Origin of the sequence: Streptomyces sp. NPDC059895 (genome assembly GCF_042731035.1) — a bacterium.
In the GTDB taxonomy this organism is placed as follows: domain Bacteria; phylum Actinomycetota; class Actinomycetes; order Streptomycetales; family Streptomycetaceae; genus Streptomyces.
In genome coordinates, this window is sequence record NZ_JBHWKO010000029.1 from 1 (window position 1) to 56963 (window position 56963).

Here is a 56963-nt window from a genome sequence, read left to right on the forward strand (position 1 = left end):
ACTCTCCGTGAATGTTTACCGGTAATCCGGTTGAACACCACGAGAGCGGAACAGTCAGGCGGAATAGGCCCGACCGTTCACAGCGTCCTCGCTGTTTTTTCAAAGGAACCTCATCCTCGGCTATCACTGCCGGGGACGGGGTATCAACATATCTGGCGTTGATTTTTGGCACGCTGTTGAGTTCTCAAGGAACGGACGCTTCCTTTGTACTCACCCGAGAGACTCTCTCGTGGCTTTCCTCCGGGCGCTTCCCTTCGGTCTTGCGTTTCCGACTCTATCAGATCTTTTCTCGATCCGATTTCCTCGGTGCTTTCCAGGTTCCCGCTTTTGTTTCGCGGTTTCCTTTCCGGCGGTTCCGACTTTATCAGAAGTTCCGAGCCGGTCTGACCGGCCACTCATTTCCGATTAATCGGGGGTGGCTTCTGTGGAAGAAGTGTTCCGAGAGGCCTTATAGATCCTAACCTGTTGCCGACCGGACCCTGTCCAGTCCAGGCAACTGTTCGAATCTACCTCCCCACGCGCTCCGTGTCAACGGCTCTTGTGGGGCGAAGAGGAGACTAGCAGCTCGGCAGGGCCCGTCGCACATCACGCGGCCGTCGGCGCCGTGGCGCTCCGCTCCGCGTGGTCGAGGTCGCCCGTGTCCCCGGCACGGACGGCCCTGGCGCCGAGGACGTAGACGTAGGCGAGGAAGGCCAGCTCGGCGGTGATGCCGATGGTGATGCGAGTCCAGGTGGGCAGGCCGGACGGGGTGACGAAGCCTTCGACGGCGCCCGAGACGAAGAGGACCAGGGCGAGGCCGATGGCCATGGCCACGGCGGCTCGGCCCTCTTCCGCCAGGGCCGTGCGCCGCGTGCGGGGGCCCGGGTCGATCAGTGTCCAGCCGAGCCGCAGGCCGGTGCCGGCGGCGACGAAGACCGCGGTGAGTTCGAGGAGGCCGTGCGGGAGGACGAGGCCGAGGAAGGTGTCGAGCCGGCCGGCCGAGGACATCAGGCCGATGCCGATGCCGAGGTTGAGCATGTTCTGGAAGAGGATCCACAGGACCGGCAGGCCGAGGAAGACGCCCAGGACCAGGCACATCGCGGCTGCCTGGGCGTTGTTCGTCCAGACCTGGGCGGCGAAGGAGGTGGCCGGGTGGCTGGAGTAGTAGCTCTCGTACTGGCCACCGGGCCGGGTGAGCTCGCGCAGCTCGGCGGGGGCGGCTATGGAGGACCGCACTTCGGGGTGCGTGCCGATCCACCACCCCAGAAGGGCGGCGACGGCGGTGGAGACGAGCGCGGTCGGGACCCACCAGTGGCGCGTCCGGTACACCGCGGCGGGGAAGCCCCGGGTGAGGAAGCGCGTGGCGTCGTGCCAGGAGGCCTGTCGGGTGCCTGTCACCGTGCTGCGCGCGCGGGCCACCAGATGGCTGAGCCGACCGGTGAGCTGCGGGTCGGGGGCGCTGGACCGGATCAGCGAGAGGTGGGTGGCCGTGCGCTGATAGAGGGTGACGAGTTCGTCGGCCTCGCTGCCGGTGAGGCGGCGCCGGCGCAGGAGGGCGTCGAGGCGGTCCCATTCGGCTCGGTGCGCGGAGACGAAGACGTCGAGGTCCATCGGTGTCCCTGCTCCTCGGCTTCGTGGGCGGCCGGTCGTGTACGTCAGCTTGTCGTACTGCGGTGCGGTGGGTTCTCAGCTTGGCAGACTGGCCGTCGTCGGGGCGGGTCGGGAAGGGCGGCGGGCGTGAGTGAGCTGGTGACGGGTGAGGCGGTCGCGCTGGAGCTGGAGCCTGCCAGGCTGCCCAGCAGGTCCTTGGCCGCGTTGCTGGATCTGACGGTGGCCGTGGCGGGCTACGTCGTCGTGAGCATCGCCCTGGTGGCGGCCACGGCGTCCCTGGACGAGGCCGCGCGGACGGCGGTGTCGATCGCCGCGTTCCTGCTGGTGCTGGTGGGTGGGCCGGTCGCGGTGGAGACGCTCACTCGGGGGCGGTCCCTGGGGAAGCTGGCGTGCGGGTTGCGGGTGGTGAGGGACGACGGCGGGCCGATCCGGTTCCGGCACGCGCTGGTGCGGGGCGCGCTCGGGGTGGTGGAGATCCTGCTGACGGCGGGGGTGGTGGCCTGTGTCGCCTCTCTGGTGTCGGCGCGGGGGCGGCGGCTCGGGGACGTGTTCGCGGGGACGCTGGTGGTGCGGGAGCGGGTGCCGGTGGCGCGAACCGGGTTCCTGCCTCCTCCGCCGCCGTGGCTGGCCGGGAGGTTCTCCGGGCTCGATCTGTCGGCGGTGCCGGACGGTCTGTGGCTGGCCGTCCGGCAGTACCTGGGACGGGTGGAGCAGTTGGATCCGCAGGTGGGCCGGTCGATGGCGGAGCGGCTGGCCGGGGATCTCGCGGCGTGTACGGGGATGCCGGTGCCTCAGGGGGTGCCGTCGGCCGCGTATCTGGCGGCTGTCCTGCACGAGCGGCAGGTGCGGGAGGCGCGGCGGGCGTTCGGGACCGGGGGCGGGAGGGGCGGGGGTGGCATCGGGCCGGGTGTGGTGCCGTCCGGCTCTGGTGGTGGCGGGGTGGCGGCGGAGGCCGCGTCGGCGCCGGGGTCCGGGGCGGGGGGCGGGTCGGCGTCGGGGTCCGGGGCTGGGGGCGGGGTGCCGGCGGCGGAGCGTCCGGCGACTGGATTCGTGCCGCCCGCCTAGGTCTTGCCGCCAGGGGTCAGGGGAAGGTCGACGGGGGTGAGGCGAGGTCTTCCAGCTCGACTCCGGGTGCCGCGAGCACCACGTCCCCGGCGATGTGGACGGTGTGCTGCTCGCCCGTGTCCAGGGCTGTGACCTGGTATGCGTCCACGATCAGGGGGCCGTTGTCAGTGGCGTGTGCTTCTCTTTCGACCAAGGCCCAGGACTGGTCCACGGTGCGCGGGGCGAGGACCGGGTCCGTGAAGGCGACGAGGCGAACGCGGGTTGCGGAGGTGGGAAGGGTGAGACGCAGGAGTCGGGCGGTGGCGACGAGGAAGGCGGGGGAGGTGCCGGTGAAGGCGTGGGCCTGGACGTTGCCTTCCGTGGCGTGGGTGCCGGTGGGGTCGGTGCGGACCCAGGTGACGCCGTCGAGGGCCGCGCCGCGTACCTGCCAGCCGCCCGCGTGGAGTTCGAGTCGGAGAGGGCGGCCCAAGTCGTCGAGGGTGAGGTCCACGGAGCCGCTGTGATCGCCGGTGGGGGTGGTCAGCCGGGAGACGTACCGCCAGCCGGTGGGGCCGGGGGCGCACTGGAAGTGCTCATGGGCGAGGGGGGTGTGATCGTGCGGGTCGTGGAGCGCATAGCGGCCGCGGGGCATCGGGGTCCTGAGGTGTGACGGGCTGGTCCGGGCACCTCGCCGAGGTGCCCGGCGCGGAGACGGCCGGTGCGGCCGGAGACCGAAGGGGCAGGCCCCCGACACGGGGGTGCGGGGGCCTGCCTCGGAGGATCTGTCCGGTGCCGGGGGGCGCGTCGGTACTCGGGTGCGCTCCCCGGCGGTGGGGCTGCGGACTCAGTAGCGGTAGTGGTCCGGCTTGAAGGGGCCCTCGACGTCGACGCCGATGTAGGCGGCCTGCTCGGGGCGGAGCTGGGTGAGCTTGACGCCCAGCGCGTCCAGGTGGAGGCGGGCGACCTTCTCGTCGAGGTGCTTGGGCAGGGTGTAGACGCCGGTCGGGTACTCGTTCGGCTTGGTGAACAGCTCGATCTGGGCCAGCGTCTGGTCCGCGAAGGAGTTGGACATCACGAAGGACGGGTGGCCGGTGGCGTTGCCCAGGTTCAGCAGGCGGCCCTCGGACAGGACGATGATCACCTTGCCGTCGGGGAAGGTCCAGGTGTGGACCTGCGGCTTGACCTCGTCCTTGACGATGCCGGGGACCTTGGCGAGGCCGGCCATGTCGATCTCGTTGTCGAAGTGGCCGATGTTGCCGACGATGGCCTGGTGCTTCATCTTGGCCATGTCCGAGGCCATGATGATGTCCTTGTTGCCGGTCGTGGTGATGAAGATGTCGGCCTTGTCGACGACCTCGTCGAGGGTCGTGACCTGGTAGCCGTCCATCGCGGCCTGGAGGGCGCAGATGGGGTCGATCTCGGTGACGATGACGCGGGCGCCCTGGCCGCGCAGGGACTCGGCGCAGCCCTTGCCGACGTCGCCGTAGCCGCAGACGACGGCGGTCTTGCCGCCGATGAGGACGTCGGTGGCGCGGTTGATGCCGTCGATGAGGGAGTGGCGGCAGCCGTACTTGTTGTCGAACTTCGACTTGGTGACGGCGTCGTTGACGTTGATCGCCGGGAAGAGGAGGACGCCGTCGCGCTGCATCTCGTACAGGCGGTGGACGCCGGTGGTGGTCTCCTCGGTGACGCCGCGGATCTCCGAGGCGAGCTGGGTCCACTTCTGGGAGCCCTCGGTGATGGTGCGGTGCAGGAGTTCGAGGATGACGCGGTGTTCCTCGTTCTCGGCGGTGTCGACGGCGGGGACCTTGCCGTCCTTCTCGTACTCGACGCCCTTGTGGACGAGGAGGGTGGCGTCACCGCCGTCGTCGAGGATCATGTTGGGGCCGCCGGTGGGGCTGTCCGGCCAGGTCAGGGCCTGCTCGGTGCACCACCAGTACTCCTCCAGGGTCTCGCCCTTCCAGGCGAAGACCGGGACGCCCTGGGGGTTGTCCGCGGTGCCGTTCGGGCCGACGGCGATGGCGGCGGCCGCGTGGTCCTGGGTGGAGAAGATGTTGCAGGAGGCCCAGCGGACCTGGGCGCCGAGGGCGACGAGGGTCTCGATGAGGACGGCGGTCTGCACGGTCATGTGCAGGGAGCCGGTGACGCGGGCGCCGGCGAGGGGCTGGGCGGCGGCGTACTCCTTGCGGATCGCCATGAGGCCCGGCATCTCGTGCTCGGCGAGGGTGATCTCCTTGCGGCCGAACGCGGCCAGGGAGAGGTCGGCGACCTTGAAGTCCTGTCGGTTGTCGACAGTCGTCATGGTGAGCTGCTCCTCGGGGTTGGGGCGAGGTGTGGGTACGGCTGGTCTGCGCGGCGGCGGACACAGGGGTGTCCTGCGGGGACGTGGGTGTGCCCGCAGTGCGCGCGGCGCAGTCCGTCGGAGGCCCTCTCTCCCTCGGCCGGTCCGTCGTGGACCGCCCGACCGCCATCAGCAGCGACGTCTGGCTCCCTTCAAAGCTACACGGTGGCCCGGTGGGGCCCCAGTCCAGCTCCGGCGGATCACACCGGCCGTGGGAGGTGAGGGGGTGTGTGGGGGCGGGAAACGCGACGGGGCCCGCCGTGGTCGGCGGGCCCCGTCGGGTGGCTGGGCGGTCAGTGGTCGGCCGGGGTGTGGCTCGGGCCGCCGGGGGTCGCTTCGGGGTCGGCGCCCTTGGTGGCCTCGGTCTCGCTGTAGATGTCGGGCTCGAGGTAGATGACGCGGGCGATGGGGACGGCCTCGCGGATGCGGGTCTCGGCGGCGTCGATGGCGGTGGCGACCTCGGTGGCGGTGTCGTCGTGCCGGACGGCGATCTTGGCGGCGACGAGGAGTTCCTCGGGGCCGAGGTGGAGGGTGCGCATGTGGATGACGCGGGTGACGGTGTCGCCGTCGACGATGGCGGTTTCGATCTTGTGGACGTCCTCCACTCCGGCGGACTCGCCGAGGAGGAGGGACTTGGTCTCGGCGGCGAGGACGAGGGCGATGAGGACCAGCAGCACACCGATGCAGACGGTGCCGACGCCGTCCCAGACGCTGTCGCCGGTGATGATGGCGAGGCCGACGCCGAGCAGGGCGAGGACCAGGCCGACGAGGGCGCCGAGGTCCTCCAGGAGGACGACGGGGAGTTCGGGGGCCTTGGCGCGGCGTACGAACTCCTTCCAGGAGAGGTCGCCGCGCAGCGGGTTGGACTCCTTGATGGCCGTCCGGAAGGAGAAGGACTCGGCGATGATCGCGAAGATCAGGACGCCGACGGGCCAGTACCAGTGCTCCAGCTCGTGCGGGTGCTTGATCTTCTCGTAGCCCTCGTAGATGGCGAACATGCCGCCGACGGAGAAGAGGACGATGGAGACGAGGAAGGCGTAGATGTAGCGTTCGCGGCCGTAGCCGAAGGGGTGTTGGGGGGTGGCCTCGCGCTGGGCCTTCTTGCCGCCGACCAGGAGGAGGGCCTGGTTGCCGGAGTCGGCGAGCGAGTGGACGCCCTCGGCGAGCATCGACGACGAGCCGCTGAAGGCGAACGCCACGAACTTCGCTGCCGCGATCGCGAGGTTGGCGGCGAGTGCCGCCACGATCGCCTTGGTACCGCCTGACGCGCTCATGTGTTCGCGTGGTCCCTTCGTCCTCGGGTGGTCCTGGGGGCGCTCGTGCCCTCGTCGGCTTTGCCCGTCCTTTGCAGTGCGCCATTGTTGCAGCCCGGGCCGTGGTGCGTGTGCCCGGTGGGCGCGGCGGGATGCGTCAGGCGACGACCGTCGCACGGTAGACCGTGCCGGGCCCGGACACTTCGGCTCTTTCGCCCGCGGGGACGAAGACGGAGTGGCCGGGGGTAAGGCCGTGGTCACCCGCGTGGACGGTGCCGGCGGTGCACAGGAGGATCTGCGGGGTCGCGAGGGTGAGGTCGTGGGGGGCGGTGCCCTCGGGCAGGACGTACCGGGAGAGGCGGAACTCGTCGATGGGGGTCTCGTAGACCTCCTCGCCGTCCGGGCCGGCTTCGGGGCGCAGGACGTGGGGGTCGCCGGGTTCGAAGCGGACGATGCGCAGGAGTTCGGGGACGTCGACGTGTTTGGGGGTCAGGCCGCAGCGCAGGACGTTGTCGGAGTTGGCCATGATCTCGACGCCGAGGCCGCTGAGGTAGGCGTGCGGGACGCCGGCGCCGAGGAAGAGGGCTTCGCCGGGCTGGAGGCGGACGTGGTTGAGGAGCATGGCCGCGATGACGCCGGGGTCGCCGGGGTGGTGGTGGGCGATGCCGGCGTAGGGGGCGTGGTCGCCGCCGAGGCGGTCGCAGGCGGCCGCGGCGGCGGTGACGGTGTGGGTCATCTCGTCGGGGTCGGCGGTGAGGATCGCGGTGAGGACCTCGCGCAGGGCCGCCTCTTCGGGGTGGGCGCGCAGGAGGTCGGCGTACGGCTTGAGGGAGTCGACGCCGAGGCCGTCGAGGAGGTCGGCGGCGTGGGTGGGGGCGCGGAAGCCGCAGAGGCCGTCGAACTCGGTGAGGGCGCAGATGAGTTCGGGTTTGTGGTTGGCGTCCTTGTAGTTGCGGTGGGGGGCGTCGGCGGGGACGCCCCGGTGCTCCTCGTCCTCGTAGCCCGCGCGGGCCTGTGCCAGGTCGGGGTGGACCTGGAGGGAGAGGGGGGCGCCGGCGGCGAGGATCTTGAGGAGGAAGGGGAGGCGGGGGCCGAACCGGGTGACGGCGGCCGCGCCGAGTTCCCCGCGCGGGTCGGTCTCGATGACGTCGAGGAGGGTGCCCCGGTCGGTGCGGGAGGGGGCGCCCGGGTGGGCGCCCATCCACATCTCGGCCTGTGGTTCGCCGGTCGGTTCGACGCCGAGGAGGTGCGGGATGGCGGTGGGGGAACCCCAGGCGTAGGGGCGGACGGTGTTGTCGAGGCGGTCCATGCGGTGTCTCTGCCTGCCTGTCTGTCGGTCTGCCGCGGCTGCCGCGCGGGTGGCTGCCGCGGTCGGCTGTGACGGTCCGTCTGTCGCGTGGGCCGGCGCGCCGGTGTTCGTCGCGGCGGCCCGCGAAGGTGCGGACGGTCGGTCGCCAGATCAGGCGCCCGAGGCGAGCGCCAGGTAAACGGCGGCGAAATCCGTGATGGCGATCAGTTCGGCCAGGGTGACGAGTTCGTCGCCGGGCTCCGGTTCGAGCTCGCTGATCGGCGTGTCGTGGCTGAGGGCGAGGTCGCGGGCGGCGGGGGCGGCGGTGAGTCCGCCGATCGGGCGGTCGCGCAGCAGCACCACGCGCGCGTGCAGGGCGGGCGGTTCCTCGACGCGGTCGCGGAAGAAGTCGTCCGGGTCGGCGCTGGCGGCGAGGGGGCCGGCGAGCAGGGTGCTGTGGGCGGCGAGGGCCTCGGGGAGTTCGGCGACGACGGCGGGGCGGCCGGAGAGTTCGGCGAGCGCGGCGGCGAAGCGGCGGCCGGCGGGGCCGGCGGAGTCGCCCTCGGTCCAGACGACGGGGAGGGCGTCGGCGAGTTCGGCGGCCAGGGTCTTGGCGGGGTTGCTGTAGGTCGCGATGGCGGGGCCGCAGCGCTCGGCGATGTGGTCGAGGCGGTCGGCGACCTTCTCCAGCGCGTCCGGCGGGGCGGAGAGCAGGGCGATCCGGTCGAGGAGCGCGAGGAGCGGGGTGAACAGGGCCCACAGGACGCCCGGGGCGGACGCGGCGACGGGGGGCTGCTCGTCCTGTTCGTACGGCGCGGTCGCCATCGGTACGAACAGGCCGTGGGCGCCGGCCACGGCCTCGGTGAGCGGGGAGCGGGCGGGTGCGACGGCGGCGACGGTGCAGCCGCGCCGGTAGGCCTGCTCGGCGAGGAGGGAGAGTCCGGGTTCGGTGCCGTCGGGGGTGGCGATGAGGAGGAGGTCGACGGAGCCGACCCAGCCGGGGAGTTCCCAGCGCAGGGCGCCCGCGGCGGGGGCCACGCCGGTGGGGGCGAGGCGGGTGACCGGGCAGGAGGCGCCGGCGAGGGTGCCGAGGAGGTCGGCGACGCAGGTGGCGGCCGCTCCGGGGCCGGCGATGAGGATCGCGCGCGGGCGGCCGTCCGGTTCGAGCTGGTGGACGCCGGCCTCGGTGGCGTGCCGGGCGGCGGTGCGGACACGGGCGCCGGCCTCGGCAGCTCCGCGCAGGAGGGCCCGGTGGTCTGCCTCGGCCAGGGCCTCCGGCGTGTCGAGCAGCGATTCGTCGAGCATGGCGTCAGTTCTCCGATCGCCGGGTCGTCGTCGTTGTGCGGGCGCCGGGGGGCGGGGGTGGGGTGGCCGCCGTTACGCGGGGCGGCGGGCCTCGTCGACGAGGAGGACGGGGATGCCGTCGCGGACGGGGTACGCCAGGCCGCAGCCCTGTCCGGTGCAGATCAGCTCGGTGTCCTGCTCCTCGAGGGGGGCGTGGCAGGCCGGGCAGGCGAGGATCTCCAGGAGGCCGGCTTCGAGCGGCATGGGATGTCCTTCCGGGTGGGTCGGTGCCGTGGTGGCGGGTGCGGGGGGTGCGGATGTGCCTGGTCAGCGTACCGCCGGCGGGGGTGGGGTGGCGGGGTGGTCGCGGAGGGTTTCACTCCTGGCTCCCTTGCCCGTTCTGCCCCGGGGCACGCCCCTCGCACGCCCCTCGCCGCTCCGGTGAGGTCCCGGCCGCTTCGGCGCCGGTGGGTACCGGCCGGTCAGGCGGACGGGGGCCTTCGGCTCACCGGGCGCGCGAGTCGCCGGCCGCTTCGGCTGCGCGGGCTGGGGGCCGCCTCGGCTGCCCGAGTCGCCGGCCGCCTCAGCTGCACGAGCTGGGGACCGCTTCGGCCTCCGGTCCGCCTCGGCCCCGTGGGTCAGGGCCGCTTCGGCCCCGGGCGCCCTGGGGCGGCTCGGCCTCAGGAGAGAGGTCGTCGGCCGGCTGGGCGCCCGGGAGCCCGTGAGCCCCAGGCCGCCTCGGCGCCTGTGCGCCCGCCGCCGCCTCAGCGTCCGGCGTTCGCCGCCCGGTGACCGGCGGACGGTGGCCGCGTCCGTGGCGACCGCGCGCTCCGGCCGCCTCAGCCCCGGATGATCCCCAGCACCTCGTCCCGGATCTTCCTCATCGTCGCCTCCTCGCGGGCCTCCGCGTTGAGGCGGAGGAGGGGCTCGGTGTTGGAGGGGCGGACGTTGAACCACCACTGCCCGGAGGAGACGGTGAGGCCGTCGAGTTCGTCGAGGGTGACGTCCTCGCGGGTGCCGTAGGCGGCCTTGATCGCGGCGATGCTGGCGGACTGGTCGGCGACGGTGGAGTTGATCTCGCCGGAGCCCGAGTAGCGGTCGTACTGGGCGACCAGGGAGGACAGGGGGGCGTCCTGGCCGCCGAGGGCCGCGAGGACGTGGAGGGCGGCCAGCATGCCGGTGTCGGCGTTCCAGAAGTCCTTGAAGTAGTAGTGGGCGGAGTGCTCGCCGCCGAAGATCGCGCCGGTGCGGGCCATCTCGGCCTTGATGAAGGAGTGGCCGACGCGGGTGCGGACGGGGATGCCGCCGTTCTCCTCGACCACCTCGGGGACGGTCCAGGAGGTGATCAGGTTGTGGATGACCGTGCCCCGGCCGCCGTGGCGGGCGAGTTCGCGGGCGGCGACGAGGGCGGTGATCGCGGACGGGGAGACGGGCTCGCCCTGTTCGTCGACGACGAAGCAGCGGTCGGCGTCGCCGTCGAAGGCGAGGCCGAGGTCGGCTCCCTCCTCGCGGACCCGCTTCTGGAGGTCGACGAGGTTGGCCGGGTCGAGGGGGTTGGCCTCGTGGTTGGGGAAGGTGCCGTCGAGTTCGAAGTAGAGGGGGACGAGCGTCAGGGGCAGGCCGGCGAAGACGGTGGGGACGGTGTGGCCGCCCATGCCGTTGCCCGCGTCGACGACGACCTTCAGGGGGCGGATGGCGGTGAGGTCGACGAGGGAGCGAAGGTGCGCCGCGTAGTCGTCCAACGTCTCGGCCCGGGTGACGGTTCCCGGAGTCGGGGCCGGTTCGGGGGCGCCCGACCGCGTCCACTCCTCGACCAGGTCGCGGATCTCCGCCAGGCCCGTGTCCTGGCCGACCGGGGCGGCGCCCGCGCGGCACAGCTTGATGCCGTTGTACTGGGCGGGGTTGTGGGAGGCCGTGAACATGGCGCCCGGGAGGTTCAGCGCGCCGGAGGCGTAGTACAGCTGGTCCGTGGAGCACAGGCCGATCTCGGTGACGTCGACGCCGCGGGCCGCCGCGCCGCGGGCGAAGGCTCGGGTCAGGCCGGGCGACGAGGGCCGCATGTCGTGGCCGACGACGACGGCACCGGCGCCGGTGACGCGGGCGAAGGCCGCCCCGAACAGCTCGGCCAGGGACTCGTCCCACTGGTCCGGGACCAGCCCGCGTACGTCGTACGCCTTCACGATCTGCGACAGATCAGCAGCCACGGCCAAACCTTCCTGAAAGTCCTGTGAGTCACCACAAACTACCCGGAGCGACCGACAGCCCGCTGTGGGTCGGCCGTGTCCGACCCACAGACGTAACGAGGACGGCTCCTTCCCGGCGGAGCGGACCTCTCTCGCAGGTCATGGCGGGGCTACGGAAGCATCCAGTCCAGTACGGGTGAGCTCTGGCCGACGACGACGAGGCACATCGCCAGCAGCAGGCCGAGGCTCCAGGGCAGCACCTTGCGCAGCAGGTCGCCCTCGCGGCCGGCGAGTCCGACGGCGGCGCAGGCGATGGTGAGGTTCTGCGGGGAGATCATCTTGCCGAGCACGCCGCCGGAGCTGTTGGCGGCGGCGAGGAGTTCGGGCGAGAGGCCCGACTCGCGGGCGGCGGTGACCTGGAGGGCGCCGAAGAGCGCGTTGGCGGAGGTGTCGGAGCCGGAGACGGCGACGCCGAACCAGCCGAGGACGGGCGACAGGAAGGCGAGTCCGGCGCCGGCCGCCGCCACGAAGTGCCCGATCGTCGCGGCCTGTCCGGACAGGTTCATGACGTAGGCGAGGGCCAGGACGGACGTCACGGTGAGGATGGCGAACCGCAGTTCGCGCACGGTCGCGGCCCACTCCTTGGCCGCCACGCGCGCGTGGACGCCGAGAACGGCCGCCGTGCCGATGCCTGCGAGCAGCACGAGCGTGCCGCCCGTGGCGACGATCGGCCAGGTGAAGAGGTTGGCGCCGACGGGACGGCCGTCGGGGTCCACGACGTCGAGGAACGGCCAGTCGTACGTCCGCGTCGCGCGGGCGAGGCGGTCCTTGACGGCCGGGATCTGCGCGACGGAGAAGATCGTGACGATGAGCGCGTAGGGGACGTAGGCGCGGACGACCTCCCGGCGGGGGTCCCGCTCGTCCAGTTCCTCGCTGCGCGCTCCCGTCAGCACGGACGCGCGGACCGCCTCGGGCGCGGGCACGCGCGCGTGGGGTACGGCGACCAGGGCGCCCGCGCCCGCGAGGGCGGCGCCGATGTCGGCTAGCTGGGCGGAGACGTGGTTGGAGGCGGCGAACTGGGCGACGGCGAAGGCCGTGCCGCAGGCGAGGGCGGGCAGCCATGTCTCGCGCAGGCCGCGCCGGCCGTCGACCAGGCCGACCAGGACGAGCGGCACGACGAGGGCGAGCAGCGGCGTCTGACGGCCCACCACCGAGGCGACGGTGTCCAGGGGCAGGCCGGTGACCTGGGCCAGGGTCACCACCGGGGTGCCCATGGCGCCGAAGGCGACCGGCGCGGTGTTGGCGACGAGGGAGACGACGGCCGCGCGGACCGGGTCGAAGCCGAGGGCGACGAGCATGACCGAGCAGATGGCGACCGGGGCGCCGAAGCCGGCGAGCGCCTCCAGCAGGGCGCCGAAGCAGAAGGCGACGACGAGGGCCTGGATGCGCGGGTCGTCGGAGAGCCTGCCGAAGGAGCGGCGCAGGACGTCGAAGTGCCGGGTGCGGACGGTCATCCGGTAGACCCACAGGGCGTTGACGACGATCCACAGGATGGGGAAGAGGCCGAACGCGGCGCCCTGGGCGGCGCTGGAGAGCGTCTGGGCGACCGGCATGCCGTAGGCGAGGCAGGCGACCAGAACGGCCGTCAGAAGGCCTGCTGGACCGGCCAGATGGGCCTTCATGCGGACGCCGCCGAGCAGTATCAGGACGAGGACGAGGGGCGTGGCCGCCACGAGGGCGGACAGGCCGAGCGAGCCGGCGACGGGTTGCAGTTCCTGGACGTACACGGGCGCCCCCGATTCCGTCATGCGGAAAGCGATGTCTCGTTCTGCGACTGAACGGAATGGTCGCGTCCGCGCCGACGGCGCGTCAATGGCTGTGCGTCAGTCCGTGCGGCCGGCCGTCAGTTGTCCGGGGAGCGCAGCACGCGCAGGTGGCCGCGGCGGGCGACCTCCATCGGGTCCGCCCCGCGTCCCCCGCCGCCGGCTCCGGCGGCGCGCTCCTGCGGGCGGGCCGCCTCGCGGACGGCGTTGGCAAGCGCTTCCAGATCGTCGCCGCTGGGGCGTGCCGGAGCCGAACCGTCGAGGAGCCGGACGACCTCCCAGCCGCGCGGCGCGGTGAGCCGCTCGGAGTGCTCGGCGCACAGGTCGTAGCAGTGGGGTTCGGCGTAGGTCGCGAGCGGGCCGAGGACCGCGGTCGAGTCGGCGTAGACGTACGTCAGCGTCGCGACGGCGGGTCGGCCGCAGGCGGTGCGCGAACAGCGACGTACAGGGCTCACGACGTTGGACGGTACCGCACTCTTGAGCGGGCCGCGACGACTCTCCACCAGGTCACTCCACCGTGTCGTGTTGTGAAACGCCCCACAGGCCACTCCAGTCATACCTCGCTGACCTGCGCGAACGCCAGTCCTCACGGCGAGGAAGGCCTTCCGATCCTGTCGCTGCCCGGTACAAACACCATCAATTGCCATGAGTTCGCCGGTCTCGGAGAGATGCGGAATCGAGCCCAACCTTGGCTGGAATGGTCATCCCGCGACATGCCGTGCGCGGCGGCCGGACGGCGTACGGGGTGCTGCGTGGGGCCGGGCGGCCGGGCGCGGCGGGGACTACGCTTCGGTAGTGATGGACAGTCCCGTACCGCCCCGTGCCACAGGCCCCGGGCCCCGCCGCCGTGATCGCCACGGCCGGGGCATGCGGGGGCCGATCGCGCCCCCTCAGGTGCCGCTGGCCGCGAGCCGCGCCGACCTGTTCGCGGACCTGGTGCAGGACTCCGTGGAGCGGCTGGAGCGGCGGTGGCCGCAGCTCGCCGACATCGACTTCCTGGTGCTGGAGGTGCCCCGGCTGGACGGGGCCGCGGGCCCGTGGAACGACGAGGCGGTGCCGCTGGGCGGGGCGGTCCCGGCGCGCGAGGGGCGCCCGGCGCGGGTGGTCGTCTACCGGCGGCCCGTCGAGATCCGCACCAAGGGGCGCGACGAGCGGGCCGCGCTGGTCCACGAGATCGTCGTGGAGCAGGTGGCGGAGCTGCTGGGGCTGACCCCGGAGACGGTGGACCCCCGGTACGGGGAGGACTGAGCGTCCGCCGGCCGGGCCGTCCGGCCCCGGCCGGACGGTGTGCGTCCGGCCTGCCGCCGGAGAACGGCCCCCGCCCGAGGCGCCGTCACTCCTGCAGCACCGTCAGGTCCTCGTCCGCCTCCGGTACCGCCACCGTCCCCCGGTCGTCGGGGAGGGTCTGGACCGTGAAGCCGGGCAGTCCGTCCACCGACTCGGTCAGGGTGCGCGCGGCGTGGACGGGGGTGTCGGTGAGGGGTTCCACGGTCAGGGCGAAGGTGCCCTTCAGGCCGGCGGGGACGGGGATCTCGACGTCCTGGGTGGTGCCGGACTTGACCGTGTACGTCTTGGAGGCCGCCGTTCCGCCGCCGGTGCCGGCGGAGGCGGTGACCTTCACCTTGGCGGTGCCCTTCGGCGCGGTCAGGGAGAGCGTGGTGCCCTTGGCGGTGTTGTCGACGGCGGACGCGCGCGTGCCGACGGCAGCCGCGGCCGGGATGAAGGCCGACTCCTGCTTCTCGCCCTCGCCGCGGACGACCCGGACGGCCGCGACGACCGGCACCGACCCGCCGGTGGGCGTCAGGACCAGCGAGCCGGGCTCGCCGCGCGTGATGTCGCCGAGGTCGACGGCGGTCGTCATGCCCCCCTTGATGTGCAGCGTCTCGTGTCCGGCGGGGGTGATCAGGCCGGAGCCGGAGGCCAGTTGGACCTTCAGGTCGGCGTCGGCGTCGCCCGGCACGAAGGCGACCAGGCGGACGGCCGAGGCGTCCTTGGGGATGCCGGGCACGACCAGGCTGCCCGCCGGGTCGGTGGACGCGGCCAGCCAGTCGCCGCCGAGCTTGTCGTCCAGGGCCTGTACGGCGGCCCCGACGCGGCCGCTGCGGACGTTGACGTGGACGGTGAGGTCGTCCTGCTTCTCGTCGGTGAGCGTGGACAGCAGGATCGGCTCGCTGGACCGGGCCGGGATCGTCAGCCCCTCCCCCACCGTGGTCGTCACGGCGCCGTCCTTGCCGTAGAGCTCGATGTCGGCGACGGCGGCGGAGTCGTCCGGGTTGGTGAGGTACACGTAGTCCGTGCGGTCGGCGGCCGTGCTGACGGCCGGGAACCAGAACTCGGTGTCGGGTGCGGTGCAGGTGACGCCGAGCAGGCCGCGGCCGGTGCCGGCGGAGACCTGCGTGGTCTCCTGGAGCGTCCAGCCCGGTGCGAACTTCCCCTCGGCGGTGCCCAGGAGCGCGGGCGCGTCGCCGCCGGAGAGCTCGGCGGTGACGGGCGTGCCGGGGGCCTTGGGGGTGAGGACCGGCTTGTCGGCGGTCTTCTCCTCGTCGTCCGCGGCGCTGTCGTCGTCCGTCGCGCTGTCGTCGTCCGTCGCGCTGTCGTCGTCCGTCGCGCTGTCGTCGGCGGCTGCGCTGTCGTCGGCGGCGGATTCCGTGGTGGCGGAGAGGAGTTCGGCGGTGCCGTCGCCGTCCGTGCCCTCGGTGACGGGGGTGAAGGACGTGTACGTCGTCTCCGCGAGGTCGGAGGTGCTGGGCTGCGGGCACAGCAGGCTGGTGCGCTCCACGGGCAGCACGGCGGCCGCCTTGGCGGTGTCCGCGGCGGGGGCGGCCGGCTCGGTGAGCGTGGCCAGGCCGGTGACGGCGGCGAGCGCGGCCGTGCCGGCGATCAGGGACAGGGTGGTGCGGTTCACTGCTGGCTCCCGTCGGGGCGCTCACTGCCGGTGCCGTGGGGGTGCTGGGCCGGGTCGTAGGCGGGGTCGTAGCCGCCCTGGCCGTACGACGCCGGGTCGTAGCCCTGCTGGTAGCTCTGGTCGTACGCCCCCTGGGCCTGGCCGTCGTAGGCGTACGGGTCGTACTGGCCGGCCTGGTAGGGGTCGTAGGACTGCTGGTCGTAGGTGCCCGGCGGGTACTGCTGCCCGGTGCCCTGGTACTGCTGCTCGCCGGCCGGGGCGCCGTACTCGGCGCCCGCGTAGCCCGGGGTGTCCCACGCGGCCTCGGCGGGGGTCTGCTGCGCCGGCACCGTGACCGGGGTCTCCTCCCGCTCGGACGGGGTGTCCTCGTCCTGGGCGGATTCCTCGGTCTCGGCCTGGGCGCGCAGCCGGCGGGCCCGGCGGCCCTCCCCGGTGGCCTGGGCGGGCACGAGCTGCTCCTCGGGCAGGTCGTCGTCGATGTCGCGGCGGCGGCCGGGCAGGGCGAGGACGACGAGGACCAGGGCGAGGAAGCCCTGCGCCCACAACCAGAGGGTGTGGGTCATCGGGTCGTCGTAGGTGACGTCGAGCCGGCCGCCGGAGGCGGGCAGTTCGAAGCCCTGGGCCCAGCCGTCGACGGTGGTGCGGGTGAGCGGCTCGCCGTCGAGGGTGGCCGTCCAGCCGTCGGCGGCGGCGTCGGCCAGGCGCAGGACGCGTCCGTCGGAGCCGTCGGGGATCGTGGTGTGGATCTCGACCGGGCCGGCGGCGACGGCGGTCGGGGTGCCCTTGCCGGAGGCCGTGACGAGGGCCGCGCGGGAGACCTCCTGGTCCACCCGCCACAGGGCGCTGCCGTCCTGCTCGCTGAGCCGGGACAGGCCGGGCGTGGCGTCGAGGACGCGGGTGACCTCGCGCGGCGCGCCCTTGTGGACGAGGACGTAGCGCACGGCGAACTTGCCGAGCTGGTCGGCCTGGTCGGCGCCGGAGCCGGCGACGAGGTTGGCGACGACCTTGTCGAGCGTGGCGTTCTCCCCGTCGGCGGCGGCGAGTTCGGCGTCGCCGAGGCGGGCGCCGGAGCCGCGGACCAGCATGTAGCCGACGTGGGCGGTGGAGTCGCTGTCGAGGACGAGGGTGCGCGCCTGGTCGCGGGTGCCGCTCTCCTCGGCGACGAACGCGGGCACCTGGACGGGGTCGCGGCGCTCCAGCGGCCCGTCGGCGCCGCCGATCACCCAGCCGGCGGCGACGAGCAGCGGGCCCGCGGCGGCGGCGAAGGCGATGAGGGCGGCGACCGGCTGGCGCCAGCCGAAGCTCTGCTCGGCGACCCGCGCGCGTGCGCCGTCGGCACCGATGACGGCGGCGGCCAGCAGCGCGAGACCGTAGACGAGGGTGGCGGGGCCGGCCCAGGCGGAGCTGTTGGACAGGACCGCGAAGACGAGACCCACCAGGGCGGCGGCCCAGGCGGCCCGGACGCCCGACTGGCGCTCCGAGCGCAGCAGGGCGGCGAGCGCTGCGAGGACGACGCCGATGAGCATCAGCCCGTCGACCGTGCCGGGCCCGCCGGGGCTGGCGCCTAGCAGGTCGGTCGCGGTGGCCGCCGAGGGGCCGTACTCCAGGCCGGCCTCGGTGAAGAAGCCGAACGGCAGCAGGGTCAGCGACCAGGGGGCGAGGACCAGCAGGGGGGTGCCGAGCTGGGCGAGGAAGCGCGGTCCGTAGGCGGTGATGTCGGTGCGGCGCACGGCCAGGACGGCGAGACCGAGGACCAGGGCGATGGGCCACACGATCGGCGTGAACGCGGTGGTGACCGTCAGCAGCAGCGCGTACGCCCAGGTGGCGCGCCAGCTGCCGCGCGCCCCGGAGGAGTGGGCCAGTCCGCTCGCGGCGACGCCCGCGCGCGCGATGAGCGGCAGCAGGACCGCGAGGACGGCGGTGCCGAGGCGGCCGCCGGCGAGGGCGCCGGTGGCGGCGGGCAGGAAGGCGTAGCCGACGGCGGCCCAGGCGCGCAGGAGGCGGGACTCCACGAGGGGACGGGAGGCAAAGTAGGCGGTGAGGCCGGCCAGTGGCACCGAGCAGACGAGCAGGACGGTGACGGCGAGTCCGGCGGAGCCGAACAGCAGGGAGGCCAGCAGTGCCACGACGGCGAGGTAGGGCGGGGCGGACGGGGTGCCGCCGGCGCCGACCGGGTGCCAGGCGTCCAGGTAGCGCGACCAGAGCTCGGAGGCGTCGGCGGGCGCGGGCAGCAGGGCGCCGCCCGTGAGCGCGCCGGTGCCCAGGAGGTTGCGGCAGGCGGCCAGGGAGACGAGCAGCAGCACCAGGAAGAGCACCGGGCCGGGCTTGCGGGCGATGCGCTTGAGGCGGGCGAACTGCTCGATCTCCAGGAAGTCGGCGTCGTCGCCGCCGGGTCCGGACTCGACGGCGCCGCCGTGCCGGCCGGCGCCGGTGGTGGTCTCGGCGTCGGAGGCGCCGAGGAGGTTGCCGGCGACCTGCTCGACGGTGGCCCGCACGGTCGCGCCCGGCGGCGGGAACAGGGGGCGCAGCTCTTCCTTGTCGGCCTGCGAGCGGCCGCGCCGGCGTCGCCCGGCGACGATGCGCTCGGGCCGCAGCAGGGTGCCCAGCAGGCCGCGGATCTCGTCGACGGCCTGTCCGGGGACCTTCCCGACGAGGTAGAAGACGGTGCGCAGGAACGTGCCGAGGACCAGGCGGACCAGGATCCAGGGCAGCAGGGACGTACGGCTGTTGACGAGGAGGGTGTAGACGGCGCCGGCCTTGTCGACCTTGTGGGGGGAGGCCGTGGTGCGGCCCGCGCAGTCGACGGCGCGCCGCTCCCGGGAGGCGGCCTCGGCGTGCCGTACGACGGCGTCGGGGGCGACGAGGACGCGGTGGCCGGCGGCGTGCGCGCGCCAGCACAGGTCGACGTCGTCGCGCATGAGGGGCAGGCGCCGGTCGAAGCCGCCGAGTTCCTCGAAGACGTCGCGGCGGATCAGCATGCCCGCGGTGGACACGGACAGCACCGGGCGGACGTGGTCGTGCTGGCCCTGGTCCTGTTCCCGGCGGTCCAGGCCGGTCCAGCGGCGGCCGGAGTGGGCGATGGTGACGCCGACCTCGAGGAGCTGGCGACGGTCGTACCAGCCGCGGAGCTTGGGGCCGACGACGGCCACGTCGTCGCGGCCGAGTTCGAGTTCGTTGTCCACGACGCGCAGCAGTTCGGCCAGGGCGTCGGGTTCGGGGGCGCAGTCGTCGTGCAGCAGCCACAGCCACTGGACGGGTTCGCCGTGCGGGAGCTCGGGCAGGTCGTAGGCGTCGTCGCGCCAGGTGCGCGTGACGGGGTCCCAGCCGCTGGGGCGCTTGAGGTACGGCAGTTCCTCGGGGGTGAGGTGGGGGGCCGTGCGGTGGGCTTCCTCGACGGCCTGGCCGAATCCGGTGCGCCGGGCGAGGTGCAGGACGCGGTCGGCGCCGAGGGCGTCGGTGACGAGCTGGGCGGAGTCGTCCGCGCTGCCGGTGTCGGCGGCCATGACGGACTGGACGGGGCGTTCCTGGCCGAGCAGGCCGGCGAGCGCGTCGGGCAGCCAGCGGGCGCCGTCGTGGGAGACGAGCACCGCGGTCACGACATGACGCGGGAACTCAGGTGTGGCAGTGGCCTCTTGGGCTGCCGTATGGCTGTGCACGGACATCGAGGTACGGGCCCCGGTTCGGTGGACTGTGGTGGACGCCTGCGCCGTGTGGGGGCGGCGGGGTGTCTCGGACGAGCGACCACACTATCGGCTGGGCATGACCGCGGCCCGCCGCCTGTGGATAACCCACCTGCGACGGGCCGTTCGTGACGTCGTGCTGTCGTGGAAGGGCGGTTTTCGGACAGCCGCCTTCTTCAGCCTTCAGACAGCCGCCTTCTTCAGCCTTCAGACAGCCGCCTTCTTCAGCCTTCAGACAGCCGCCTTCTTCAGCCTTCAGACAGCCGCCTTCTTCAGCCGGCGCCGTTCCCGTTCGGAGAGGCCGCCCCAGATGCCGAAGCGTTCGTCGTTGGCGAGGGCGTATTCCAGGCACTCGGAGCGGACCTCGCAGGCGAGGCAGACCTTCTTGGCCTCCCGGGTGGAGCCGCCCTTCTCGGGGAAGAAGGACTCGGGGTCGGTCTGGGCGCACAGTGCGCGCTCCTGCCAGCCGAGTTCCTCACCCGCGTCGTCGACCAGCAGTTGCTGCACCAGCTCGGTCATGTGCGCCCCTCGCTCTGTCTTTCGCGTCCCCGTGACGTGGCCGTTTACCGATCACGGCTGAACGACACGAGTGAAATTACAAGTGTGCTGCTCCGGGCGAGTCAAGCCGGGATCTGCTATTGGGCCCCTTATTCACTCTGCGGAACCAAGGCCGTGCAGTAAGTGTTCAAATCGCCATAAACCTTGACACGCAGATGGGGCCCCCGAGGGCCCTCGATCCCGCACACACCCGTACGAGAAAGGACGCTCACAGGTTCGATCCCGTTCCGACGCGCGAGCGGAAGCGAACCGGGTCACAGTCGGATCCCGGCATCGCCGCGAGGCCCGCGCGCCCGGCTTGGACGCCATGTGTCCCGGTGAGGGCATGCACAAACCTTTCGCCTCACAGATGGACCGGAAGAGGTGAACCGGTCCCACATGCCGACTCTCGAGTTGACACCGCAGGTGTAAACCGGTGTCCTTGTGGGCATGCTCGCGAACTTGGCACTCACCTCGACCCGCACCGCCGGGTCCCACGGTGCTGCCCGCGCTCGTTGTAGCTGTTGCTGTTCCAGCTGTTGAGCCCGACGCGCTCCGGCTGACACCGGGCCGACCGCGGCCCGCCGCCCGTTCCCGCGCCCGGACCCGGGCATCCCTCCCGCCCGCGACCCGGGCGGACGGTACGCGACACCCCCGCTCGTCTCGTCTCCCGCCGAGGAACCACCGCACCCATGAACAGCGACAGCGACCTCCAGATCGCCGGCGACATCCTCGAGGTCCCGCACCTCCTCCAGCCTCCGCGTGAGCACCCGGCCACCGTCGCCGAGTTCGTCGGCCTGGCCCGCTCCCTCGCCGCCGACCGCTCCCGGTGGGAGCACCTCGTCCGCTACGACGCGACCACCCGCTGGTACCACCGGCTGAGCACCGGCCCCGGCTACGAGGTGTGGTTGCTGTCCTGGGTGCCCGGACAGGGCAGCGGGCTGCACGACCACGGCCGCTCCTCCGGGGTGCTCACCGTCCTGGGCGGCACGCTGACCGAGCGCACCGACCGCGGCGAGCGGGTGCTGGCGACGGGGGCGCAGCGGGTGTTCGCCCCGGGCTACGTGCACGAGGTCGTCAACGACGCGCTGGAGCCCGCGGTCAGCCTGCACGTGTACTTCCCGGGCCTGACCGAGATGCCCATGCACACCGCCCCGCACTGCGACGGACGCGCCGGGGGGCACGCCGGGACGCGTGCCGTGACGGCCTGAGAGGGACCGGCCCGGCACGCGGCGGTCGTGCGCGCGGCCGTCCGACACGCGGCCGCCCGGCACACGAGCGCCCGGCACGCGGCCGTCCGGCAGGCGGCCGTCCGGCAGGCGGCCGTTCAGCACAGAGAGCGCGCGGCACGCGGGCGCCCGGCACGCGGCGTACCCGACCTCACGACGTGCCCGCCGTCACCCGGCCGCCGCCCGTACGACGTGCCGCCCGTCACCAGGCCCCGCCCCTCACCGGGCCGGCGGGCCGGCTGACACACTGTTTCCATGCGCATTGTGGTTCTGGCAGGCGGCATCGGCGGTGCCCGGTTCCTGCGTGGTCTGAAGCGGGCCGTGCCGGACGCGGACGTCACGGTCATCGGCAACACCGGGGACGACATCCACCTCTTCGGGCTGAAGGTCTGCCCCGACCTCGACACGGTGATGTACACGCTGGGCGGCGGCATCAACGAGGAGCAGGGCTGGGGGCGGGCCGACGAGACCTTCCACCTGAAGGAGGAGCTCGCGGCGTACGGCGTCGGGCCCGAGTGGTTCGGGCTGGGCGACCGGGACTTCGCCACCCACATCGTGCGGACGCAGATGATCGGCGCGGGATACCCGCTGAGCGCGGTGACCGAGGCGCTGTGCGACCGGTGGAAGCCGGGCGTGCGGCTGATCCCCATGACGGACGACCGGGTCGAGACGCACGTCGCGGTCCGGGTGGACGGCGAACGCAAGGCGGTCCACTTCCAGGAGTACTGGGTCCGGCTGCGGGCGTCGGTGCCGGCCGAGGCGATCGTGCCGGTCGGCGCCGAGCAGTCGAAGCCGGCGCCGGGCGTCCTGGAGGCGATCGCGCAGGCGGACGTGGTGCTGTTCCCGCCGTCGAACCCGGTCGTCTCCGTCGGCACCATCCTCGCCGTGCCCGGGATCCGGGAGGCGATCGCCGACGCCGGGGTGCCGGTGGTCGGCCTGTCCCCCATCGTCGGGGACGCGCCCGTGCGCGGCATGGCCGACAAGGTGCTCGCGGCGGTCGGCGTGGAGTCCACGGCCGCGGCGGTCGCCGAGCACTACGGTTCGGGGCTCCTGGACGGCTGGCTCGTGGACACCGTCGACGCGGGCGCGGTGGAGCGGGTCGAGGCCGCCGGGATCCGCTGCCGGGCCGTACCGCTGATGATGACCGACGTGGACGCCGCCGCGCAGATGGCCCGGGAGGCGCTGGCGCTGGCGGAGGAGGTGCGGGGGGCGTGAGCGACGCGGAGGGGAACGGTTACCGGGTCTGGCCCGTGCCGGGTCTGCCCGAGGTGCGGGCCGGCGACGACCTCGCCAAGCTGATCGCCGCCGCCGAGCCGGGGCTCGCCGACGGGGACGTCCTGCTGGTCACCTCGAAGATCGTGTCCAAGGCGGAGGGCCGCGTCGTACGGGCGGACGACCGGGAGGCCGCGATCGACGCCGAGACCGTCCGGGTCGTCGCCCGGCGCGGAACCCTGCGGATCGTCGAGAACCGGCTGGGCCTGGTGATGGCGGCCGCCGGCGTGGACGCCTCCAACACGCCCGCCGGGACGGTGCTGCTGCTGCCGGAGGACCCGGACGGCTCCGCGCGCGCGATCCGCGACGGGCTGCGCGCCGCCCTCGGCGTCGACGTGGGGGTCGTCGTCACCGACACCTTCGGACGCCCCTGGCGCGCGGGGCTCACGGACATGGCGATCGGCGCCGCCGGCGTCCGCGTCCTGGACGACCTGCGCGGCGGCACGGACGCGTACGGCAATCCGCTCGGCGCCACCGTCGTGGCGACCGCCGACGAGCTGGCCGCCGCCGGCGACCTGGTCAAGGGCAAGGCGGCCGGGCTGCCGGTCGCCGTCGTGCGCGGACTGCCGCACGTGGTGGCCGACGGCGACGGGGACGGCGCGCGGGCGATGGTGCGCGGCGCGCGCGACGACATGTTCCGGCTCGGTACGTCCGAGGCGGTCCGGCTGGCCGTCACCCAGCGGCGGACGGTGCGCTCCTTCACGGACGAGCCCGTGGACCCCGGCGCGGTACGGCGGGCCGTGGCCGCGGCCGTCACCGCGCCGGCGCCGCACCACACCACACCGTGGCGGTTCGTACTGCTGGAGTCGGAGGGGGCGCGGGTCCGGCTGCTGGACGCGATGCGGGACGCCTGGATCGCGGATCTGCGGCGGGACGGCAGGAGCGAGGAGTCCGTCGCCCGCCGGGTGCGCCGCGGGGACGTCCTGCGGCACGCGCCGTACCTGGTGGTCCCCTGCCTGGTGACGGACGGGTCGCACACCTACGGGGACACCCGGCGGGACGCGGCCGAGCGCGAGATGTTCGTGGTCGCCGCCGGGGCCGGTGTGCAGAACTTCCTGGTCGCGCTGGCCGGGGAGCGGCTGGGCTCGGCGTGGGTGTCGTCGACCATGTTCTGCCGGGACGTGGTGCGGGAGGTGCTGGAGCTGCCGCGGGAGTGGGATCCGATGGGCGCGGTCGCGGTCGGCCATCCGGCGGAGGAGCCGAAGGCCCGGGCGGAGCGGGACGCGGGGGCGTTCATCGAGGTGCGGTGAAGCACGCGGGGGCTGTGTCGTTGTTCTGATGCGCCTGCTCGCCGTTCTGACGCGTGACGCGCCTGCTCGCCGTTCTGACGCGTGACGCGCCTGCTCGCCGTTCTGACGCGCGTGCCCGCCGCCGTGTGCGCCTACCCTCGTAGGGTCGCTTCCGCTTCTCCTCCGCTGCCCCAGGACGTCACCCGTGTCAGGACGATTCGCTCCCCGGCCCACCCGTACGACCGTGCGCGGGGGCCAGGTCGTCGTGTCCGCGGGGGTGCCGCGGCAGGCGGGTTCCGGGGCGGGGCGGGTGCGGACCTGGGAGCCCGGGGGGCCGCTCGACCTCGGGCTGGTGCTGGGGCCGCTTGGGCGCGGGCCGGGCGATCCGACGTTCCGGGCGATGCCCGACGGGTCGGTGTGGCGGGCCAGCCGGACGCCCGCCGGGCCGGGCACCCTGCGGCTCACCGCGGCGCCCGGGGACGGTGCGGTGCGCGGGGAGGCCTGGGGGCCCGGCGCGGAGTGGCTGCTGGAGCAGCTTCCGGAGCTGCTCGGGGCCTCTGACGACCCCGCCGCCTTCGTGCCCCGGCACCGGGTGGTGGCGACGGCGCGGCACCGGCGGCCGGGGCTGCGGCTGACGCGGACGGGGCTGGTGCTGGAGTCGTTGATCCCGTCGGTCCTGGAGCAGAAGGTCACCGCCGTCGAGGCGTACCGGGCGTGGCGGCTGCTGGTGCGCGGGTTCGGGGAACCGGCGCCGGGGCCGGCGGGCGGGCGGCTGTGGGTGATGCCGGCGCCCCGGGCCTGGGCGCTGATCCCGTCGTGGGAGTGGCATCGGGCCGGGGTCGACGACAAGCGGGCGTCGACGATCCTGCGGGCAGTGCGGGTCGCGGGGCGGCTGGAGGAGACCGTCGGCATGGAGGCGGCGGCCGCGCGGGCACGGCTGGAGGTCGTACCGGGGATCGGGCCGTGGACGTCGGCGGAGACGGTGCAGCGCAGTCACGGCGCGCCGGACGAGGTGACCGTGGGGGATCTGCATCTGCCGGGGATCGTGGGGTGGGCGCTGGCCGGGGACCGGTCGGCGGACGACTCGGTGATGCTGGAGCTGCTGGAGCCGTACGCGGGGCAGCGGCACCGGGCGGCTCGGCTGATCCTGCTGAGCGGGCGGGTGCCGCCCCGGCGGGCGCCGCGGATGCCGGTGGGGGACATCGGGCGGTGGTGAGGGGTGCGGGGTGCGGGAGCGTGGTGCGGGAGCGGGGTGCGGGAGCGGGGTGCGGGAGCGGGGTGCGGGAGCGGGGTGCGGGAGCGGGGTGCGGGAGCGGGGTGGGCGTCGAGGGTGTTTCGCCCCCGCCGCCCCTTCCCGTCCCGTCCCCGGGGGCTCCGCCCCCGGACCCCCGTTTCGGCCCTGGACGGGCCTCGTCCTCAAACTCCCCCAGAGGGGGCACCCCCAGACAGGCTGGAGCGAGCCGCCCGGATGAACGATCCGCCTACTGGAACGATCGCCTACTGGTCCGAGGAGAACCGCACCGCCCCCGCCGGGATCCGCGCGTCGCACCACACGCGGGCGCCCTCGCGGAGTTCGTTGTCGGGGCCGACGACCGCGCCGTCGCCGATGACCGTGCCGGTGAGGACGGAGCGTTCGCCGACGCGGGCGCGGGTGCCGATGAGGGAGTCGGTGATGACCGCCCCCGGTTCGATCACCGCGCCGGGCAGGATCGTGGAGCCGAAGACGCGCGCGCCCTCGGCGACGAACGCGCCCTCCCCGACCACCGTGCCGCCCGTCAGCTTCGCGTCGGGGGCGACCGTGGCCGTCGGCAGGATCAGGCGGTCGCCGCAGCGGCCGGGGACCGCCGGGGAGGGGGCCCGGCCGAGGACGAGGTCCGCGGAGCCCCGCACGAAGGCGGCCGGCGTGCCGAGGTCCAGCCAGTACGTGGAGTCGACCATGCCCTGGAGGTGCGCTCCCGCCGACAGGAGGTCGGGGAAGGTCTCGCGCTCGACGGAGACCGGGCGGCCCTGCGGGATGGTGTCGATGACGGAGCGGCGGAAGACGTACGCGCCCGCGTTGATCTGGTCGGTGACGATCTCCTCGGGGGTCTGGGGCTTCTCCAGGAAGGCCAGGACCCTGCCCGTCTCGTCGGTGGGGACCAGGCCGTAGGCGCGTGGGTCCGTCACCTTGGTGAGGTGGAGGGAGACGTCCGCGGACGTGGACTCGTGGGTGGCGACCAGCCGGCGGATGTCGAGACCGGTGAGGATGTCGCCGTTGAAGACGAGGACGGGGTCGTCGGGGCCCGAGTGCAGGCGGGAGGCGACGTTGCGGATCGCGCCGCCGGTGCCGAGGGGCTCGTCCTCCGTGACGTACTCGATGTGGAGGCCCAGCGCCGAACCGTCGCCGAAGTGCGGTTCGAAGACCTCCGCCAGATAGCTGGTGGCGAGGACGATGTGGTCCACGCCCGCCGCTCTCGCCCGTGCCAGCTGGTGCGTCAGGAACGGCACGCCGGCCGCCCGGACCATGGGCTTGGGCGTGTGCACCGTGAGCGGGCGCAGCCGGGTGCCCTTGCCGCCGACCAGGAGGATCGCTTCTGTCACCTTCGTCTCTGCTTCCTGCCGGGACCGGCCGAACTGTCTTTCGGCCGGCCAGTGTATGCAGACCGTTGCGTGGCAACTTCGATGGCCGTGCGGTGTTGCATGCGGTGTCCCATGCGCTGTCCCCCCGACGGCTTGTGGAATGTGCCCCCCGCTGGACGTGACTCCGCGTCCTCCGGGGTCGCCGGGGCCTCCCCAGGCCCCGGGCGCCCGGGCCCGCGTCAACGGCCCTGGTAGCGGGCGGCTGTCGAGCGGGCCGAGCCGAGCTTGCCGTAGAGCTGCTTTCCTGGGCATTCCGTGGCGAAGCCGTCCCGGTGGCCGGAGATCACGTTCAGTCGTACGTTCTTACCTTTTGCGTAGAGATTGCCACCGCCGGACTTCAGATATGTCTTTCCGACCGGATTGGCCCCGAACAGACCCAACTTCCACGCCGTCAGACGCGCGACGGCCGTCACCGCGGAGGCGGGCGGCTTGGTGGAGGAGAACGTACCGATCACCGCGATGCCCATGCTGTTGCTGTTGAAACCGAGGGTGTGGGCGCCCAGGACCGCCTTGGTCACTCCCCCGGCGCGGCCCTCGTAGATGTTTCCGCACTTGTCGACGAGGAAGTTGTAGCCGATGTCCCGCCAGCCCATGCTCTTGACGTGGTAGCGGTAGATACCACGGATGACTGAGGGTGCCTGGGAGCAGGTGTAGTTGTTGCCCGACGCGGTGTGGTGCACGAAGGCCGCCTTGACCTTCGTCGTGTAGCGGAAGCCGCTCTCCCGCAGGCTCTCGTCGGCGCCCCAGCCGCGGCGCGTGACGATGCCCGGGCGGGGGCCGATGTACGGCTTGGCCCTCTGGCTGTCCGTCAGTTCGGCTGCGCGCAGGGTGAGGAGCTCGCGTTCGGTGCCGGCGCGGTCGCGAGCGGGGATCACGGTGGCGCCGAGGGGGGCGAGGTCCAGGTTGGCCGCGGAGGCGGCGGTCGCCTCGGTGGCCGTCCCGGAGGGGGTCCCGGTGGTGGTCCCGGTGGTGGTCCCGGTGACCGTCCCGGTGGTGGTCCCGGTGGTGGTTCCGGTGGTGGTCCCGGTGGTCGTCGCTGCCGCCGTGTCCGGTGGGTCGACGGGGACGGGGACGGGGGCGGGGGCGGTCAGGGAGCGGCTGCGGGGCGGGCCGACGGGCGCGTGGCCGGGAGCGGCCGTCGCGGGGTCGAGCCGGCCGGGGTCGACCAGTTCCAGGCGCAGGCCCGAGGGGAGCGGGGCGGCCGAGCTCGCCGTACGCGGACCGCGGGCGGTGTCCTCGGTACGGACCTCGGCCATGGGGGTGACACGGACCTCCACGCCGTCGGAGCCGCCCACCCACAGGGGGGCGGTGGCGCCGCGGACGCGGCCGGAGGCGCGCTCGGCCGTCTCCCGGTCGGCGCTGTGGTCACCGTTGTGGGTCTCCAGGTCCTGCCAGCCGGACCAGGTGCCGGTGCCGGTGGCGCGGGTGCGGACCTGGACCCGGCCGTGCAGTTCCGCGTCCGGGTCGTCCCAGACGACGCCCAGGAGGGAGAAGTGGGACACGTCCCTGCGGGGCAGGCCCTGCTCCGCGCCGGGGGCACGGTCACGGGCGAGGGGGGTCAGGGGCAGCGACTGGGTGCTGCCGGGGAGCGGAGCGGCGGGACTCGTGGCCCGGGCCGCGGCGGTCGCCGACTCCGCGGCCGGCGCGGGTGGCACCGTCGCCGCGATGGCGGGCGGCGTCAGCGGGAGGGCGAGAGCCGCCGCGCAGGTGACGCCGATCGAGGAAGCAAGCAATCCACGCATGGCACTGATCCTGGGCACCGCCTCCACGCGTCCGCACATCGAGAAGCTGACGGTCCGTCGCGTCCGTTGCGCCGAACCGGTGGCCCGGCGGCGGGTGTCCGGCGCGGGCGGCGCGTACGCTTGCGCGGGTGAACGCCACCGATCGCACCCCTGCCGACCTGCTGCGTTCCGCGCTCGCCGCGGATCCCGCGCGCCCGCTGGTGACCTTCTACGACGACGCCACCGGCGAGCGGGTCGAATTGTCCGTGGCCACCTTCGCCAATTGGGTGGCCAAGACCGCCAACCTCCTCCAGGACGGGCTGTCCGCCGAACCGGGCGACCGGGTCGCGCTGTTGCTGCCCGCGCACTGGCAGACGGCCGTGTGGCTGCTGGCGTGTTCGTCCGTCGGGGCCGTGGCGGACGTGGCCGGGGATCCCGCGCGCGCGGACCATGTCGTGGCCGGGCCCGGCCTGTTCGAGGCGGGGCTGGCCTGCCGGGGCGAGCGGTACGCGCTCTCCCTCGCGCCCCTCGGCCGGCGCTTCGTGCCCGCGCCGCCGGAGGGGTACGCCGACTACGCGGTGGACGTCCCTAGCCACGGCGACCGTTTCGTCCCGTACGCGCCGGTCGACCCGGAGGAGCCCGCGCTGATCGTGGCGGGCGCGGAGTTCACGGGCGCGGAGATCGTGGAGCGCGCCCGCGCGGACGCGGCGGGCCTCGGCCTGACGGGCCCCGGCTCCCGCCTTCTGTCCGCCCTTCCCTACGACACCTGGGAGGGCCTCAGCGCCGGCCTGTACGCCCCCCTGGCCAGCGGCGGCTCCGTGGTCCTGTGCCGGCACCTGGACCAGGCGACCGAGGAGACGGTGGCCCGGCGGATCGAGAGCGAACGGGTGTCGGCCACGGCACGGTAGGCGCGGCGGGGCCGGCTCCGGCAACCCCCGGGCCGGCCGCGGGTTGCCGGCCGCGGGTTGCTGACCGCGGATTGCTGACCGCGGATTGCCGGCCGCGACCAGGTCGCGGTGTGGCCGGCCCGGGCGACGGTCGCCCGGGCCGCATGCCTTCATCCCTGCCCGCATGCCTTCATCCCTGCCCGCACGCCTGCATCCCTGCCCGCACGCCTGTATGCCTGCCCACATGCCTTCCTGCCCGCCGCCATGCGGGTCTGCCTGCCCGCATGCCTTCCTGCCCGCCGCCATGCAGGGCTGCCCGCCTGCACGCCCGCGGGGCCGCCCGCCCGCACGCCTTCCTGCCCGCCGCCATGCGGGGCCGCCCGCCCGCACGCCCGCGGGTCTGCCCGCCCGCCCGCACGTCCGCATGCCGTCCCCCGTTCGGCCCGCCCCCGCCCGCGCCCCCACCCCGCCCGCGCCATCGTCGTAGGAGCACCACGAGACGTTGGCAGGACGGACGGCGTGTCCGTACCGCGGGCAGGAGGGGTGGATGGCGGCGTGAGCAGGGACGCAGGCGCATCCGGGCCCCTCGGGCCGGGGGTAGGGGCCTCCGCTCGGGGGGCGGGGTCCGTGCGGCGGCGCCGGCGGCGGTGGGTGCGGTACGGGGCGGGGGCGGCCGCCGTGCTCGTGGTGGGGGCCGGGGCGGCGGGGTGGGCGGTGTACGCCGAGCTCGAGGGGAACATCACGCCCGACGAGGCCGCCGCGGCGGAGCTGGCGCGGTACGCGCAGGAGCGGCCGACGGCGCTGGTGAAGGACGCCCGGAACATCCTGCTGATCGGGTCGGACACGCGTTCGGGTACCGGTAACCGCGCGTACGGGCGGGACTCGGGCACCGAGCGGTCGGACACGACGATCCTGCTGCATCTGGCCGCCGGGCGGCGCGGCGCCACCGCCGTCTCCCTGCCCCGCGACCTGATGGTGGACGTACCGGCCTGCCGGCGCCCGGACGGGAGCCGGACCGAGCCGATGTTCGCGATGTTCAACTACGCCTTCCAGGCGGGCGGCTCGGCCTGCACGATCCGCACCGTGGAGAAGCTGACCGGGATCCGGATCGACCATCACGTGGTGGTCGACTTCAGCGGGTTCAAGGAGATGGTCGACGCCGTGGACGGGGTCGAGGTGTGCCTGAGGGAGCCCGTCCGCGACAAGGCGGCCAAGCTGCGGCTGCCCGCGGGGCGGGTGACCCTGGACGGCGAGCAGGCCCTCGGCTACGTGCGCGCCCGCAAGTCGCTCGGCAACGGCAGCGACACCGACCGCATGGACCGGCAGCAGCGGTTCCTCGGAGCGCTCGTCAACAAGGTGCGCAGCGACGACGTCCTGCTGAATCCGGCGAAGCTCTATCCCGTGCTGGACGCCGCGACGTCCGCCCTCACCACCGACCCGGAGCTGGCGAGTCTGCGCGGCTTGTACCGGCTCGTGCGCGGCCTGCGCGACATTCCCGCGGACCGGGTGCGGTTCCTCACCGTTCCCCGGGAGTCGTACGTCTACAACGCCAACCGTGACCAGCTCGTGGAGCCCGAGGCGGAGAGGCTCTTCGGCCTGCTGCGGGCGGACGCGCCCGTGCGGGTCGCGCGGGACGGCTCCTCGGCGCCCGGTTCCGCGGAGCCGGGCGGCCACGACGCGTCCCGTTCGCCGAGCCCGTCCCCGCCCGTCTTCCGCGGGAACACGGCCGCCGAGGACGGCTGCGTCTGAGCCCCGGCCGCGTCCCCGCACGGCCCCGCGCGGTCCCCGCACGTCCCCCGCGGGTAAAGCGCTTCCCAAGCGCACGTGTCCCGGAGAAGGCGACTTCAAGGAAATGGGACGGATTGCCCGGTTGTAGGGACGTGGAATTTGTCACCGTCGTCGTTCGACGCTGAACTGGGCGGATAGTGTGAGCGATCCGGTGCACCCGGCCACGAGGTCTGTCCTGCGGTCGAGCACTGAGTGACCGATTGACTGAGTGACCGAGACGACCCGAGCGCCTCCTGAGGGGGAGAGGCGCCGCGTGGCCCCGACGGAGGATTCGGACAACCGTGGACGCGCAAGGCCGTGGGCGGGCGGACAACATCGACCCCGCAGACCAGTGGGTGCTCAATCCGGACACCGGCGAATACGAACTGCGACTGACCCCTTCCGCACCGCAGTCGGCGGTCCCCGGGCCCCGCAGGGCCGAAAGGCGCGCCGCGGGGTCCAAGGGCGGGTCGGGCGCGGTGCGCAGCCGGACGCCGGCACCGGAGCAGGACACCCCGCAGACGCCAGAGGTGCCCGGCCCGCGCCGGCGCCGCGGCACCCCGGAGGAGGCGCCCGCTCGGCGCGGCCGCCGGCCGGCGAAGAAGAAGACGAAGACGAAGGGCAGGAAGATCCTGCTGTGGACCGGCGGGACCATGGCCTTCGTGCTGGTGGGCACGGCCGCGGCGGCCTACCTCTACCTGCAGCACCTCAACGACAACATCACCTCCGTCTCCGACGACGGCGCGAGCACCGGTGGCTTCAGCAAGGACAAGGCGATCAACCTGCTGCTGATCGGCACCGACAAGCGCACCGGCTCGGGCAACGAGGGCTACGGCGACGCCGGCAGCGTCGGTCACGCCGACACCACGATCCTGCTGCACGTCTCCAAGGACCGGACGAACGCGACCGCGCTGAGCATCCCGCGCGACCTCATCGTGGACATCCCGGACTGCGAGACCACGCAGGAGGACGGCACCACGGAGGTCATCGAGGGGACCGAGAACGCCCGCTTCAACACCAGCCTCGGCCAGGGCGGCCGGACGCCCAGCTGCACCATGCGCACGGTGACGGAGCTGACCGGGATCACCCCCGACAACTTCATGGTCGCCGACTTCAACGCGGTCAAGACGCTGACGACCGCGGTCGGCGGGGTCGAGGTGTGCCTGGCCAAGGACATCGACGACGAGGACTCGCACCTGAAGCTGTCGAAGGGCACGCACACCATCCAGGGCGAGCAGGCGCTGGCGTTCCTGCGCACCCGGCACTCGGTGGGCTTCGGCGGCGACCTGAGCCGCATCGAGCTCCAGCAGCAGTTCCTCAGCTCGCTGATGCGCAAGCTGAAGTCGAACGACACGCTCACCAGCCCCAGCAAGATGATCAAGCTGGCGGAGGCGGGCACCAAGGCGCTGACCGTCGACTCCCAGCTCGACAGCATCGGCAAGCTGAAGGACCTGGGCCTGGAGCTGGGCAAGCTCAACGTCAAGAACCTGACCTTCACCACCGTCCCGGTGGTCGACAACCCGGCCGAGACGGTCGCGTCCACGGTCGTCCTCAACGACTCGACCGCGCCCACCGTGTTCCAGATGATCCGGGAGGACATCTCGTTCACCGAGGTGAAGGAGAAGGCCAAGGCGTCCAAGGACGCGGCGTCGGCCGCCGCGGCGGCCCGTCTCGAGGGCACGCAGTCCGCGGCCTCCGAGGTGCGGGTGCGCGTCATGAACGGCGGGGCCCCGGCCGGCAGCGCACAGGAAACTCTTAACTGGCTGCAGAATGATGAGGGTGTGACGAAGTCCGAGAACGCGGGCAACGCACCCGAGGATCTCAGCAAGACGACGCTCGAGTACGCGCCCGACCAGGCGGCGCAGGCCCGCAAGCTCGCCGCCATCATGGGGCTTTCCGGGACCGCGCTGAAGCCGGGTGAGAGCGTCACCAACTCCCAGGGTCTGCCGACGATGACGCTGACGCTGGGCAAGGACTTCAAGGGCGCGGGTGTCTCGCTCACGGCTTCGACGACGGTGCCCGACACGGTCCAGAAGTCCACGGCGGACAAGGTCGAGTGCGCCAAGTAATCGCCAAGTAGGTAACCCTGCGGGCCCGTCGAGCGTCTGACGTGACGCGGGACGGGCCCGTGTCAGGCGCACGGCGGGGAGGGCAGGGGAAGTGGCGCGGAGCAGTGTGCGGGGGAAGGTTCCCGAAGTCGAGGACGCGAAGTCCCCGACACCGGTGGACCGGGACTCGATCGAGGACGGGCACGGCGGCGGCGCCGGTGACGGCAGCGGCGACGGACACCACGGCGACAGGCACCACGGTGACGGCGGCGGGTCCGGTGCGGGCGACGGCGGTCCGGGCGGCAGCGACGACGGGCGCAGATCCGGCCGCGGCCCGGAACGCGGCCGGCGCAGACGGCGCGTGCTGCGCTGGTCGGCGACGGTGCTGTCGCTGGTGATACTCGGCGGCGCGGGTGCCGGTTACCTCTACTACGAGCACCTCAACGCCAACATCAAGAGCGACGACCTGAACCTGGGCGACGCCAAGGACCGGGCGGCGGAGACCAAGACCAACGCGGCCGGGCAGAAGGCGCTGAACATCCTGCTGATCGGCTCGGACGCCCGTGACACCGCGGAGAACCAGAAGCTCGGCGGCGCCAAGGAGACCTACGGCGGCACCCCGCTCGCCGATGTGCAGATGCTGCTGCACGTGTCGGCGGACCGCAGCAACATGTCGGTGGTGAGCATGCCGCGCGACACCCTGGTGGACATACCCAAGTGCACCGACCCCGACGACGGGGAGGTGTACGCGGCGACGACGACGCGGACGATGACGAACCAGTCGCTCGGGCGCGGCGGCCCGGGCTGCACGGTGGCCACCTGGGAGAAGCTCACCGACATCCACATCGACCACTTCATGATGATCGACTTCGCCGGTGTGGTGTCGATGGCGGACGCGATCGGCGGTGTGCCGGTGTGCGTGGACGCCAACGTCTACTCGCACACCAGCACCGGCAAGGGCTCCGGACTGAAGCTGGCGGAGGGCACGCACGACATCAAGGGCGAGCAGGCCCTGCAGTGGCTGCGCACCCGCTACGGCTTCGAGGACGGCAGCGACCTCGCCCGCGCCAAGGCGCAGCACATGTACATGAACTCGATGGTCCGCCAGCTGCGCTCCGAGGCGAGGCTGTCCAACCCCAACGCGCTGCGCAGGCTCGCCGAGGCGGCCACGAAGGCGATCACCGTCGACGACGGCCTGGACAGCATCAAGAAGATGTACGACCTGGCGACCGAGTTGCAGAAGGTGCCCACCGAGCGCATCACCATGACGACGATGCCCAACCGCTACGTCGGCAGCCGGGTGGAGCCCACCGAGGACGCCACGCAGCTGTTCCGGCTGGTGCGCGAGGACATCGCCCTGGACGGCAAGGGCACCGCGAAGGCGACCGCGTCCGCGAGCCCGTCGCCGACGGACACGGATCCGGCCGCCGCGGACGACGAGATCGCCGTACAGGTCCACAACGGCACCTACACCGACACCCTCGGCGCCGCGAGCGGGCGGGCGACCGCGGTGCGGCAGCTGCTGGTCGGCGAGGGCTTCACGCAGGCGGTGGCGGACCCCTCGGCGGCCACCTCCGAGGAGACGACGGTGATCCGCTACCCGAGCGCCGACCTCCAGGGCGACGCCGAGCGGGTGGCGAAGGCCCTGGGCATCCCGACGGGCCAGGTGGTGCAGTCCACCGACGTCACCGGGATCACGCTCTACGTCGGCGCGGACTGGCGGTCGGGGTCCACGTACGAGGCGCCGGAGCAGGACGACACGACGCCCGAGTCGGCCGAGTCGATGAACGCCTCCGACACCAGCCAGTGCATGCACGTGGATCCGGACTACACCTGGTAGCCCGGATCCCGGTGGGGCGCCGACCGTCGGCGCCCCAAGGCCTCGGTGCGCCCCGCGGTGCCGGTGCGCCCGACGGCCTCGATGCGCCCCACGGCATCGGTGCGCCCCACGGTCTCATTGCTCCCCGCAGCCCCAGCGCGCCCCGCGGTCTCAGCGCGCCCCGCGGTCTCAGCGCGCCCCCATGGTCTCAGTGCGCCCCGCGGTCTCAGTGCGCCTCGGCGCCCAGGACCGCCGGGCGGCGGGAGGCGATGACCTTCCTCGCCAGCGACCTCGGGCTGGTCAGGAAGCCCCAGCCCCACGACATGTGCATGGTGGCCAGGGCCACGGGGATCCGCAGCCGCGCCTTCAGCGGCAGTCCCTTGCCGGCCGGCACCGACCCGGCGACGATCGCCGCGAGGTAGCCGCCGGGGATCACGAAGCCGAGCGGGGTGACGGCCGCGCCCACCACGATCCCGGCCGCGATCGCGCACACGGCGGTCGGCGGGGCGAGGTAGCGCAGGTTGATGGAGCCCTCGTGGTAGCGGGCGACGACGTGCCGCCAGCGGCCGTAGTCCTTGTACTGCTTGGCGAGCGCCCTGACGCTCGGCCGCGGCCGGTACGACACCTTCAGCTCGGGCGAGAACCAGATCAGCCCGCCCGCCTCGCGTATGCGGAAGTTCAGCTCCCAGTCCTGGGCGCGGATGAACTCCTCGTTGTAGCCGCCCTGCCGCTCCAGCGCCGCACGCCGGAACACACCGAGGTAGACGGTCTCCGCCGGGCCCGCCTGGCCACCGGTGTGGAAGGCGGCGTTGCCGACCCCGATCCTCGAGGTCATGGCGGCGGCGACGGCGTGCTCCCAGTCGTTCTCGCCCTCGGCGTGCATGATGCCGCCGACGTTCTGCGCGCCGGTCTCCTCCAGGAGCCGTACGGCGGTGGCGATGTAGTCCGGGGAGAGCATGCCGTGCCCGTCGACGCGGACGACGACCGGATGGCGCGAGGCCTTGATCGCGGCGTTGAGCGCGGCGGGCGTACGTCCCGTCGGGTTGGGGACGGTGTGCACGCGCGGGTCGTCGGCGGCGAGCTCGGCCGCGATCTCGTCCGTGCGGTCCGTGGACGGACCGAGGGCGATCACGACCTCCATCTCGCCGGCGTACTCCTGCGCGAGGATCGCTTGGACGGCTCCGCGCAGATGCCGCTCCTCGTCGAGGACGGGCATGATGACGGACACGGCGGGGAGCTGCACGTCGGACTTGGCGTTCATAGGACGCTCACGTTACCGCGAACGGGGGACAGGCTCGCGCCCCGCCGGGTGTGCTGCCCCGGACCGCAGATCGTATGGGCCTACGGTGCTCACGGCTCCCCCTCGTACGGCCGTCGCCCGGAGGTGACCCGCATGTCCCCGACCCCGCACCGGTCGTCCGGCTCCCGGCCCGCGCGTCGTCCGCCCGCACTCCCCCTTCGGAGGAAGCGTCCCCGCTGGGCCATGCGGGCCACGATGACCCTCTCGGTCGTGATCCTGGCCTCCGCCGGCATCGGCCACTCCGTGGTCAGCAGCCTCGACGCGGACATCGCCCGCGTCGACCCCTTCAAGGACATGAAGAACCGCCCGCGGGCCGGCCACGGCATGAACGTGCTGCTGGTCGGCACCGACGGACGGGACAAGATCACCGAGCGGGAGCGCCGGCGCTACCGCCTGGGTGGCGCGCCCTGCCACTGCACCGACACGCTGATGATCGTGCACATCTCGGAGGACCGGGAACGGGCGAGCGTGATCAGCCTGCCGCGCGACTCCTTCGCCCAGACACCCCCGCACACCGACCGCGCCACCGGCCGGACGCACCAGCACCCCTTGAGGATCAACGCGGCGTACGCGGAGGGCGGGCCGCAGCTGACCGTCCGGACCGTCGAGCACATGACCCGCGTGAAGATCGACCACTACCTGGAGGTCGACTTCACCAGCTTCATGCGGACGGTGGACGTCCTCGGCGGGGTGCGGATCTGCACGGCCCGGCCGCTCAAGGACCGGTTCACCGGCCTGGACCTGCCGCCCGGCACGCACGCCCTCAAGGGCGGCCAGGCCCTCCAGTACGTCCGCTCCCGGCACATCGACGCCGACTCCGACTTCGGGCGCATGAAGCGCCAGCAGCGCTTCCTGGCGGCCCTGGTGGACCAGGCGACCTCCTCGGGCGTCCTGCTCAACCCGCTGAGGTTCCGTGACGTGGCGCGGGCCGTGCTGGGATCGGTGCGGGCGGACCGCGGCTTCGGCGCCGACGAACTCCTCGACCTCGGCCGCGCCATGCGCACCTTCTCCCCGTCGTCGTCGGAGTTCACGACCGTCCCCGTCGCCCAGATGGGATACGTCGTGAAGGGCATCGGCTCGACGGTGAAGTGGGACCCGGTGAAGGCCGAGCGCCTCTTCCGGGCCGTGCGCGACGACAAGCCGCTCGCGGCGGCGCCCCGGGCGCGCGGCACGGCCGTACGCGTCGAGGTGGCCCCGCAGCAGATCCGGGTCCACGTCGAGAACGGGACCACCACCGTGGGTCTGGCCAAGGAGGTGGACGCGGGTCTCGCGGCCACCGGCTTCCGCACCAGCGGCCGCCCGACCACCGCCGCGAACCGGGCCACGCGCCGCACGGTCATCACCTACGACCCCCGCTGGGACCGCTCCGCCCGGTCGCTCGCGGCGGCCCTGCCCGGCAGCGAGATGCGCGCCGCCCCCGGCCTCGGACCGACGCTGAGGGTCACCGCCGGCGCGGACTTCCGGGAGGTCCGCAGGGTCCGCGCCAAGGACCCGGGCCAGGGCGAGTTCGGGGTGGTACGGGGGGACGAGGTGGGCTGCTCCTGACCTGACGGGGGGACGACGGACCCGCCCCGGCCCGGAGGGTGCCAGGTGTGTTGAGGCCCTAGTCCTCGAAGCCCTCCGCCGCCCGCCGTTCCCGGAGTTCCATGATCGCCCGGCGGCGGGCCAGGCGGTGGGTGCGGCGGATCCGGGCCTCCTGGTGGCGGCGGCGGTCCCGGTCGGTCTCCGGCAGGACCGGGGGCACCCGGCGCGGCCTGCCGTCGGCGTCGACGGCGGCGAAGACGAGATAGGCGGAACCGACCTGGGTGGGCGGCGCGGACTCGTTCCAGCGCTCGGCCAGAACCCGTACCCCCACCTCCATGGAGGTCCGGCCGGTCCAGTTGACCTGAGCCTTCACATGGACGAGGTCGCCGACGCGGACCGGCTCCAGGAACACCATCTCGTCCATGGACGCGGTGACGGCGGGGCCGCCGGAGTGCCGGCCGGCCACGGCGCCCGCCGCGTCGTCGACGAGCTTCATGATCACACCGCCGTGCACCGTGCCCAGGAGGTTGGTGTCGTTGTGGGTCATGATGTGGCTGAGGGTGGTGCGGAACACGGAGGTGGGCTTGCCCGGGATATCCGGGGTGTCCGGGGTGTCCGGGGTGCCCGAGTCCACTGCGGTGACCTGGTCTGTCATGACCTCCACCTTATGGTGAGGGGGACATCCCGGGATTTTGTGTCAGCTTGGCAACAGCGGGCCCCCGATTTTCCGACGGCCCTTGTACGGCATGCGGCCGTTCCCTGCACACTGGGGCGCATGAACGATTGGCCCGAGGGACCGTCCGACGACAACCGCGGCACCCGGTACGGAAGCGGCAGCGCCAGCGCACGGCCCGAGAGCGCGCGCGTCATGCGTCAGGTCCGCCGCGGCCGGCCCGCCCCGCCGCAGAGCCACGGCATCCCGCAGCAGCCGTCGTACGTCGACGGTCAGGGACACGGCGACTTCACCGACGCCCGGGGCACCGGGTACGACAGCGGCTACAACACGGGCCAGGTCTACGGCACGCCGCCCGGCGGAGGCGGCCCCGGCGGAGGGGGTTCGGGCGGGGGCCGCGGGCCGCGCCCGGCGCCGAACTGGCGGCGGCGCATCAAGGTGACCTCGATCACCGTCGCGACCGTGCTGGTCGTGACGACGGTCGGCACCTACTTCTGGGCCGACGGCAAGCTCCAGCGCGAGGTCGACCTGTCGAAGGTCATCGACCGGCCCGACGAGGGCGAGGGCACCACGTACCTGATCGTCGGCTCCGACAGCCGTGAGGGCATGTCGGCGGAGGAGAAGAAGGAGCTGCACACCGGCTCCGCCGACGGCAAGCGCACGGACTCGATGATGATCCTGCACACCGGCTCCAACGGCGACACGCTCATCTCCCTGCCGCGCGACTCGGACGTGGAGATCCCGACCTTCGTGGGCTCGGAGTCCGGCAAGACCTACGAGGGCACGGGCCGGCACGTGAAGCTGAACGCGGCCTACGCCGAGGACGGGCCCGAACTGCTCGTGCGCACCGTCGAGTTCAACACCGGCCTGCGCATAGACCACTACGTGGAGATCGGCTTCGCCGGCTTCGCGAACATCGTGGACGCCGTCGGCGGGGTCGAGATGGACATCCCGCAGGACATCAAGGACACCAAGTCCGGGGCGGACTTCAAGAAGGGCAAGCAGACCCTGAACGGCGAGGAGGCCCTCGCCTTCGTCCGCACCCGGTACGCGCTCGCGGGCTCCGACCTCGACCGCACGAAGAACCAGCAGAAGTTCCTCGCGGCCCTCGCCAACCAGGTGGCCACACCGGGCACGGTCCTCAACCCGTTCAAGCTGTACCCCACCATGGGCGCGGGCCTCGACTCCCTGATCGTCGACAAGGACATGGGCCTGTACGACCTGGCGTCCATGTTCTTCGCGATGAAGGGCGTCAACAGCGGCGACGGCAAGTCCATGAACATGCCGATCTCCGGCTCCACCGGCGGCAACCTGGTCTGGGACGAGACGAAGGTGAAGCAGCTGGTCGACCAGCTGAAGAACGACGAGAAGGTGACGGTGTCGGGTGACTGACGCCCCCGGAGCCAGACCGCCGTTCGCCGCGGTCCTGTGCGACATCGACAACGTGGTGCGGCATTTCGACTCCTCCCACCTGGAGGCGCTGGAGCGGGCCGCCGGCCTGGCGGAGGGCACGACCAAGAAGGTGGCGTTCGCCCCCGAGGCCGTCGGACCGCTGCTGCTGGGCCGGATCACGGAGCAGGAGTGGGTGGAGTCCATCGCCCGCGGCCTGGCCGGTCTGGTGGACGAGGAGACGGGCTGGGCCCTCGGCACCGCCCTGCTGGAGTCGCCCTTCCGCGCCGACGAGACCGTGGTGACCCTGCTGCACCGCGCCCGGGCCCGGGTGCCGGTGGTCCTCGTCTCCAACGCCACGCTCGGCCTGGAGCAGGACCTCGACGCCCTCGGCCTGGCCGGACTCGCCGACCACGTCGTCAGCAGCGCCCGCGTCGGCCTCGCCAAGCCCGACCCGCGCATCCTCGCGCTGGGCGCCGAGCGGGCGGGCGTACGGCCCGAGCGGTGCCTGTTCGTGGACGACACGCTGGAGAACGTCGAGGCGGCCGCGGCGCTGGGCATGACCGCCGTGCACTTCCGCGGACCGGACGACCTGGAGCGGGCGCTGGAGCCGCTGTTCGCCTGAGCCGGCGGCCGTGCCGATCCCCGGGCACACACGACGAGGGCACCCCGAGGGGTGCCCTCACGTGCCGTCCGGCCGCGTCACATCGAGGCGCCCGCCATCGCGCGGCACATCTCGGCGCAGCGGCGACAGGCGTCGGCGCAGCGCGCCATGCCGGCGTCGTCCGGCATGGCGCTACACGCCTCGGCGCACATCTCGCACGCCTTGGCGCACATCGCGCACATCTCGGCCGACATGGGCGAGCGGCGCATCATCATGTCGGCGCACATGCGGGTCGTCTCGGAGCAGTCCATCAGCGCGCGCATGATCTGCATCTGGGCCTGGCCGCCCATCTGCAGGCAGGCGCTCATGGTCTCCTCGCACACGCCGTGGCAGGACATGCACGCCTCGACGCAGTCCTGCATCTCCTTGCTCATGGCGGTCATGGTTCCGGGCTCGGTCATGACTCCTCCTGCGGAGAGTGACGGGCCGGGGCCCGGACGGACCCCGCGCGCCCTTCTGTGGTACGCCTCCCCGCCGTCCCGCGCCATCGGACGACGGCGCGGGCGGTCCCCGGCGCACCGCCGGAGGCCGCCCGCCCGCAGGTCAGACACCCCGGAGGGCCCGACACCGGCCGGAAACCGTTACGGCGCCCCCCTCCTGGAAGGGGCCTCCCGGCAGCCCCGGTCCATGCGAGCCGGTTACAGATACGGGCGGGTGATCAGCTCGATCGCGTGGCCGGCGGGGTCCTTGAAGTACACGCCTCGACCACCGTGCTCGTTGTTGATCTCGCCTGGACGGCGCATCTGCGGATCGGCCCAGTGCTCGATGCCGCGATCACGCAGCCGCCGATACGGGCGGTCGAACAGCTCGTCGTCGAGCAAGAACGCGTAGTGCTGCATCTGGATCTCCACCGGCGGCTCGGCGAACTGCAGCAGCACGCCGTCGGCGAGCTGGACGTTGGTGAACGGGCCCCAGGACGGTGCTTCCGGCAGTTCCAGCAACTCCCGGAAGAACCGGGCCGACTCGTTGCGGTCCTTGGCGGCGATGATGGTGTGGTTGAGCGTGGCTGTCATTCGGCTGACCTCTTTGTTGTTCGACGCGGAAAACGGACTCGCGGTGCGCGAGTGCCGGGAGGTCCGCGTGCCGAACTGAGGGGGTGCGTTCTGCGCACCCGCCGTGCGATCAGGCCTCCACCGGGTGGCCGATCCGTGCGTGGCGTGGCGCCGGTCCGGTGTTCACGTCGGGGGACCCTACTTGATGGGACCGACGGCCACAACAGGGCCGCCATCGGCGGCGATTGGCCCGCCAAGCGGCGGCCTTGGCCGGCTGGCCGGTCCGTGATCGGATCGGTGAGTCGGAGGCGAAGTCCGCGTTCGGTTCGGCGCGGGCATCGCGCCGGCGGACGTAGGCGGCGATGGCCGCGTTCTGCTCGGCACGGCTGCGGCGGTCGGTGCCGTTGAGGGCGAAGTGGCGCACCGCGAGGGGCGGGAAGGTCACCTGGTTCGAGCTGCGGCAGTGAGCGGGCCGGGCGGCGTACGTACTTCGCCCTCCGCCCGCAGGTCCGAAGACGGGCGGAGGGCGACAGCGCCTTGGAGAGCCTTATGGCAGGTTCCTGGCCATCACGATCCGCTGGACCTGGTTCGTGCCTTCGTAGATCTGGGTGCTTTATAGGCCATACGGCTCTGACCTGTGCGAACACCCCTCCGAGAGGGGGTCTCCCCAGCATTTCCCCATGATCGTCAAGGGTCTCCGCAGACAGAAGGTGCGCTGGAGGCACCTCCGCCAGTCGCGCGGTATACGAGCAGGCCCGGCGCAGGTTACGCGGTTTCCCGTTCCGTCAACCGTGATCGCTTGACCGGTACGCCCGGCCCTCGGGAGCATCAACCCAGATGCGGGGTACTGGCAGCGGCACGGGAGAGGGGAACCCAGACCATGAAGGTCACCAAGCTGGTCAGCACGTGCGACATCAAGGACTGCCCGACGATCTACTCCACGGATCGCGGCACCCTCCTGGTACAGGGCGAGACGCCAACCGATCACGGGCTTCAGATTCCCTCGCACGAAACCCTGGTCGAGATCCCGGTGGAACTGATTCAGAAGGCCATCCGTGACAACCTCATCTAGGACCCTCGGCGACCTCTTCGGCACCTTCGAACGCGAGGCATTCCGACTGGAGACCCTGGACGACTACAGCAAGTCCGGGAGCATCGACGCCTACCAGGCATTCCTGGCCGGGGAGCCACAGCCGGACGACTACAACGCGGGATGGGTCGAAGAACTACGCTCGCACACCGGAAAGGGGAAGCGGGTATACCGGGTCCATATCCTGTCCCGCCCACTGACGAACTATCTTAGATTCGAACTCGGCTGGGGCCACCACAAGAACGTGAGCGGGGGTGAAGAGTTCTTCATACTCGACATCACCGACAAGCCCAACCCCTTGGAGAACGTTCCGGATTTCTGGTTCTTCGACTCCGAATCCGTGGCCGTGATGAACTACGACGGAAGCGGAGAGTACCTGGGTTCGGAAGTGCTACCGCCGGAACGCACAGCGGAATTCACACGGTACCGTGATGCGGCTCTCGCGCACGCGGAACCGTTCACCGAATGGTGGGCCAAGTACGGGGCGTGAACAGAGCACAGCTTGGGGCCGCGCTGCGGGCGCTGCGAGTGGCATCCGGCAAGGAAGCCAAGGCGGTGGCCCGCAGCGCACTCATGTCCCCGTCCAAGCTCTCCAAAATCGAGAACGCGAAGCTCGCACCCAGCGCGACGGACGTAGAGCGCATCCTGACCGCCATCGGCGTCTCGGACGAGGTCAAGGCGGAGTACACGGAAGCCGCACGCGCGTCAGCGACGGAGGCGACGGCGTGGCGCCTGCTCAAGCGGATCGGAGTCCACAAGGGCCAGCAGGCCGCCAAGGCTCTGGAAGCCCAGATGTCCCTCTGCGGGTTCAGCAACACGACATCGCAAATCATGCCTTCGTCATCCGTGACGACCGCATGGTGACCGTTGAAACCGTCCATGCCGAAGTCGTCGTTACGGACCCGCGAGATGTGATTCTCTACGTTGACAAGTTCGAAGGATTCGAGCGATTCGCGGTGGCCGGTGACGAAATGCGGGATCTGATCGAAGCTATCCGTAACGACTTTTTGCGGGAACAGGAAACAGGCTAGAGGCGCGATCGTGACCCGCCGAAGATGGGGGCCATGGTGAGCGACAGCAGGGCACAGAGGACCGAAGCGGCTGATCATCTTGGCAGCAGTGAGGCCCGACAGTTTCTCTCTCGTCTTTCCGGAACGTTCGGCGTCGGTGGCGTGCTCATGGTGCGAAAGAGCGACCCTGGCCCCGAAGGGGCGGACCTGGCGCCGAGTTCGGATTTGCACTGGCCTCGGTGTGAGTGCGGGAACCCGAAGTGCCCTGACTACAAGCCCCCGCCGAACAGCCCGTCAGAGGGACTGCGCAGCAGAGTCGCCGCAGCCAACGCACGGAGCCGTAGGGGTGGGCTGTGAGCGTCAGAGCGGCCATGCGGTACGTCATGCACCGGATCACCGAGCATCCCGACACGGACGTGACGTTCAAAGCCGAGTGTCTGCACTGCGGTTGGAAGGCCACTCCCGCCGATGACTCGGCATCCGTCGACGTGGAGTGCATGAGCCACACAGGCCGGTCCGGGCACGCCGGTTTCCGGCGCATCCGGACCTCGTTCGCCATGGTCGTTCGCGCCGAGTAGCGGCCCACTCCGGCGGTGGAATCCCTGAACTCCCGCCCGGTTTGGGCGGCGGCGGTCAGTCATGACCGCGATCAGTTGAGCAGGAAGGTGCAGTGATGCTGAACGGAAGTGATCTGTACGCGCTCGACATCAACGGGGCCTCGTTCGTCCAGGCGTGCGGCGGCCCCTGCACCGAGGGGTGCGTGACCCTGGCCCGCATCGGCGGCGGCGCCTGGGCCCTCGGTGACAGCAAGCGGCCCGACGCGCAGCCGCTGCGGTTCACCACGGAGGAACTGGACGCGGCCGGTATCGACCCGGCGCGCTTCGGCCTGAACCTCTGATCCTCCCCTCACGCCGGCCGGGCCGGGTCCGTCCCCCGTCCCTGGGCCCGGTCCGGCCGGCACCTCTCGGAACGGGAACGACTCGTGCACCACCACGGCTATCTGTGGACCGGCCCGAAAGAGCGCTTCGACCAGGAAGCGCTACGACGGCCCCCGCATCCTGAGCCGCCCCCTGCCGGAAGCAGACCGGACCTGATTCAGCGGTACCGCGAGGTAGCCGCAGAGTTCCCCACCTCTGATCTGCCACCACTGGAAACGGCGTACTGGCTGGTCAAACCCCGTTCCTTGATTCGCGGCACGTGGGATGAGGCGAAGGAAGCAGCATCGTGGCTCGCAGAACGGTTGGCCGAGTACGCGCCCCGGTTCACCTGCGACAGGGACCGCGACACCACCCATCTGGCGACGCTGATCAACTCCGTTGCAGAGCGACTCGGTTCAGGAGCTGATGTGTCACTCGGCTTCTACCTCGAACGTCCCTCGTATCTGTCACTGGCACTGGTGACCTGCTCCCCCAACCGATCAATACCGGAGCTGGCCTGTCCCGTCGGCTGACAGATCTCTTTACAGGACCGTTTCCGTCAATCGCTCACAGAGCGGAGACCGCAGTAGGGCATGCAGGCAGGCCGGTGTAGTGCGAAGTACGGTGGCCGGTGCGTCGGACTCACGCAGCAGCAGTGCATCGGGAGCGGCGGTGACTTCCACGCAGTCCCGGTTGGCGTCGTCACCGGAGAAGCTGGACTTCTGCCACTTGCGTTCCTGCACGTGCACCTCGCTCCCGCTCAGAGCCGCTGAGCCAGGCTCCGGATGAGGTTCAGCGACGGCCCGGGACCAAGGGCCGCAGCCCTCAGCTGGTCGAACATGAGTTTATACGCAGCTACTTGATCGTCGTCTTCCACGTACAAGGTGGAGACAGCAGTCTCGGTTCGCACTACATCCGACTCGGGGTCCGGCAGACCCACGATACCGAAGGGGCCGTTCACGCCTCGGTGTGAGTCTGTCGTGTACGGCAGCACCTGGACCGTCACGTGCTCTCGCTGGGCCATACAGATGAGGTGGGCAAGCTGGTCCCGCATCACCTCCGGCCCGCCGAACCTGCCGTGCAGCACGGCCTCATAGAGGACGACCTGGAGTTCCGGCGCCCGTTCGCCGTCGTCCAGGACTCTCTGGCGGAGCATCCGTCCGCGTACGTGTTCCTCCAGTTCGTCATCAGGTACACCGAGGCGGCCCCGCCTGAAGAGCACCCGCATGTACTCCGGGGTCTGCAACAGACCGGGGACCAGAATGGTCTCCCAGGAGCGCAGGTCATCCGCCTTCGACTCCATCTCGATCAAGTCGGCGAATCCCCCACTGAGGACATCGCCGTAACGGTTCCACCAATTGCGCCGGCGCCCTTCGCGCGCCATGTCGGCCAGCGCTTGGCCAAGGCGGTCGTCCGTCACGCCGTAAGCCTGCAGCAGCGCCTTGAGCTCAGCGGCGCGGATGCCGTTCAGGCCCGTCTCGATCCGGCTGATCTTCGCCTTGCCACACTCCAGTACTTGGGCGGCCGCGTCGATCGACAGGCAGGCTCCTTCACGCAGCTTCCGCAGCTCGGCGCCCAGGCGTTTCTGGCGGATGGTCGGGTTCTTCCGTGGCGGCATACGGAACGTCCTAGCAGTTCCGCCGCCGACTCACTGGAGGAACGGGTCACTTAACCAGAAAGAGTCATTCCAAGGGGGAACACTGCACCTTTCCTTTCCGCATCGCTAACGTCGTACACCGAGCGCTCCCCCACACCTCTCACGGCCCCCGGAAGGCACCGCCTCCGCACTCCATGCGGTGGCCGGCAGAGCCACCGCGTGAGTGGGCGTGTTCCAACTGTCTGTTCAGAGAGAGAAGTTCAACGATGAGACAGCGTCCTGCCCCGCTCTCCGACGGCTCCTGGGAGTACCAGCTCACCCTCCCCCACCACGCCATCGGCTCCGGCGTCGCACGCAGTACCGTCCGCACGATCCTCACCCGCCACTCCCTGCCCGGCCTCGCCGACACCGCCGAACTGCTGACCAGCGAGTTGTGTGCCAACGCGTACCGCTATGCCAGCGGGCCCGCAGCCGTGGACGTGCGCTGGGACGACGGTACGCTTCACGTCAGCGTGCGGGACGGCAGTGACGTACTGCCGTGTCCGGCGGATGGAAACAGCGAAGGGGAGGGCGGGCGCGGCCTGCTGCTCGTCAGCCGGTGCGCCCATGCCTGGGGCAGTCACACCGCTCCCGCGAGCGACGGGAAGGTCACCTGGTTCGAGCTGCGGCAGTGCGCGGGCCGGGCGGCGTACGTACTTCGCCCTCCGCCCGCAGGTCCGAGGACGGGCGGGCGGAGGGCGACAGCGCCTTGGAGAGCCTTATGGCAGGTTCCTGGCCATCACGATCCGCTGTACTTGATTCGTGCCCTCATAAATCTGTGTGATCTTGGCGTCGCGCATCATGCGCTCGACCGGGTAGTCGCGGGTGTAGCCGTAGCCGCCGAGGAGCTGGACGGCGTCGGTGGTGACCTCCATCGCCACGTCCGAGGCGAAGCACTTGGCCGCGGCGCCCTGGAAGGTGAGATCGCTGTCGCCGCGCTCGGACTTGGCCGCGGCGGCGTAGGTGAGCTGGCGGGCGGCCTCGATCTTCATGGCCATGTCGGCGAGCATGAACTGGATGCCCTGGAAGTCGGCGATCGGCCGGCCGAACTGCTTGCGCTCCTGGACGTAGCCCTTGGCGTAGTCGAAGGCGCCCTGGGCGACGCCGAGGGCCTGGGCGGCGATGGTGATGCGGGTGTGGTCGAGGGTCTTCATCGCCGTGGCGAAGCCGGTGCCCTCCTCGCCGATCATGCGGTCGGCGGGGATGCGGACGTTGTCGAAGTAGACCTCGCGGGTCGGGGACCCCTTGATGCCGAGCTTCTTCTCCGGGGCGCCGAAGGAGACGCCCGGGTCGGACTTCTCGACGACGAAGGCGGAGATGCCCTTCGAGCGCTTCTCCGGGTCCGTCACCGCCATGACCGTGTAGTACTCGGAGACGCCCGCGTTGGTGATCCAGCGCTTGACGCCGTTGAGGATCCAGTGGTCGCCGTCGCGGACCGCCTTGGTCCTCATGCCGGCCGCGTCCGAGCCGGCCTCCGGCTCGGAGAGGCAGTAGGAGAACATCGCGTCGCCCTTGGCGAGCGGGGTCAGGTACCGCTTCTTCAGGTCCTCGGAGCCGGAGAGGATCACCGGCAGGGAGCCCAGCTTGTTCACCGCGGGGATGAGCGAGGACGACACACAGGCGCGGGCGACCTCCTCGATCACGATCACCGTGGCGAGCGCGTCGGCACCCGCGCCGCCGTACGACTCGGGTACGTGCACGGCGTGCAGGTCGTTCGCGACGAGCGCGTCGAGGGCCTCCTGGGGGAAGCGGGCCTCCTCGTCCACCGCGGCGGCGTACGGCGCGATCTTCGCCTCGGCCAGTGAGCGGACGGCGTCGCGGAGCATGTCGTGCTCCTCGGACGGGCGGTACAGGTCGAAGTCAGCCGATCCGGCCAAGGTCTCTCACGCTCCAAAACACTGGGGTGATCTCGCTAATTACCGTTAAGTAACTCAAAGTTTAGGGGGCCGCTCACAGGAGTGTCACGTGAGCTTGGCGACAGGGGGAACGGCATGGGAGAACTGCCCGGTGAGAGGCTCTCCCACGCCCCGGCTATGCTCGGGCGCGCCATCCTGATCCCCGTCCAGCCCAGGAGCTGCCCCCATGGCCCTCAAGATCACCGTGATCGGCACCGGTTATCTCGGCGCCACGCACGCCGCGGCCATGGCCGAGCTGGGCTTCGAGGTCCTCGCGCTCGACGTCGTGCGCGAGAAGATCGAGATGCTGGAGCGGGGCGAGACCCCGATGTACGAGCCGGGTCTGGAGGAGCTGCTGCGCCGGCACGTCCCGGGCTTCGAGGGGTCCACCGGGCGGCTGCGCTTCACCCAGGACTGGGCGGAGGTCGGCGCCTTCGGCGACGTCCACTTCGTGTGCGTCAACACGCCGCAGAAGCACGGCGAGTACGCCTGCGACATGTCGTACGTCGAGTCCGCGATCGCCTCGCTGGCCCCGCATCTGCACGGGCCGGCCCTCGTCGTCGGCAAGTCGACCGTGCCCGTGGGCTCCGCCGACCGGCTCGCCCGCACCATCGCCGGGCTGGCCCCGGCCGGTGCGGACGCCGAGCTGGCGTGGAACCCGGAGTTCCTGCGCGAGGGCTACGCCGTGCGGGACACGCTGCACCCGGACCGGATCGTCGTCGGCGTGCGCAGCGAGCGGGCCGAGAAGGTGCTGCGGGAGGTGTACGCCACGCCGATCGGCGAGGGCTCGCCGTTCGTCGTCACCGACTTCCCGACCGCCGAGCTGGTGAAGACCGCGGCGAACTCCTTCCTCGCCACCAAGATCTCCTTCATCAACGCCATGGCCGAGGTCTGCGAGGCCGCCGACGGCGACGTCGCCAAGCTGGCGGAGGCGATCGGGCACGACGACCGGATCGGCAAGAAGTTCCTGCGGGCGGGGATCGGCTTCGGCGGCGGCTGCCTGCCCAAGGACATCCGGGCGTTCATGGCGCGCGCCGGCGAGCTGGGCGCCGACCAGGCGCTGACCTTCCTGCGCGAGATCGACTCGATCAACATGCGCCAGCGCGGGCAGATGGTGGAGCTGGCCCGGCAGGCCCTGGGCGGCGGACCCTTCCTGGGCCGCCGGGTCGCCGTGCTCGGCGCGACGTTCAAGCCGGACTCGGACGACGTCCGCGACTCGCCGGCGCTGAACGTGGCCGGCCAGATCCACCTCCAGGGCGGTCAGGTGACCGTCTACGACCCGAAGGGCATGGAGAACGCCCGCCGGGTCTTCCCCACCCTCGGTTACGCCGACACGGCTCTGGAGGCGGTGCGGGGCGCCGACGTCGTCCTGCACCTCACCGAGTGGCGGGAGTTCCGTGAGCTCGACCCGGCGGTGCTCGGGGAGGTCGCGACCGCCCGGGTGCTCCTCGACGGGCGCAACGCGCTCGACCCGCAGCTGTGGCGGAAGGCCGGCTGGACGTACCGGGCGATGGGCCGCCCGACCGCCTGACGGGACCCGCCGCTCGTCCCCGCCGTGACGGTACGGACGACGCCGGTTCGGCCGAGGCTCAGTCGGCCGAACCGGCGTACGCGTGCATTCTGCCGCACCCGGGTGGTCCGTGCGGTGTGAACCCCCGGTGGGTTACGGAGCGCGCACGGCTGGGTACCCGTGTCCTCGTCCGTCCGCCGGCCATCGAGGAGGCTGCCCATGGCACCCGTCGCCCGTGTCCGTTCCGTCGTGCTCGACTGCCCCGACCCGCACGCGCTCGCCGGCTTCTACGCGGCCGTGCTGGGCGGCACGCCGGAGGCCGAGGAGGGGGACGACTGGGTCGTCCTGGAGGTGCCCGGAGGCCCCCGGCTCTCCTTCCAGCAGGTGGCGGACCTCACCCCGCCCGAGTGGCCGCGGGGCGACCGCAACGCGCAGCAGTTCCACCTCGACCTCGACGCCGGTGCCACCTGGGAGGAGGTCGACGCGGCGCACGAGCGGGTGGTGGCGCTGGGCGCGCGGCCCCTGGACCTGGAGGACCGGGAGAAGAAGGACTTCCAGGTGTACGCCGATCCGGCGGGGCACCCGTTCTGCCTGTGCCGGATCGAGCATCCGTGAGCGGGCGCCGGTGAGCGGAGGCCGGTGGTACGGGCGGCGTACCCGGGGTCCCGGGTACGGGTCCCGGGTACGGGTCCCGTCACCGGCGTCCGTGAGCGGGGCGGCGGCCGGACGTGCCGGCCGGTCCGCCCCGCGCGGGCCGGGTCAGCCGTCCAGCGACTCGATCGTCGCGTTCGACGGGCCGCGCGTCGCCTTCAGGCCGCGGGCCACGTCCTCCGCCGCGCCCAGCACCCGGACCGCGTTCTGCCAGGTCAGCTTGGCGAGGTCGGCCTTGGACCAGCCGCGGTCGAGGAGTTCGGCGATGAGGTTCGGGTAGCCGGAGACGTCGTTCAGGCCCTCGGGGGTGAAGGCCGTGCCGTCGTAGTCGCCGCCGATGCCGAGGTGGTCGACGCCGGCCACCTCGCGCATGTGGTCCAGGTGGTCGGCGACCGTGGCGACCGTGGCGGTCGGGCGCGGCCGGCGCTCCTGGAAGGCGCGGTGGACCTCCATGGCCCGCGCGGTGGTGTCCAGCGGGTGGAAGCCGTGGGCGCGCATGTTCTCCTCGGCGTCGGCCGTCCAGTCCACGGCCGCCTGGAGCACGAACTTCGGCACGAACGTCACCATCGCGACGCCGCCGTTGGCGGGCAGCCGCTCCAGGACGTCGTCCGGGATGTTGCGCGGGTGGTCGCAGACGGCCCGTGCGGAGGAGTGGGAGAAGATCACCGGCGCCAAGGACGCGTCCAGCGCGTCCCGCATCGTCGTCGCCGCCACGTGGGAGAGGTCGACGAGCATGCCGAGCCGGTTCATCTCCCGCACGACCTCGCGGCCGAACGCCGTCAGCCCGCCGGCCCTCGGCTCGTCGGTCGCGGAGTCCGCCCAGTCGACGTTGTCGTTGTGGGTGAGCGTCAGGTAGCGCACGCCGAGCGCGTACAGGCCGCGCAGGGTGCCCAGGGAGTTGGCGATGGAGTGGCCGCCCTCGGCGCCCATGAGGGAGGCGATACGGCCCTCCGCGCGGGCCGCCTCGACGTCGGCGGCGGTGAGGGCGGCGCGCAGGTCGCCGGGGTGGCGGTCGATGAGCCGCCGTACGCAGTCGATCTGCTCCAGGGTCGCCGGGACCGCGCCGGGCTGGTCCGCGCGCACGTACACCGACCAGTACTGGGCGCCGACGCCGCCCGCCCTCAGGCGGGGGATGTCGGTGTGCAGGTGGGCGCGCTGGTCGACGGCGACGTCCCGGGCGTCGAGGTCGTAGCGGACCTGCTCGCGCAGCGCCCAGGGCAGGTCGTTGTGCCCGTCGACGACCGGGAACTCGCGCAGCAGTTCGCGGGCCTCCTCCAGCCTGGCCACGGACGTCACTTCCCGAAGCCGAAGCCGTTGCCGGAGCCCTCGACCTTGGCGCGCAGCCGCTTGCCCTTCTCGGTGGCCTGGTCGTTGAGGTCCTGCTGGAAGTCGCGCATCCGGGCCAGGAGGTCCTCGTCGTGGGCGGCCAGGATGCGGGCGGCGAGCAGGCCGGCGTTGCGGGCGCCGGCGACGGAGACCGTGGCGACCGGCACACCGGCCGGCATCTGCACGATCGACAGCAGGGAGTCCATGCCGTCGAGGTACTTCAGCGGCACGGGCACGCCGATGACCGGCAGCGGGGTGACGGAGGCGAGCATGCCGGGGAGGTGGGCGGCGCCGCCGGCCCCCGCGATGATCACCTTCAGTCCCCGGTCGGCCGCCTGCTCGCCGTACGTCACCATCTCGCGCGGCATGCGGTGCGCGGAGACGACGTCGACCTCGTAGCCGATCTCGAACTCGTCGAGGGCCTTGGCGGCGGCCTCCATGACGGGCCAGTCGCTGTCCGATCCCATGACGATGCCTACGACAGGGCTCATTCGGTGATCGTGCCTCTCAGGTAGCCGGCAGCGTGACGGGCGCGCTCCAGCACGTCGTCCAGGTCGTCGCCGTAGGTGTTGACGTGGCCGACCTTGCGGCCGGGCTTCACGTCCTTGCCGTACATGTGGATCTTGAGCTGGGGGTCGCGGGCCATGCAGTGCAGGTACGCGGAGTACATGTCCGGGTAGTCGCCGCCGAGGACGTTGACCATGACCGTCCACGGGGCGCGCGGGCGCGGGTCGCCCAGCGGCAGGTCGAGGACGGCGCGGACGTGGTTGGCGAACTGGCTGGTGACCGCGCCGTCCATGGACCAGTGGCCCGAGTTGTGCGGGCGCATCGCGAGCTCGTTGACGAGGATGCGGCCGTCGCGGGTCTGGAACAGCTCCACGGCGAGGTGGCCGACGACGCCGAGTTCCTTGGCGATGGTCAGGGCCATCCGCTCGGCCTGGAGCGCGAGGGCCTCGTCGAGGCCGGGCGCCGGGGCGATGACCGTGTCGCAGACGCCGTTGACCTGCTGGGACTCCACCACCGGGTAGGCGACGGCCTGGCCGTGCGGGGAGCGGACGACGTTGGCGGCGAGTTCGCGCACGTAGTCGACCTTCTCCTCGGCGAGGACCGGCACGCCGGCCCGGAAGGGGTCGGCGGCCTCCTCGACGGAGTCGACGACCCACACGCCCTTGCCGTCGTAGCCGCCGCGGACGGTCTTGAGGACGACGGGGAATCCCTCGCCCTCGGCGGCGAAGGCCGCCACGTCCTGCGGGTCGCTCACGAGGCGGTGGCGCGGGCACGGCACACCGATCTCGGTGAGCTTCGCGCGCATCACGCCCTTGTCCTGGGCGTGCACGAGCGCCTCGGGGCCCGGGCGGACGGGGATGCCGTCCGCCTCCAGGGCCCGTAGGTGCTCGGTGGGTACGTGTTCGTGATCGAAGGTGATCACATCGCACCCCCGCGCGAAGTCACGCAGGGTGTCCAGGTCGCGGTAGTCGCCTACGACGACATCGCTCACCACCTGGGCCGCGGAATCCTGGGGAGTGTCACTGAGGAGCTTGAACCTGATGCCCAACGGGATGCCCGCCTCGTGTGTCATCCGAGCGAGCTGACCCCCGCCGACCATGCCGACTACCGGGAATGTCACGCCCCTAGGGTATCGGCCACGCCGGACGACCGGATTGCGCGCCTCTCCCGGAGGCCCTCCGCCGCCGTTCCCCCGGTCTTGCCCCGGTCCTCCCCCGGCACTCCGGCGGCACTCCGGCGGCCCGCTCACAGGCCTCGTGAGACGCACCACAGGAAACCTGTCAGGGGGGTGGTTAGCATGGCTGGGTTGACGAAACCGACACCCGGACGGGGGCCTGTACGGCCATGGCACAAGGTTCCTCGGATGGTTCCGCGGGGGATGGGCGGCTGCGGAGAATGGCCCGCGAGCTCGCCCGGTTCGGCGCCGTGGGCGGAGCGGGCCTCCTGGTCAACCTCGCCGTGTTCAACCTCGTGCGGCACACCACCGATCTGCCGGTGGTGCGGGCCAGCGTCATCGCGACCGTCGTCGCCATCGTCTGCAACTACGTCGGGTTCCGCTACTTCGCGTACCGCGAGCGCGACAAGAGCGGGCGGACGCGTGAGCTGACCCTGTTCCTGCTGTTCAGCGCGGTGGGACTGGTCATCGAGAACGGGCTGCTGTTCCTGGCCACGTACGGCTTCGGGTGGGACGGCCGGCTCCAGAGCAACGTGTTCAAGTTCCTCGGCATCGGTGTCGCCACGCTGTTCCGATTCTGGTCGTACCGGACGTGGGTGTTCCGGGCGATTCCCGTGCGGGGGGCCGTGGCGGGGGCGGAGTCGGTGCTGGCGGCGGAGTCGCGGCAGCCGCAGCCGACGCAGCGGGTGAGCTGAGCGGCGCCGGCACCTCACCTGCGCACCACGTGACCGGCACACCACGTGAGCGGCACAGCACGTGACCGGCACACCACGTGAGCGGCACACCACGTGACCGGCACACCACGTGAGCGGCACACCACGTGACCGGCACGCCACGTGAGCGGCACGCCACCGGCGCCTACGTGACCGGCACACCACGTGACCGGTGCCTCAGCGCACCCGCAGCTCAGCGCACCGTCGGCTCGTCCGCGGCGGGCGTCTTCTTCTGCGGAGCCGTCCGGGACAGGAACAGGCCGAAGACCGGGGGCTGGGCCTGGAGCATCTCCAGGCGGCCGCCGTCGGCCTCGGCGAGGTCGCGGGCGACGGCGAGGCCGATGCCGGTGGAGTTGCGGCCGCTGATGGCCCGCTCGAAGATGCGGGCGCCGAGGTCGGCGGGGACGCCGGGGCCCTCGTCGGTGACCTCGATGACGGCCTGGTTGCCGGTGACGCGGGTGCGCAGGGCGACGGTGCCGCCGCCGTGCATGAGGGAGTTCTCGATCAGGGCCGCCAGCACCTGGGCGACCGCGCCCGGGGTGCCCACCGCCTGGAGGTGGCGCTTGCCGGAGCTGACGATCGCCCGGCCCGCGCTGCGGTAGGCGGGGCGCCACTCGGCGAGCTGCTGCTGGATGACCTCGTCGAGGTCGAAGGTGACGGCGGAGCCGGTGCGGGGGTCGCGGGAGTTCGTCAGCAGGCGCTCGACCACGTCCGTGAGGCGCTCCACCTGGGTGAGCGCGATGGTCGCCTCCTCCTTCACCGTCTCCGGGTCGTCGGTGACGGTGATCTCCTCCAGCCGCATGGAGAGCGCGGTCAGGGGCGTCCGCAGCTGGTGGGAGGCGTCGGCGGCGAGGCGTCGCTCGGCGGTGAGCATACGGGCGATGCGTTCGGCGGAGGCGTCGAGGACGTCGGCGACCCGGTCCAGCTCGGGGACGCCGTAGCGCTTGTGGCGGGGGCGCGGGTCGCCGGAGCCGAGGCGTTCGGCGGTCTCGGCGAGGTCGGTGAGGGGGGAGGCGAGCCGGTTGGCCTGGCGGATGGCGAGGAGTACCGCGGCGATCACCGCGAGCAGCGCCACCAGCCCGATGATCAGCAGGGTGCGGCCGACCTCGCGCGTCACGGAGGAGCGCGGCTCCTCGATGACGACCGTCTCGCCCTCCTCGCCCCGCGCCCGGCCGCGGATGACGTCGCCCTCGGGCCGGGTGCCGACCTCGATGGCCCGCTGCCCGGGGATGCGGATCACGGCGTAGCGGTCGTGGGTGACCTGGTCGCGGAGCACCTCCGCGTCGACGGTCCCCGCGCCCAGCAGCCGGCTGTCCACGATGCTGGCGAGCCGCGCCGCCTCCAGCTCGACCCGCTCCTGCGCGCTGTTGCTGATCGTGCGCGTCTCGACGATGACCAGCGACACGCCGAAGACGGCGATCACGACGAGGACCACGGCGAGGGTGGACTGGATCAGACGGCGGCGCACAGGGATCTCCGGACGGTGACGCTACGAGACGGTATGGGCAACCCCGCCCAGGAGTGCGGGGAACGGCGCGGCCGGCCGTTCACGGCCCGCACCCGGGATGCGGCACGGGCGTCGGCGGCCCTGTAGCGCGTCGGCGCGGGTCCCGTCGAGCAGAGGCGTTCAGCTCTTCTCGAAGCGGAACCCGACCCCGCGCACGGTGGCGATGTAGCGGGGGTTGGCCGCGTCGTCGCCGAGTTTCTTGCGCAGCCAGGAGATGTGCATGTCCAGCGTTTTGGTCGACGACCACCACGTGGTGTCCCAGACCTCGCGCATCAGCTGGTCCCGGGTGACGACCCGGCCGGCGTCCCGGACGAGCACCCGCAGCAGGTCGAACTCCTTGGCGGTGAGCTGGAGCTCCTCCTCGCCCATCCAGGCGCGGTGCGACTCGACGTCGATGCGCACGCCGTGGGTGGCCGGCGGCTGCTGGGGCTCGGCGGAGCCGCGCCGCAGCAGGGCCCGGACGCGCGCGAGCAGTTCGGCCAGCCGGAAGGGCTTGGTGACGTAGTCGTCGGCGCCCGCGTCCAGGCCGACGACGGTGTCCACCTCGTCGGCGCGCGCGGTGAGGATCAGGATCGGCACGGCGTGGCCCTCGGCGCGCAGCCGGCGGGCCACCTCCAGGCCGTCCATGCCGGGCAGGCCGAGGTCCAGCACGACCAGGTCGACGCCGCCCTGCAGGCCGGCGTCGAGCGCGGACGGTCCGTCCTCCCGCACCTCGACCTCGTACCCTTCCCGGCGCAGTGCGCGGGCCAGCGGCTCCGAGATGGACGCGTCGTCCTCGGCGAGCAGTACACGGGTCATGAGCCGATGGTAGTCCGCACGGGGCGGGGCCAGAGGTGTGACGGCCGACCCGGCCTCTTACTCAGGGACATGACGGACATTCACCCCGCGCGACACGAGGGATCATGGTCTGGACCTGGGGTCCAGAGATGTCATCCTGGTATGGACCTTGAAAAGTGAGACCTGGTTCCTGGATCACCTGTGATCCGTGTCTCAAGTCCTTCCATATCCGGCACTGTCCTGCCGTATGGTGAAAGGACGCCTGTAGCACCGCGGGGACCCTTGGCGCTCGACGACTTGACGCCGGGGGTCTCTTTTGTGTGCGGGCTGGTTCTCACCAGCCCTGGAAAGGAATGACCTGTGGCCGGGCCCCCTGCGCGGGGGCGTGGATCCCGGTGGTCGCCGTCCGCCGTTCCGAGACCCGGAGCGGGCTCCCCGTGGGCGTGGGGTGGACGCGCCGAGCGCCGGTGCCGGCCGCCCCCACCGGGCGCGTAACGCTCCACTCATGCGTCCCGACCAGCAAGGAACGACCATGGCGTCCAGCCTGACGAAGGACTCGGTCCGTCCGGGCACCCCCGGCTCCGGAAAGACCTTCTTCGGCCACCCCCGCGGACTGGCCACTCTCTTCATGACCGAGATGTGGGAGCGTTTCTCCTACTACGGCATGAGGGCTCTGCTCCCGCTGTACCTCGTCGCCCCGGGCGGGCTGCACCTGAACGCGGCCAGCGCGACCGCGATCTACTCGGTGTACGTCTCGCTGGTGTACCTGCTCGCCATGCCGGGCGGCTGGTTCGGCGACCGCGTCTGGGGACCGCGCAAAACCGTCGCCGTCGCCGGCGCGGTCATCATGCTCGGCCACCTCACGCTGGCACTGCCCTCGTCGGGCACGTTCTACGCCGGTCTCGGTCTGGTCGCCATCGGCTCGGGTCTGCTGAAGGCCAACATCTCCACGATGGTCGGCCACTTGTACGACGGTCCGGACGACCCGCGCCGCGACGGTGGCTTCACCGTCTTCTACATGGGCATCAATCTGGGTGCCTTCGCCGCGCCGCTGATCATCGGCACCATCGGTGAGAACGTCAACTGGCACCTGGGCTTCGCGCTCGCCGCGCTCGGCATGGCCCTGGGCCTGGTCCAGTTCCTGATCGGCAGCCGCCACCTGGACGCGCGCTCCAGCGTCGTCCCGAAG

General features: G+C 72.1%; 49 protein-coding genes and 2 pseudogenes (1 of these 51 running past the window's edge). 24 read left to right on the forward strand and 27 right to left on the reverse strand.

The window, feature by feature from the left end:
* Positions 1-585 precede the first annotated feature (585 nt).
* Positions 586-1590 (reverse strand): stage II sporulation protein M, encoded by a 1005-nt coding sequence (locus ACFV9M_RS27675; protein WP_385077291.1) that lies wholly within the window; start codon positions 1588-1590, stop codon positions 586-588.
* Between the two features lie 126 nt (positions 1591-1716).
* Between ACFV9M_RS27675 and ACFV9M_RS27680 the strand changes: the two genes are divergently transcribed.
* On the forward strand, positions 1717-2655 hold the full coding sequence (locus tag ACFV9M_RS27680) for an RDD family protein (protein WP_385077294.1): 939 nt from the start codon (positions 1717-1719) through the stop codon (positions 2653-2655).
* Positions 2656-2671: 16 nt separating this feature from the next.
* Here ACFV9M_RS27680 and ACFV9M_RS27685 read toward each other — a convergent pair whose 3' ends face one another.
* From ACFV9M_RS27685 to ACFV9M_RS27725, 9 genes are all read right to left on the reverse strand, one after another.
* The gene (locus ACFV9M_RS27685) at positions 2672-3286 is read right to left on the reverse strand and encodes a hypothetical protein (protein ID WP_385077296.1); all 615 of its coding nucleotides are present in this window, start codon (positions 3284-3286) and stop codon (positions 2672-2674) included.
* A 192-nt stretch (positions 3287-3478) separates the two neighbouring features.
* Entirely contained in the window at positions 3479-4936 is a 1458-nt protein-coding gene (gene ahcY / locus ACFV9M_RS27690; protein ID WP_385077299.1) for an adenosylhomocysteinase, read from the reverse strand.
* A 332-nt stretch (positions 4937-5268) separates the two neighbouring features.
* Complete coding sequence (locus ACFV9M_RS27695) at positions 5269-6249, reverse strand: cation diffusion facilitator family transporter (protein ID WP_385077302.1); 981 nt, start codon at positions 6247-6249, stop codon at positions 5269-5271.
* A gap of 136 nt (positions 6250-6385) precedes the next feature.
* Entirely contained in the window at positions 6386-7537 is a 1152-nt protein-coding gene (gene manA / locus ACFV9M_RS27700; RefSeq protein WP_385077305.1) for a mannose-6-phosphate isomerase, class I, read from the reverse strand.
* A gap of 150 nt (positions 7538-7687) precedes the next feature.
* A complete protein-coding gene (locus tag ACFV9M_RS27705) occupies positions 7688-8821 on the reverse strand; it encodes an SIS domain-containing protein (RefSeq protein ID WP_385077308.1) in 1134 nt (377 codons plus the stop codon).
* Positions 8822-8893: 72 nt separating this feature from the next.
* Positions 8894-9064, reverse strand: coding sequence for a Trm112 family protein (locus ACFV9M_RS27710; RefSeq protein ID WP_385077311.1), 171 nt, complete (start codon positions 9062-9064; stop codon positions 8894-8896).
* 575 nt (positions 9065-9639) lie between these two features.
* Positions 9640-11004: a phosphomannomutase/phosphoglucomutase gene (locus ACFV9M_RS27715; protein WP_385077314.1), complete on the reverse strand. Its 1365-nt coding sequence runs from the start codon at positions 11002-11004 to the stop codon at positions 9640-9642.
* 149 nt (positions 11005-11153) lie between these two features.
* Positions 11154-12770 (reverse strand): L-lactate permease, encoded by a 1617-nt coding sequence (locus tag ACFV9M_RS27720; protein WP_385077329.1) that lies wholly within the window; start codon positions 12768-12770, stop codon positions 11154-11156.
* A gap of 116 nt (positions 12771-12886) precedes the next feature.
* The gene (locus tag ACFV9M_RS27725) at positions 12887-13309 is read right to left on the reverse strand and encodes a DUF3499 domain-containing protein (RefSeq protein ID WP_187826098.1); all 423 of its coding nucleotides are present in this window, start codon (positions 13307-13309) and stop codon (positions 12887-12889) included.
* 295 nt (positions 13310-13604) lie between these two features.
* Between ACFV9M_RS27725 and ACFV9M_RS27730 the strand changes: the two genes are divergently transcribed.
* Positions 13605-14054 (forward strand): metallopeptidase family protein, encoded by a 450-nt coding sequence (locus ACFV9M_RS27730; RefSeq protein WP_385077332.1) that lies wholly within the window; start codon positions 13605-13607, stop codon positions 14052-14054.
* Between the two features lie 85 nt (positions 14055-14139).
* Here the strand turns inward: ACFV9M_RS27730 and ACFV9M_RS27735 are convergent, their stop codons facing one another.
* From ACFV9M_RS27735 to ACFV9M_RS27745, 3 genes are all read right to left on the reverse strand, one after another.
* On the reverse strand, positions 14140-15711 hold the full coding sequence (locus tag ACFV9M_RS27735; protein ID WP_385077315.1) for a DUF5719 family protein: 1572 nt from the start codon (positions 15709-15711) through the stop codon (positions 14140-14142).
* A complete protein-coding gene (locus ACFV9M_RS27740) occupies positions 15708-19373 on the reverse strand; it encodes a glycosyltransferase (RefSeq protein ID WP_385077318.1) in 3666 nt (1221 codons plus the stop codon). The genes ACFV9M_RS27735 and ACFV9M_RS27740 overlap by 4 nt, the downstream gene beginning before the upstream one ends.
* A 273-nt stretch (positions 19374-19646) precedes the next feature.
* Complete coding sequence (locus ACFV9M_RS27745) at positions 19647-19910, reverse strand: WhiB family transcriptional regulator (protein ID WP_030792866.1); 264 nt, start codon at positions 19908-19910, stop codon at positions 19647-19649.
* 710 nt (positions 19911-20620) lie between these two features.
* On the opposite strand from ACFV9M_RS27745, the gene ACFV9M_RS27750 reads away from it, so the two are divergent.
* From ACFV9M_RS27750 to ACFV9M_RS27765, 4 genes are all read left to right on the forward strand, one after another.
* Complete coding sequence (locus ACFV9M_RS27750; RefSeq protein WP_385077320.1) at positions 20621-21139, forward strand: cysteine dioxygenase; 519 nt, start codon at positions 20621-20623, stop codon at positions 21137-21139.
* Positions 21140-21412: 273 nt separating this feature from the next.
* Positions 21413-22372: a 2-phospho-L-lactate transferase gene (gene cofD / locus ACFV9M_RS27755; RefSeq protein WP_385077322.1), complete on the forward strand. Its 960-nt coding sequence runs from the start codon at positions 21413-21415 to the stop codon at positions 22370-22372.
* The gene (locus ACFV9M_RS27760) at positions 22369-23679 is read left to right on the forward strand and encodes a coenzyme F420-0:L-glutamate ligase (RefSeq protein ID WP_385077325.1); all 1311 of its coding nucleotides are present in this window, start codon (positions 22369-22371) and stop codon (positions 23677-23679) included. The genes cofD and ACFV9M_RS27760 overlap by 4 nt, the downstream gene beginning before the upstream one ends.
* A 184-nt stretch (positions 23680-23863) precedes the next feature.
* Positions 23864-24874: a DNA-3-methyladenine glycosylase family protein gene (locus tag ACFV9M_RS27765; protein WP_385077327.1), complete on the forward strand. Its 1011-nt coding sequence runs from the start codon at positions 23864-23866 to the stop codon at positions 24872-24874.
* 281 nt (positions 24875-25155) lie between these two features.
* On the opposite strand, the gene ACFV9M_RS27770 is transcribed toward ACFV9M_RS27765, so the two are convergent.
* Both ACFV9M_RS27770 and ACFV9M_RS27775 read right to left on the reverse strand, forming a co-directional pair.
* Positions 25156-26238 (reverse strand): sugar phosphate nucleotidyltransferase, encoded by a 1083-nt coding sequence (locus tag ACFV9M_RS27770; protein ID WP_385069256.1) that lies wholly within the window; start codon positions 26236-26238, stop codon positions 25156-25158.
* Positions 26239-26456: 218 nt separating this feature from the next.
* Positions 26457-28019: a peptidoglycan recognition protein gene (locus tag ACFV9M_RS27775; protein ID WP_385069258.1), complete on the reverse strand. Its 1563-nt coding sequence runs from the start codon at positions 28017-28019 to the stop codon at positions 26457-26459.
* A gap of 128 nt (positions 28020-28147) precedes the next feature.
* Here ACFV9M_RS27775 and ACFV9M_RS27780 point away from each other — a divergent pair, with 128 nt between their 5' ends.
* The 4 genes from ACFV9M_RS27780 to ACFV9M_RS27795 all read left to right on the forward strand — a co-directional run bounded on the left by ACFV9M_RS27780 (position 28148) and on the right by ACFV9M_RS27795 (position 34540).
* Complete coding sequence (locus ACFV9M_RS27780; protein ID WP_385069260.1) at positions 28148-28906, forward strand: TIGR03089 family protein; 759 nt, start codon at positions 28148-28150, stop codon at positions 28904-28906.
* A gap of 534 nt (positions 28907-29440) precedes the next feature.
* Positions 29441-30634, forward strand: a complete 1194-nt coding sequence (locus ACFV9M_RS27785) for an LCP family protein (protein WP_385069262.1) — start codon at positions 29441-29443, stop codon at positions 30632-30634.
* Positions 30635-30954: 320 nt separating this feature from the next.
* Positions 30955-32721, forward strand: coding sequence for an LCP family protein (locus ACFV9M_RS27790; RefSeq protein ID WP_385069263.1), 1767 nt, complete (start codon positions 30955-30957; stop codon positions 32719-32721).
* 91 nt (positions 32722-32812) lie between these two features.
* On the forward strand, positions 32813-34540 hold the full coding sequence (locus tag ACFV9M_RS27795) for an LCP family protein (protein ID WP_385069265.1): 1728 nt from the start codon (positions 32813-32815) through the stop codon (positions 34538-34540).
* Between the two features lie 205 nt (positions 34541-34745).
* Here the strand turns inward: ACFV9M_RS27795 and ACFV9M_RS27800 are convergent, their stop codons facing one another.
* Positions 34746-35780 (reverse strand): glycosyltransferase family 2 protein, encoded by a 1035-nt coding sequence (locus ACFV9M_RS27800; protein ID WP_385069266.1) that lies wholly within the window; start codon positions 35778-35780, stop codon positions 34746-34748.
* 222 nt (positions 35781-36002) lie between these two features.
* Between ACFV9M_RS27800 and ACFV9M_RS27805 the strand changes: the two genes are divergently transcribed.
* On the forward strand, positions 36003-37364 hold the full coding sequence (locus ACFV9M_RS27805; protein WP_385069268.1) for an LCP family protein: 1362 nt from the start codon (positions 36003-36005) through the stop codon (positions 37362-37364).
* Positions 37365-37422: 58 nt separating this feature from the next.
* On the opposite strand, the gene ACFV9M_RS27810 is transcribed toward ACFV9M_RS27805, so the two are convergent.
* On the reverse strand, positions 37423-37998 hold the full coding sequence (locus ACFV9M_RS27810; protein ID WP_385069269.1) for an acyl-CoA thioesterase: 576 nt from the start codon (positions 37996-37998) through the stop codon (positions 37423-37425).
* 120 nt (positions 37999-38118) lie between these two features.
* Here ACFV9M_RS27810 and ACFV9M_RS27815 point away from each other — a divergent pair, with 120 nt between their 5' ends.
* A complete protein-coding gene (locus ACFV9M_RS27815) occupies positions 38119-39408 on the forward strand; it encodes an LCP family protein (RefSeq protein WP_385069271.1) in 1290 nt (429 codons plus the stop codon).
* Positions 39401-40030, forward strand: coding sequence for an HAD family hydrolase (locus ACFV9M_RS27820; RefSeq protein WP_385069272.1), 630 nt, complete (start codon positions 39401-39403; stop codon positions 40028-40030). The genes ACFV9M_RS27815 and ACFV9M_RS27820 overlap by 8 nt, the downstream gene beginning before the upstream one ends.
* A 77-nt stretch (positions 40031-40107) precedes the next feature.
* Here ACFV9M_RS27820 and ACFV9M_RS27825 read toward each other — a convergent pair whose 3' ends face one another.
* Positions 40108-40470, reverse strand: coding sequence for a four-helix bundle copper-binding protein (locus tag ACFV9M_RS27825; RefSeq protein ID WP_385069273.1), 363 nt, complete (start codon positions 40468-40470; stop codon positions 40108-40110).
* Positions 40471-40707: 237 nt separating this feature from the next.
* On the reverse strand, positions 40708-41082 hold the full coding sequence (locus tag ACFV9M_RS27830; RefSeq protein ID WP_385069274.1) for a VOC family protein: 375 nt from the start codon (positions 41080-41082) through the stop codon (positions 40708-40710).
* A gap of 859 nt (positions 41083-41941) precedes the next feature.
* On the opposite strand from ACFV9M_RS27830, the gene ACFV9M_RS27835 reads away from it, so the two are divergent.
* From ACFV9M_RS27835 to ACFV9M_RS27860, 6 genes and pseudogenes are all read left to right on the forward strand, one after another.
* Positions 41942-42133 carry a hypothetical protein gene (locus ACFV9M_RS27835; RefSeq protein WP_385069276.1) on the forward strand — a complete coding sequence of 64 codons (192 nt, stop codon included), beginning with the start codon at positions 41942-41944 and terminating at the stop codon, positions 42131-42133.
* Positions 42117-42641, forward strand: a complete 525-nt coding sequence (locus ACFV9M_RS27840; protein ID WP_385069277.1) for a DUF6879 family protein — start codon at positions 42117-42119, stop codon at positions 42639-42641. The genes ACFV9M_RS27835 and ACFV9M_RS27840 overlap by 17 nt, the downstream gene beginning before the upstream one ends.
* Positions 42638-43182: pseudogene (locus tag ACFV9M_RS27845) on the forward strand (helix-turn-helix domain-containing protein). Before ACFV9M_RS27840 ends, ACFV9M_RS27845 begins: the two are co-directional and overlap by 4 nt.
* A 332-nt stretch (positions 43183-43514) precedes the next feature.
* Positions 43515-43739 (forward strand): hypothetical protein, encoded by a 225-nt coding sequence (locus tag ACFV9M_RS27850; RefSeq protein WP_385069279.1) that lies wholly within the window; start codon positions 43515-43517, stop codon positions 43737-43739.
* Positions 43740-43834: 95 nt separating this feature from the next.
* Positions 43835-44059 carry a DUF397 domain-containing protein gene (locus tag ACFV9M_RS27855; RefSeq protein ID WP_385069280.1) on the forward strand — a complete coding sequence of 75 codons (225 nt, stop codon included), beginning with the start codon at positions 43835-43837 and terminating at the stop codon, positions 44057-44059.
* Between the two features lie 84 nt (positions 44060-44143).
* On the forward strand, positions 44144-44611 hold the full coding sequence (locus tag ACFV9M_RS27860; protein ID WP_385069282.1) for a hypothetical protein: 468 nt from the start codon (positions 44144-44146) through the stop codon (positions 44609-44611).
* A 9-nt stretch (positions 44612-44620) separates the two neighbouring features.
* Here ACFV9M_RS27860 and ACFV9M_RS27865 read toward each other — a convergent pair whose 3' ends face one another.
* A complete protein-coding gene (locus ACFV9M_RS27865; RefSeq protein ID WP_385069284.1) occupies positions 44621-44827 on the reverse strand; it encodes a DUF397 domain-containing protein in 207 nt (68 codons plus the stop codon).
* A gap of 11 nt (positions 44828-44838) precedes the next feature.
* Positions 44839-45696 (reverse strand): helix-turn-helix domain-containing protein, encoded by an 858-nt coding sequence (locus ACFV9M_RS27870; protein WP_385069286.1) that lies wholly within the window; start codon positions 45694-45696, stop codon positions 44839-44841.
* Positions 45697-45941: 245 nt separating this feature from the next.
* On the opposite strand from ACFV9M_RS27870, the pseudogene ACFV9M_RS27875 reads away from it, so the two are divergent.
* A pseudogene (locus ACFV9M_RS27875) lies at positions 45942-46277 on the forward strand (ATP-binding protein); the annotation flags it as partial.
* 156 nt (positions 46278-46433) lie between these two features.
* Here the strand turns inward: ACFV9M_RS27875 and ACFV9M_RS27880 are convergent.
* Entirely contained in the window at positions 46434-47591 is a 1158-nt protein-coding gene (locus tag ACFV9M_RS27880) for an acyl-CoA dehydrogenase (RefSeq protein WP_385069287.1), read from the reverse strand.
* A gap of 205 nt (positions 47592-47796) precedes the next feature.
* Between ACFV9M_RS27880 and ACFV9M_RS27885 the strand changes: the two genes are divergently transcribed.
* Both ACFV9M_RS27885 and ACFV9M_RS27890 read left to right on the forward strand, forming a co-directional pair.
* The gene (locus ACFV9M_RS27885) at positions 47797-49140 is read left to right on the forward strand and encodes a UDP-glucose dehydrogenase family protein (protein ID WP_385069289.1); all 1344 of its coding nucleotides are present in this window, start codon (positions 47797-47799) and stop codon (positions 49138-49140) included.
* A 198-nt stretch (positions 49141-49338) separates the two neighbouring features.
* Positions 49339-49734 (forward strand): VOC family protein, encoded by a 396-nt coding sequence (locus ACFV9M_RS27890; RefSeq protein WP_385069291.1) that lies wholly within the window; start codon positions 49339-49341, stop codon positions 49732-49734.
* 144 nt (positions 49735-49878) lie between these two features.
* Here ACFV9M_RS27890 and ACFV9M_RS27895 read toward each other — a convergent pair whose 3' ends face one another.
* From ACFV9M_RS27895 to ACFV9M_RS27905, 3 genes are read right to left on the reverse strand one after another with little or no spacing between them, the layout of a single operon-like run.
* Positions 49879-51057, reverse strand: coding sequence for a dipeptidase (locus ACFV9M_RS27895; protein WP_385069293.1), 1179 nt, complete (start codon positions 51055-51057; stop codon positions 49879-49881).
* A 5-nt stretch (positions 51058-51062) separates the two neighbouring features.
* Complete coding sequence (gene purE / locus ACFV9M_RS27900) at positions 51063-51587, reverse strand: 5-(carboxyamino)imidazole ribonucleotide mutase (protein WP_385069295.1); 525 nt, start codon at positions 51585-51587, stop codon at positions 51063-51065.
* Positions 51584-52723, reverse strand: coding sequence for a 5-(carboxyamino)imidazole ribonucleotide synthase (locus ACFV9M_RS27905; RefSeq protein WP_385069296.1), 1140 nt, complete (start codon positions 52721-52723; stop codon positions 51584-51586). Before ACFV9M_RS27905 ends, purE begins: the two co-directional genes overlap by 4 nt.
* Positions 52724-52947: 224 nt before the next feature.
* Between ACFV9M_RS27905 and ACFV9M_RS27910 the strand changes: the two genes are divergently transcribed.
* Positions 52948-53472, forward strand: a complete 525-nt coding sequence (locus ACFV9M_RS27910) for a GtrA family protein (RefSeq protein WP_385069298.1) — start codon at positions 52948-52950, stop codon at positions 53470-53472.
* A 211-nt stretch (positions 53473-53683) separates the two neighbouring features.
* On the opposite strand, the gene ACFV9M_RS27915 is transcribed toward ACFV9M_RS27910, so the two are convergent.
* On the reverse strand, positions 53684-54958 hold the full coding sequence (locus ACFV9M_RS27915) for an ATP-binding protein (protein WP_385069300.1): 1275 nt from the start codon (positions 54956-54958) through the stop codon (positions 53684-53686).
* A 159-nt stretch (positions 54959-55117) separates the two neighbouring features.
* The gene (locus tag ACFV9M_RS27920; RefSeq protein ID WP_385069301.1) at positions 55118-55795 is read right to left on the reverse strand and encodes a response regulator transcription factor; all 678 of its coding nucleotides are present in this window, start codon (positions 55793-55795) and stop codon (positions 55118-55120) included.
* A gap of 511 nt (positions 55796-56306) precedes the next feature.
* On the opposite strand from ACFV9M_RS27920, the gene ACFV9M_RS27925 reads away from it, so the two are divergent.
* A protein-coding gene (locus ACFV9M_RS27925) for an oligopeptide:H+ symporter (protein WP_385069303.1) crosses the window boundary here: on the forward strand, positions 56307-56963 show its 5' portion. 840 nt of this gene lie beyond the right edge of the window; only the first 657 of its 1497 coding nucleotides appear in the window; it begins with the start codon at positions 56307-56309; the stop codon falls past the right edge of the window.

Bases quoted from the DNA above. Each gene is read 5' to 3' on its own strand.
- ACFV9M_RS27675 (WP_385077291.1), bottom strand. From the start codon at position 1,590: ATGGACCTCGACGTCTTCGTCTCCGCGCACCGAGCCGAATGGGACCGC.
- ACFV9M_RS27685 (WP_385077296.1), bottom strand. From the start codon at position 3,286: ATGCCCCGCGGCCGCTATGCGCTCCACGACCCGCACGATCACACCCCC.
- ahcY (WP_385077299.1), bottom strand. From the start codon at position 4,936: ATGACGACTGTCGACAACCGACAGGACTTCAAGGTCGCCGACCTCTCC.
- ACFV9M_RS27695 (WP_385077302.1), bottom strand. From the start codon at position 6,249: ATGAGCGCGTCAGGCGGTACCAAGGCGATCGTGGCGGCACTCGCCGCC.
- manA (WP_385077305.1), bottom strand. From the start codon at position 7,537: ATGGACCGCCTCGACAACACCGTCCGCCCCTACGCCTGGGGTTCCCCC.
- ACFV9M_RS27705 (WP_385077308.1), bottom strand. From the start codon at position 8,821: ATGCTCGACGAATCGCTGCTCGACACGCCGGAGGCCCTGGCCGAGGCA.
- ACFV9M_RS27710 (WP_385077311.1), bottom strand. From the start codon at position 9,064: ATGCCGCTCGAAGCCGGCCTCCTGGAGATCCTCGCCTGCCCGGCCTGC.
- ACFV9M_RS27730 (WP_385077332.1), top strand. From the start codon at position 13,605: ATGGACAGTCCCGTACCGCCCCGTGCCACAGGCCCCGGGCCCCGCCGC.
- ACFV9M_RS27740 (WP_385077318.1), bottom strand. From the start codon at position 19,373: ATGTCCGTGCACAGCCATACGGCAGCCCAAGAGGCCACTGCCACACCT.
- ACFV9M_RS27745 (WP_030792866.1), bottom strand. From the start codon at position 19,910: ATGACCGAGCTGGTGCAGCAACTGCTGGTCGACGACGCGGGTGAGGAA.
- ACFV9M_RS27750 (WP_385077320.1), top strand. From the start codon at position 20,621: ATGAACAGCGACAGCGACCTCCAGATCGCCGGCGACATCCTCGAGGTC.
- cofD (WP_385077322.1), top strand. From the start codon at position 21,413: ATGCGCATTGTGGTTCTGGCAGGCGGCATCGGCGGTGCCCGGTTCCTG.
- ACFV9M_RS27775 (WP_385069258.1), bottom strand. From the start codon at position 28,019: ATGCGTGGATTGCTTGCTTCCTCGATCGGCGTCACCTGCGCGGCGGCT.
- ACFV9M_RS27800 (WP_385069266.1), bottom strand. From the start codon at position 35,780: ATGAACGCCAAGTCCGACGTGCAGCTCCCCGCCGTGTCCGTCATCATG.
- ACFV9M_RS27805 (WP_385069268.1), top strand. From the start codon at position 36,003: ATGCGGGCCACGATGACCCTCTCGGTCGTGATCCTGGCCTCCGCCGGC.
- ACFV9M_RS27810 (WP_385069269.1), bottom strand. From the start codon at position 37,998: ATGACAGACCAGGTCACCGCAGTGGACTCGGGCACCCCGGACACCCCG.
- ACFV9M_RS27815 (WP_385069271.1), top strand. From the start codon at position 38,119: ATGAACGATTGGCCCGAGGGACCGTCCGACGACAACCGCGGCACCCGG.
- ACFV9M_RS27825 (WP_385069273.1), bottom strand. From the start codon at position 40,470: ATGACCGAGCCCGGAACCATGACCGCCATGAGCAAGGAGATGCAGGAC.
- ACFV9M_RS27830 (WP_385069274.1), bottom strand. From the start codon at position 41,082: ATGACAGCCACGCTCAACCACACCATCATCGCCGCCAAGGACCGCAAC.
- ACFV9M_RS27835 (WP_385069276.1), top strand. From the start codon at position 41,942: ATGAAGGTCACCAAGCTGGTCAGCACGTGCGACATCAAGGACTGCCCG.
- ACFV9M_RS27855 (WP_385069280.1), top strand. From the start codon at position 43,835: ATGCTGAACGGAAGTGATCTGTACGCGCTCGACATCAACGGGGCCTCG.
- ACFV9M_RS27870 (WP_385069286.1), bottom strand. From the start codon at position 45,696: ATGCCGCCACGGAAGAACCCGACCATCCGCCAGAAACGCCTGGGCGCC.
- ACFV9M_RS27885 (WP_385069289.1), top strand. From the start codon at position 47,797: ATGGCCCTCAAGATCACCGTGATCGGCACCGGTTATCTCGGCGCCACG.
- ACFV9M_RS27890 (WP_385069291.1), top strand. From the start codon at position 49,339: ATGGCACCCGTCGCCCGTGTCCGTTCCGTCGTGCTCGACTGCCCCGAC.
- purE (WP_385069295.1), bottom strand. From the start codon at position 51,587: ATGAGCCCTGTCGTAGGCATCGTCATGGGATCGGACAGCGACTGGCCC.
- ACFV9M_RS27910 (WP_385069298.1), top strand. From the start codon at position 52,948: ATGGCACAAGGTTCCTCGGATGGTTCCGCGGGGGATGGGCGGCTGCGG.
- ACFV9M_RS27920 (WP_385069301.1), bottom strand. From the start codon at position 55,795: ATGACCCGTGTACTGCTCGCCGAGGACGACGCGTCCATCTCGGAGCCG.